Raw genomic sequence first — 57,091 nt, 5'->3', positions numbered from 1 at the left:
AGGCCTGCCGACAGCAAGGAACCCGCGCGCGCCAGCATCGTGCTCAGGCAACTCGGCCCGGACCAGTTTGAAGCCAGTGTCACCCCGCTGCCCGCACCGCAGGTGTCACCGTCCTGGTCAGCCTACTGGACCGTCACTGAGCATGGGCACAACTCCAAAGTGAAAGCCGGTGAAAACGCCGGAGAAGTTCTCAAACACGATTTCGTTGTGCGCCAGTACACCCAGGCTGGGGAATATAAAAGCAGTGAAACCGGGCCGCAAAAGCTGACCTTTCGCAGTATTGCTGCAACCCAGGGCCATGAGCGCCAGGTGAACCTGGTGGTGTTTGACCCTCAAACCGGCAAGACCTTGCAGGCCGTCAGCCTTCAATGCACCGCCTGACGCACCGCACAGGCGGGGGCAACGCGAGGCCTCGGGCTTGCCGCACAATGGCGCAATGGATTCCCCGCAATCACCGCCCTGCGCTCCTCCGCTGGCTTTGCGATCACCCGGGGCCGCCGACTATGCGGCGCTGGCCACATGGGTCCAGGACGCCGGCACCTGCCTGCGCTGGGCCGGCCCCAAGCTGAAGTTTCCGTTTGAGCCCGAGCGGCTCTCGGTACTGCTGGCTGAACCCGGTGCCTTCAGCTTTGTCATGAGCCGGGGCCCGGCAGAGGCGCTGGGCTTTGGGCAGTTCTGGGTGCGTGAGGCAGGTGCTGCCCATCTGGCCCGCATCATCCTGGCGCCCCACGCGCGCGGCCGGGGCCAGGGTTCAACACTGTGCAGGCTGCTAATGGCCCAGGCGGCCAGTGACACCGGTGCCACAGCTTTCACACTGCGCGTGTACCGGGACAACCATCCCGCGCTGACCACTTACGAAGGCCTGGGTTTTGCGGTGGTGCCTGAGCTTTCGAGCGACCGCATTTTTTCCATGCGCAGGGAAGTGCAGAACGGCACGCAGACGATACAGGACTGAGGGCGCCGATAGTGCCCTTCGATAAACTGTTGATCCGTGCGGCCGCATCCTTGCATTCCTTTTTCTTTTCCATCCATGCTTTCACTTTTTCTTAAATGCCTGCTGGGCGCGTTTGCCGTGCTGGTCATTGCCCTTCTTTCCCGGTCGCGCAGCTTTTTCATCGCCGGGCTGGTGCCGCTCTTTCCCACCTTTGCATTGATTGCGCACTACATCGTGGGTAGCGAGCGCTCCGCGGCAGACCTTCGCACCACAGCCCTGTTTGGCCTGTGGTCCCTCATACCCTACGCGGTTTACCTGCTGGTGGTGTATTGGCTCAGCGTGCGTGCGGCACTGACCGTGACACTCGCCTGCGCGACCCTGGCCTGGGTGGTGGCAGCGGGCGTGCTGCTGTTCGGCTGGGGCCGCGCCTACCCTTCGGCGCTTTGAGGAAAACGGCATGAACAGGCTCAAAAAAGTGCTCCGGGCAGTTCTTCTTGCCCCCGTCGCGCTGTTTTTGCTGTTTGAAGAATGGGGCTGGGAGCCGCTGGCCGCCGGCTTTGCAGCACTGGGGCGCCTGCCCTGGTGGGGGCGGCTGGAGCGCTGGATCACCCGCTTGCCGCCCTGGGCTGCGCTGCTCGCCTTCGGCGTGCCGGTGCTGGCGCTGATCCCGCTGAAGCTGCTGGCGCTTTACCTGTTTGGTCTCGGCCACGTCACTGTCGGCCTGGCGCTGATACTGGCGGCCAAACTCACCGGAACCGCGCTGGCCGCACGCCTCTTTCAGCTGACCCAGCCTGCACTCATGCAAATGCCGTGGTTCGCGCGGCTCTACACCCCCTGGAAAGCCTGGAAGGACAAAATCATGGCCCAGGCCAGGGCGTCGTTGCCATGGCGCATGGCCCGCCGTTTCAAGACGCGGGTCAAGCTGGCAGCTGCGCGGCTCCTGGCCGCACTGAAAGCCGTATTGTCATGAGCGCCAGGCTCACTGAATTCAACCGCAGCCCTTGACCATGTTCGACTTCATCACGCCACCTTTGTACATCCGCCTGTCGCCTTACCGGCTGACGGTGCGCAATGTAAAAACGGGTGCTTTCATTTCCGAAGTGCCCGAAATTGCGATTTCCCGCAGCCCCAAGCCCAAAGTGCTGGGTGCGGGCAATGACGCTGCCATGCATAGATCGAGCAAGTCGGCACAGGTCATCAATCCTTTCAGCCACCCGCGCTCCATGGTGTCCGACTTCGCACACGGTGAGCAGGTACTGAAGGCCTTCGTCCGGAAACTTCAGGCCAGCCACGTGCTGGCTCCCGCGCCCCGTATGGTGTTCCATCCTCTGGGCGAGCCCGCAGGTGGTTTCACCCAGGTGGAAATACGGGCCTTCCGTGAGATGGCCCTGGGGGCCGGCGCTTCAGAAGTCACCATGTGGCAGGGCCCGGAATTGACAGATGAGCAGGTGCTGTCGCGCAGCTACCCTTCCGCGGGACAGGTACTGGAATGACCGCAACCGCTGGCACGGGCATCAGTGACCTGCGCGCGCTCACGCGGCAATTCCCCCACCAGGGGCGGCTTGAGCAAATTTTGCTGAGGCCCGCCCGCCGAAACCCGGTGCTCGGCGTTGCAACCGTGACGGCGCTGGCCGGCCGTGGGCTGGAAGGCGACCGGAGCGCGGCGGCGCCCGCCATTCGCCCGGAAAGCAGCAAACGCCAGGTCACCCTGATCCAGGCCGAGCACCTTGCTGTACTGGCGGCGCTGATGCGGCTTGGCACGGTGGATGCCGCGAGCCTTAGGCGCAACCTGGTGGTCTCGGGCCTGAATCTGCTGGCGGCGAAATCCCTTTTCAGGGACCAGCCCATGGTGCTGCACATCGGCGACGTGGTGCTGGAAATCACCGGCCCGTGCGAACCCTGCTCGCGCATGGAGGAAGTGCTGGGCGCTGGCGGCTACAACGCCATGCGCGGCCATGGCGGGCTGACGGCGCGTGTGCTGCAGGGCGGTTTACTGCGCCTGGGGGATGCCGTTGTCTGTGAACCTGCCAAATCCGATCGGGAGTCTCTAATTCAACCGCTATTGATTTGATAGCTGCTTGCGCCCGGCCAGTAATGCCCGGGGCCATTTTTGGCATTATTCAAGGTCTCGAATCCCGCCGCCCAACCGCGTACCAGCACGGGTATTTCGCTTCCCTCATACTTGTTCCTCATCCACTTTTTGGCGCAGCGGCTTTTCATGAACAAAACTTCGGTCGACAAGCAAAAAATCAAATTCCTGTTGCTCGAGGGCATTCACCCCTCCGCGGTGGAAGTTCTCAAGGCGGCAGGTTACTCGCAGATCGAAAGCCTGGCCGGAGCGCTGCCCGATGACGAACTCAAGGCCAAAATCGCCGACGCGCATTTTGTCGGCATCCGCTCCCGCACCCAGCTCACTGCCGATGTGTTTGCCCAGGCCGGCAAGCTGGCGGCGGTCGGCTGCTTTTGCATCGGCACCAACCAGGTCGACCTGAACGCCGCCCGCGAACGCGGCATTGCGGTGTTCAACGCGCCTTTCTCCAACACCCGCTCCGTGGCTGAGCTGGTATTGGCCGAGGCCATTTTGCTGCTGCGCGGCGTGCCCGAGAAAAGTGCCGTGGCGCACCGCGGCGGCTGGCTCAAGTCGGCCGAAAACGCCTACGAAATCCGCGGCAAAACACTGGGCATCGTCGGCTACGGCTCCATCGGCACGCAGCTGTCGGTGCTGGCCGAAGCGCTGGGCATGCAGGTCGTGTTTTTTGACGTAGTGACCAAGCTGCCGCTGGGCAATGCCCGGCAGGTGGCTCAGCTCAAGGACCTGCTGGCCCAGTCCGACGTGGTGAGCCTGCACGTGCCCGAAACCCAGGCCACCCAATGGATGATGGGCGCGGCCGAGATCGCTGCGATGAAGCCCGGCAGCGTGCTGATCAACGCCTCACGCGGCACGGTGGTGGAAATTGAACCGCTGGCCGAGGCGCTGAAGCAAAAAAGGCTGCTGGGTGCCGCAATCGATGTGTTTCCAGTGGAGCCGCGCAGCAACAAGGACATGTTTGAATCACCCCTGCGCGGCCTCGACAACGTGATCCTGACGCCGCATGTGGGCGGCTCGACCATGGAAGCGCAGGAAAACATCGGCATCGAAGTGGCCGAAAAGCTGGTGAAGTACAGCGACAACGGCACCTCGACGTCTTCCGTCAACTTCCCCGAAGTGGCATTGCCGGCTCACCCTGGCAAGCACCGCCTGCTGCACATTCACCGCAATGTGCCAGGCGTGCTGTCGGAAATCAACAAGGTGTTTGCGGCCAACGGCATCAACATCGCGTCGCAGTACCTGCAGACCAACGAGGCTGTGGGCTACGTGGTAATCGACATTGACGCAGCGCATTCCGACATCGCACTGGCCAAGCTGGCCGAGGTGCCTGGCACGATTCGCAGCCGGGTTCTGTTTTGAACCGGGGCTGAACCCGGACTCAATTCGGACCCATCCAGGCTGTGCCGAACGCTATCAAATAAATAGCTGGCCGCGCCCGGTCTTATTGGGGTTTAGCCACTTTTTCCTCGAAAAAACAGGCACAAATCTACTGTGCCGGCCCGTCTGGCAGGCCTTACGGTGCCTGTAAGCCCAGCAAAGTGGCAAGCGCGGGAGTTGACAAGGAACCCTCCTGCGATACCGTGGCGCCGGTCTGGGCATGGGTTCCGACGATGGCCGGAACAGAGGCAAGCCCAAGCCGCTTCATCAGCTCGGTGTTTTTGTTGACGGCTTCCTTCTGCGCGTCGATGTTGCTCGCCGCGCTGATGCCGCCGCGCCGGGCCAGGAAGGACGCTTCATGCTCGTCCATTGCGGCCACTGGGTCGCCGGCCGCCAGCAGGGTAGCGCCCTGAGCGGTACTGGCGGCGTTGAGAAGGCTGACAGGAATCCAGACAAACTTGGCCTGCGACTTCAGCGGCTTTGCCGCTTCCCAGAGTGCGCCGCAGTGCGGACATTGCGCGTCAAAAAATACATACACCGTGCGCCTGCTCATCAATGCACCGGCCGCAAAACCTTTGGCGCCGGCCTCGATGGCCGCTGTGGATATCGGCTCGCTGGTCTTTGCTGATGAATTGCCAGGCGCATCATTGCAGCCGGCAGACAGCAAGCTGGCCGCCAGAACAGCAGCCAGGGAAAGTCGGGACAGGAGTTTGGGCATCATCGAAGGCCGTGAAAACGGCTGTGAATAAGAGATGGCCAAGGATAGCGCAGCGGCGCTATTTCGACAGCCTTCCGGCCAATTCCCCGGCCAGCATGAAGAACTCCGGCGCGCGCTGCACCGACACGTGGGTGGCGTTCATCGCATACGTGACCCGGGTTTTGACGCCGCGCGCCTGCAGCGCCCTGACATAGGCCTCGCTGAACTGGGGCAAGGTGTTTTCGTCCTTGTTGCCCACCACCACGCTGATCTGCGTATCCGGGCTGATTTTCTCCGCTTCAGCCAGGGGTGAAAGGCTGCGGCTCCAGGCGCCGGCCTTGCCCGCAGAGCTGCTCCGCCATTGCCGCCATGCCGGCACGTCGCAGGGGCAGGCGGCCAGCAAATAGGCGTCGGCACTGCCGGGAAAGCGGCTGGCGACCAGCGCCGCCATGGCTGCGCCACCCGAATGGCCGATCAGCAGGATTTTTTTGCCGGGGTTGAGGCTGCGCAGGCTGCCCAGCGCGGCAGCAATGATTCCGGCGTTGCGGGGTGTGTAGTCGTCGTCCCCGGGGCCGGACTCGCCGTCCGATACGCCCAGATCGCTGCGGTAGCCGGGCCGCTGCATCGCCACGGTGACGGCCTGGAGCTTTTCGGCAAGCAAGGCTGCTGTGCCGCTGTCCGCTTTCAACTCCGTGCGCCCGCCGTTGTCGCCGTGCAGAAAGACGACCAGTACCCTGGGTGTGATGCGGGACGTCTGGCCAGGCGCCAGCTTGCGGATGACAAGGCATTGCCGGGCGTCCCCTGCCCGTTCAATGCCGTCGGCAAGTTTTCCGTCGGGGCACTTCACCGGTTGTGCCAACGCGCCTGCCCCCGCCAGCCCAAGCAGCAGGCCGGCCCAAGCAAGGCAGCCGCGGCGCATCAGGCTCCGCGCAACGCGGCTTTCAGTTGCTGGCCAATTTCGGGCTTGTCGGCAAACGGATCCGTCGGGTTGCGTGCCTGCAGCACGTCTTCAAGCCGTGTCTGCACAGAGTTGATGGCTTTGGGGTGGCTATAGATGTAGAACTGGTTCTTTGCGATGGCGTCAAACACCAGTTTCGCCACATCGGCGGCGCTCACCTTGCCGGAGCCGACCGCCTTGCCTGTCATGGCCTGCTGGATCATCTGGCTCCTGGTGGGCTTTTCCGCGCCGAGTTCAGCCGGCCGGTTGCGGTGGCTCATGCCGATGCCTGTAGCCACAAAGAAGGGGCAGAGCACCGAAGCGCCAACCTGATCGGTCACAAGGCCCAGGTCCTGGTACAGGGTTTCGCTGAGCGCCACCACGGCATGTTTGCTCACGTTGTAGACGCCCATGTTCGGCGGGTTCAGCAGCCCGGCCATGCTGGCGGTGTTGACGATGTGGCCTTGCCAGGATGGGTCTTTGGCGGCTGCTTCCAGCATCATCGGCGTGAAGATGCGTACGCCGTGGACCACGCCCATGACGTTGACGCCCAGCACCCATTCCCAGTCCTTGACGCTGTTTTCCCAGATCAGGCCGCCGGATCCGACGCCGGCGTTGTTGAAGACGAAATGCGGCGCGCCGAAGCGCTCGAACACGGCCTTGCCCATGGCCTCCATCTGCGCGGCGCTGGAGACGTCAAGTTTGAAGGACAGCACCTGGGCGCCGGCGGCCTTCATCTCCTCGGTGGCCTTGTCCAACGCGTCCTGCTGCACGTCGACCAGCACCAGGTTCATGCCCAGTTTGGCGCCCAGGCGCGCGCATTCCAGGCCGAAGCCCGAGCCCGCGCCGGTCAGCACTGCGGTTTTACCTTTGAAGTCCGTGATCATTTTGGGGAGTCCTTGATGGCTGGAATGGGAAAATTGTCCGTGAGGCAAGGCGTCTCAGCTGTCACTCTGGGAACTTGAGGCAACTGTTCAGGCAATCCGCAACATCTCGATGTGCGGTATGCCGTCCTCGATGTAGGGCTGGCCGGTATTGGCAAAACCGTGCTGCAGGTAGAACTGCTCAAGCCGTGCCTGTGCGCCTATGCGGATGGGTTGAGGGCCCCAGTGTTGCTGCAAACGGCCAACGGCCTCTTTCATGAGCACATGGCCAATGCCACTGCCGCGCGCTGAAGCATGTGTGACCACGCGGCCTATGCTGGCCTCCGCAAACTTCACGCCCGCGGCGAAGCAGCGTGCATAGGCCATCAGCCGACCTTCCCTCGTGCCCAGCAGATGCATGGCCTGCATGTCGGCGCCGTCCATGTCCTGGAAGCTGCAGGCCTGCTCGACCACAAACACTTCGCTGCGAAGCTGCAACATCTCATAAAGCTCAAGGGTGGTTAGCGCACCAAAGGGAAGAAAACGCCAGGAAATAACGGAAGTGCCGGAGATGCTGCTCATGCCGGGGTTGCAGCCTTCAGGGTGTAACCGATGCGCGGGAAATGCACATGCACGGTGCCGGCACGCGCATCGGTTCGGCGCAGCGTGTAGTGCATGCGGGTGGCGGCGATCAGCTCGCCCTCGGTGGGTTCCGGGCCAAAACTCTCGCCGCTGACCAGCACCTGGCTGCCCAGCGCAATGCCGTGCTCGTCCTGGAACAGGTCGTCATGCAGCGGCGCCGGCGTGGATGCGGCGGCCAGCGCCACAGCTTCGGCCGAACTGAACTTTTCAATGCCGCCATGGCCGATGGCGGCCATGCGGTCCATCCATTCCAGCACGGCCGGCGTGAGGTTCAGGATGCCCGCGAGCACCGGTGTTTGCACCCGCGTGAACCACAGCGGGTGGTACATCGCGAAATCGGCGATGCAGGGCACGTCGCCCAGCAGAAAAGGCCGGTCGTCGAGCATGTCCGAAATCCGCCGCAGATAGGACTTGTAAGCCGCGGCGGCGTCGCTGGCGCGCAGGCGCGGCATGCCCGTGCTCATGGCCTTGCGGTCTTCGCCGAAGGCGCGGGCGGCTTCAGGTGGCGCTTTTTCAAAAATCTGGGCCACGCCCTTGGGCTGCGTGTTGTAGGCCATGGAGGTCCAGAACAGCGTGTTGTCGGCCCAGTGCGCGAGCGTGCGCGCCAGACCCTTGCTGGGCTCCGGGTACACCGAAGGCTCGGGCTGCAGGTGTTCCAGTACGTCGCTGATCAAGGCGGTGTCGCAATAAATGTCGGCGCCGATTTGCAGGATGGGTGTCTTGCGGTAGCCGCCGGTAAGCGCCACCACGTCGGGCTTGGGCATGATCATCGGGATGATGACGGACTTCCAGGGCAGGTTTTTGTAGCCCAGCATCAGGCGGGTTTTTTCGGCAAATGGCGATGTGGGGTAGTGGTGAAGAATCAGCTCGCTCATGGTGTCTCCGGGTGTTCTGGGTGTCTGGAAATTCAGCGGGGCATGGCCCGTGCGATGAGGGTGTCGAAATCGGTACTGGCGCCTAGCGTACCGAAAGCATGGCCCCAGTTGCCTGCAATGCGCGAGTCGCAAAAAGCGCTGAAGACGGCTGCGGGCGCGGTCTGGTACAGCAAGGCGGCCTGCACCGCCAGCGCCACGTCCTGCGCGAGCCGCCGTGCCTCCACTTCAGTCGCCATTTCTTCCACACGTGTTGGCAAGGCAGCGGCCAGCCGGTCCAGCGCCGGGTGCGCGCCTTTTGCGGCGGCAAGCTCCTGGTTCAGGGCCGCCACGGCGTCGGCTTTGCGCAGCGCGCGCAAAAGGTCCAGCGCCATGATGTTGCCCGCGCCTTCCCAAATCGAATTGAGCGGCATTTCGCGGTAAACGCGGGCCATGACGCCCTCGCCACCCTCCTCCACATAACCGTTGCCGCCCAGGCATTCCATCGCCTCCTGGGCGAAATGGCTGCCGCGCTTGCAGATCCAGAACTTGGCGACGGGTGTCAACAGGCGCGCCATGGCGGCCTCGTGGGCATCGCCCGGGCGATCAAAAGCCCGGGCCAGGCGCATTGCCAGTGCGGTCGCGGCTTCGGATTCAAGCGCGAGGTCGGCCAGCACGTTGCGCATCAGCGGCTGGTCGATGAGCAGCTTGCCAAAAGCTTTTCGCTGCGAGGTGTGGTTCAGCGCCAGGGCCAGCGCCTGCCGCATCAACCCGCTGGTGCCCAGCGCGCAGTCCAGCCGGGTCATGGTGCCCATTTCGAGTATCTGCGGAATGCCGCGGCCTTCGCCCCCGACCAGCCAGGCCTGGGCGTTTTCAAATTCCACTTCAGAGCTCGCGTTGGCCTTGTTGCCAAGCTTGTCTTTGAGGCGCTGGATGCGGATGGCGTTGAGGCCGCCGTCGGGCAGCACGCGCGGCAGGAAAAAGCAGGAAAGGCCACTTGGGGTTTGGGCCAGTACCAGGAAGGCGTCGCACATGGGTGCCGAGAAAAACCATTTATGGCCGGTGATGGCATAACGTTCACCCCAGCCGTCGCGGCCTGCGGGCTCAGCGCGCGTGGTGTTGGCCCGCACGTCGGAGCCGCCCTGTTTTTCCGTCATGCCCATGCCCATGGTGAGGCCGGCCTTGGCCTGCCATAGCTTGAGTTCGGGGTCATAGGCGCGGCTCGCCAGCTTGGGGCCCCAGTCGGCGTAGATGGCCGTGTTGCCACGCAGCGCGGGCGTGGCCGCGTAGCTCATGGAGATGGGGCACAGAATGGAGGGCTCGAGCTCGGTGAAAAGCATGAAGCCTGCTGCGCGCTGAACATGGGGAGATGGATTTTCTTCAGACCAGGGAGAGCCATGCAGGCCCGAGCCCGTCGCGAGCTTCATGAGCTCGTGATAGCCCGGATGAAACTCCACCTGGTCCACGCGACGGCCAAAACGATCATGGCTGTGCAACACAGGGCCATGAATGTTGGCCAGGCGCGCATGGGTCTGCATGGCGGTGCTGCCCAGCGTGTCGCCCAGCCGGCGTAGCTCGCCCGTATCCAGCGCTGGCGCATTGAATTTCAGCGCATCGCGCAGCGGGCGGTTGGTGTCAAACAGGTTGTAGTCCGACAGCGGTGCGGGCTGGTTGAAGACTTCATGCGTGGGGTTCATCGCAAACCTCCTGGTGTGCAAGGCTTAAATGAGCTTGACCAATTGCTTGCCGAAGTTCTTGCCTTTGAGCAGACCCAGAAATGCCTCGGGTGCCGCTTCAATGCCCTCTGCCACGCTTTCACGCGGGCGCAGCTTGCCGGTGCCCACCAGCGTGCCGAGTTCCTTGAGCGCTTCGGGCCAGACTTCCATGTGCTCAGCCACGATAAAGCCCTGCAGCTTGAGGCGGCTGGTCAAAATCAGCGCCGGGTAGGCCAACGGCATGGGCCGGCCGTCGTAGCCGGCGATCATGCCGCACAGCGCGATACGGCCGAAAGCGTTCATGCGCGGCAGCACGGCGTCCAGCACCATGCCGCCCACGTTTTCAAAGTAGCCATCAATGCCATCCGGGCAGGCGTCCTTGAGAGCCTTGGTCAGTGAAGCGGCATCGGCGTGCACTTTGTAGTCAATGCAGGCGTCGAAGCCGAGTTCATCGACGGCATATTTGCATTTGTCGGGGCCGCCTGCAATGCCGACGGCGCGGCAGCCGCGTGCCTTGGCGAGGGCGCCGAACGCGCTCCCCACGGCGCCGGTAGCGGCGCTGACCACCATGGTCTGCCCGGCTTGGGGTTCAATGATTTTCACCAGGCCGTACCAGGCGGTGACACCGGGCATACCGACCGCACCCAGGTAGTGCGACAGCGGTACGTGCGTGGTGTCCACCTTGCGCAGCGCGCCGGGCTGGTCGGCATTGACCACGCTGTATTCCTGCCAGCCGCCCATGCCGACCACCTTGTCGCCAGGCTGGAATTTGGGCGAGCGGCTTTCCACCACCTCGCCTGCCGTGCCGCCCAGCATGACCTGGCCGAGCGGATGCGGCGCGGCGTAGCTCTTGGCATCGCTCATGCGGCCACGCATGTAAGGGTCCAGGCTCAGGTAATGGTGGCGCACCAGCACCTGGCCATCTTGCAAAGGCGGCGTGTCGCTGGAGACCAGCATGAAGTTGCTGGCGACGGCCTCACCGGTGGGTCGGTTGTCGAGCAGGATTTGCTGGTTGATGGGCATGGAAGTCTCCTGTGTGTTGTCGGGAAAGGCAGGCGATTTGCTATTGATTTGATAGCTTCTTGCGCCCGTGCTTATTGGGATGGACTGTGATTTAACCAATACCTCGGTTCAATCGGTTGATATGCCGCCGCCGGGTAGATCCGGTGTGCCGGTGTTTTGGGCGGCGGTGGCAACCCGCCGCACGTACTTGAAGGTACCCGTGGAGTGCGCGCAGGCGCGGCCTTCGGCGTCATACAGCGTGGCTTCTGTAAACGCCATGGTGGTGCTGCGATGCATGAGCCGCCCCTTGGCTGTGAGCCGGCTGCCGTCACCGGGCGCCGGCCGCATGAAGCTGGTCTTCATCTCGATGGTGACCACGCCCATGTCTTTCTGTACGCTGCGCGCGGCCGTCGCCATGGTCACGTCCAGCAGCGTCATGATGGCGCCGCCGTGCGTCACGGCAAATGAGTTGAGGTGCTCGGGCCTGGGCGCATAACCAATGGCCGAGGCGCCGCCCTCAAACAGCTCGAGTTCAAAGCCGAGGTGGTTGACGAAAGGGATGTCGGCGCCGAAATTCATTAACTGTTCCCAGCCCATTTCTTGCTCACCCCCCGGTTACGACCGAAACGCCACCGTCCACCGCCAACCACTGGCCAGTGATGTGCTTGCCGGCGTCGGACGCATAGAGCACGCACAGGCCCTTCAGATCTTCGTCATCGCCCAGGCGGCCGAGCGGCGCATGCGAGGCGAGTTTTTCTTCGCCCAGCGCTTTCAGCGTGCCCACGGTCATCCGGCTCGGGAAAAAGCCCGGGCAAATTGCATTGACGGTGATGTTGTACTTGCCCCATTCGCAGCCCAGCGCGCGCGTGAAGTTGATGACGGCGCCCTTGGAGGTGTTGTAGGCCACGGTGGTCATCTCGCGCGGGTTGCCGCCCAGGCCGGCGATGGAGGCCACGTTGATAATGCGGCCGGACTTGCGGGCGATCATGCTGTGCTTGGCGATGTGCTGGCTCAGGATGAAATAGCCGCGGATGTTGAGGTTCATGACCTTGTCCCAGGCTTCGACCGGGTGGTCTTCCGCGGGTGCGCCCCAGGCGGCGCCGGCGTTGTTGACCAGGATGTCGACATGGCCCAGGCGTTTGATGGCTTCGTCGGCCAGCGCCCGGATGTCTTCTTCTTTGGAGCAGTCGGCGGCGATCCAGTCGACGTCGATGCCGGCAGCTTTCAACTCGGCAGCAGACTCGATCAGGTCTTCGGCCTTGCGCGAACTCAAAATGACTTTGGCGCCCGCCTCGCCCAGCGCCTGAGCCAGTTGCAGGCCCAGGCCGCGCGAGCCGCCGGTCACGAGTGCGGTTTTGCCTTTGAGGTCAAACAGTTGCTGGATGGTACGGGTCATGAAAGCGGTCTCCTGTTGGGTGTCATCGGGCTTGCCGGTCGCCGCATCGGGACTTCCGGCAAGGATGGGGTTGCGAATAATCTGTCAGTTTTGGCCGTGGGTTCAAAGCCGGGCGCGACGGTCTGCCATATTGGCACAACATCAGGGGCCTTGCAGGCTGCGCTGTCGTGGTGGCGACTTCCGGCCGCTACGAACTGACGTTGATGCGGGAGCGCACGTAAATGAGCACCGCGCCGGCCGCCGCCACAATGCCGCCCAGCACCACCATGGACCAGCCGATGGCATCGTCCAGGCGCTGAACCGACAAGCCCAGAACCAGCGTCAGCAGCCCGCCGTAGATCAGGACCCAGATCAGGGTCTGCAAGCGAGCCACGGCCTTGTTGGAAACAGGGTCAGCGGACGGTTTGAAAAAAGCCATTAAAACGCCTCCTCGGGTAAATCGGCACAGGTCAGGTCGCGGGTTTCAACGACCTTGAGCCATGCGCCGATTTTGGGTAATTCGTAATGATAAAAATAGCGTGTAGCGCCCATCCGTCCTGCGTGAGCCGCTATCGAATTAGTAGCAGGCTGCTGCAATGCCAGGCTGGCCAGCGCCACGTCCAGCCAGATCCACGCCAATACGGTGTGGCCGAAGGCCTGCATGTAGGGTACCGCATTGGCCAGCGCCTGGCCGGGTTCGCCCGTGGCCCAGGCCGCCTTGGTGGCGCTGCCCACATGCTGCAATGCCTTGGCCAGTGCGTTGGCATGGGCGGCGAGTTCAGGCACCTGAATCGCCTTTTCAACCGTGGCGTTGATACGCGCTGCCAGCAATTGCAATCCCCTGCCCCCTTCCATCAGCACTTTGCGGCCCAGCAAATCCATGGCCTGGATGCCGTGCGTGCCTTCATGGATCATGTTCAGGCGGTTGTCCCGCCAGTACTGCTCGACCGGAAAGTCGCGCGTGTAGCCGTAGCCGCCGTGTACCTGGATGGCCAGTGAATTGGCCTCCAGGCACCATTCGCTGGGCCAGCTTTTGGCGATGGGTGTCAGCACTTCGAGCAGCAGGCGTGCGTCGTCGGCGGCCTGCGCGTCGGCCGTGTGGTGTTCATCGACCAGGCGGGCGCAGTACAACTCCAGCGCCAGCGCGCCTTCGCAGTATGCTTTTTGCGCCAGCAGCATGCGCTTGACGTCGGCGTGCTCGATGATGCGGATCTGCGGCTGGGAGGCGTCTTTGCCCACGGCACCGGTGCCGTTTTTAGAACCTCCGCCGACGGGCCGGCCCTGCGGCCGGTTTTTGGCGTAATCGAGGCTGGCGTAATAACCCGCCATGCCCAGCATCGTGGCGGCAGTGCCCACGCCGATGCGCGCCTCGTTCATCATGTGGAACATGCAGCGCAGGCCTTCGTGTGGTTTGCCCACCAGGTAGCCGACCGCGCCGGCCTGGCCGTCCACCGGGTACTTGCCTTCGCCGAAGTTGAGCAGCGTGTTGGTGGTGCCGCGCCAGCCCAGCTTGTGGTTCAGGCCCGCCAGCGCCACGTCGTTGCGCACGCCGGTGAGTTCGCCTTGGGTATCGACCATCTTCTTGGGCACGATAAAAAGCGAAATGCCGCGCGTGCCGGCGATCAGCTTGCCGTCAGGCCCCGGTATCTTGGCCAGCACCAGGTGGATGATGTTGTCGGTCAGCTCGTGCTCGCCGGCCGAGATCCACATCTTGTTGCCCTTGAGGCGGTAGCGTGGCCCCAGCGGGTCGGCCTCAAAGCCGTCGCCATCCGGAACGGCGCGTGTTGTCACGTCGCTGAGCGAGGAACCGGCCTGCGGTTCGGACAAACACATGGTGCCGGAGAAGCGGCCGGAGAACTCGTTCCTGGCGAAGACTTCCTTCTGCATGTCGGTGCCGTGCACCATCAGCAAATTGGCATTGCCCGTGGTCAAAAGCCCCGAGCCAATGCTGACCGAGGCCATGGCGAAGAAGGCATTGGCTGCAGCCTCCACCGTGTAGGGCAACTGCATGCCGCCGACTTCATAGTCCTGCGCGGCGCTGAGCATGCCCGAGGCGGCATAGGCCTTTTGCGCGTCGTGCGTGGCTTGCGGCAGGATGACTTTTTCGCCGTCAAAGTGCGGCTCCTGCGTGTCCACTATGCGGTTGAAAGGCGCGTATTTCTCGCGCGCGATGCGCTCGCAGGTGTCGAACACCGCGTCGAAAGTCTCGCGCGAATGGTCGGCGAAACGCGCGCGCTGGTTCAGCGACTCGGCGCCCAGCCATTGGTAAAGCAGAAAGTCCAACGTGGGCCGAAGGCTCATGACGGGCTCCCCGTCACAAGAGACGAAGGCAAGGCAGGAAACGCCTGCCCTTTCTGAAGGAGCAGGGTTTCATTCATGGTGGCTGCCCGGTTTAGAGAACTTCGTAAATGCCGGCTGCGCCCATGCCGCCGCCAATGCACATGGTCACGCAGACGCGCTTGGCGCCGCGGCGTTTGCCTTCGATCAACGCATGGCCGGTCAGGCGCTGGCCGGTCACGCCGTAGGGGTGGCCGACGGCGATCGCACCGCCGTTGACGTTGAGCTTGTCCATCGGGATGCCCAGCTTGTCGGCGCAGTACAGCACCTGCACGGCAAAGGCTTCATTCAGCTCCCACAGATCGATGTCGCTGATCTTGAGGCCCAGCTTGGCCAGTACCTTGGGAATCGCGAAGACGGGGCCAATGCCCATCTCGTCAGGCTCGCAGCCGGCAACCGCGAAGCCAAGGAAGCGGCCCAGGGGCTTGAGGCCTTTCTTTTCGGCCAGGGTTTCGTTCATCACAACCACGGCGCCGCCGCCGTCGGAGAACTGGCTGGCATTGCCGGCGGCGATCACGCCGCCAGGAATGGCCGGCTTGATGCCGCTGATGCCTTCCTTGGTCGTGCCTTCGCGTATGCCCTCGTCCTTGCTGACGGTGACCTGCTTGGTGGAGAGGCCCATGACCTTGTCGGCCACGCCGGCCGTCACGGTGATCGGTGCGATCTCGGCTTCAAAGAGGCCCGCAGCCAGCGCGGCCGTAGCCTTTTGCTGGCTCAGCGCACCGTACTCGTCCATGCGGTCGCGCGAGATGTTGTAGCGCTTGGCGACCTGCTCGGCCGTCTGCAGCATGTTCCAGTAAATCTCGGGCTTGTTCTTGGCCAGCCAGCTTTCCTGCAACATGTGGGTGTTCATTTCCTGCTGCACGCAGGAGATGCTTTCGACACCGCCGGCCACGTAGATGTCGGCTTCGCCGGCGATCACGCGCTGGGCCGCCAGGGCGATGGTCTGCAGGCCGGATGAACAGAAACGGTTGACTGTCATTCCCGATACCGTCACCGGGCAGCCAGCGCGCAGGGCGATCTGGCGTGCGATGTTGGCGCCGGTGGCGCCTTCGGGCGTGGCGCAGCCGATGATCACGTCATCGACTTCGGCAGCCTCGATGCCGGCGCGCTTGAGCGCGTGCTCGACGGCATGGCCGCCCAGGGTGGCGCCGTGCGTCATGTTGAAGGAACCCTTCCAGCTTTTGGCCAGGGGTGTGCGTGCGGTGGAAACGATTACTGCTGAAGTCATGGAATTCTCCGGATTCTGGGGCGTTGATGTGTGCGGTCTGCTGGACTTAGGTAGACAGGTTGAAGGTCTTGCCTTCAGCCGCAAGCTTGGCCAGCAGGGGCGCGGGCTTCCAGAATTTGGCGTCGTCCAGCGGGTTCTGCGCGAAGCGGTTCATGCTTTGCACCACATTGAAGAGGCCGACCTGGTCGGCGTACAGCATGGGGCCGCCGCGGTAGACCGGGAAGCCGTAACCCATGATGTAGACCATGTCGATGTCGCTGGCCTTGGAGGCAATGCCCTCTTCCAGGATGTGCGCGGCTTCATTGACCAGCGAATACACCAGGCGCTGCACGATTTCCTCGTCGGAAATCTTGCGTGGCGTGATGCCCAAACTGGCGCGGTGGTCTTCAATCATCTTGACGACTTCGGCGTTTGGAATGGCGTCGCGCTTGCCGGGCACGTAGTCATACCAGCCGGCGCCGGTCTTCTGGCCAAAGCGGCCTTTCTCGCACAGCAGGTCGGCCGTTTTGCTGTACTTCATGTCCGGCTTTTCGGTGTAGCGGCGCTTGCGGATGGCCCAGCCGATGTCGTTGCCGGCCAGGTCGCCCATGCGGAAGGGGCCCATGGCAAAGCCGAATTTCTCGATCGCCTTGTCGACCTGTTCGGGCGTGCAGCCTTCGTCGAGCAGGAATCCGCCCTGGCGGCCGTACTGCTCGATCATGCGGTTGCCGATAAAGCCGTCGCACACGCCGGAAACGACCGCCGTTTTCTTGATCTTCTTGCCCACGGCCATCACGGTGGCCAGCACGTCCTTGCCGGTCTTGGCGCCGCGCACGACTTCCAGCAGCTTCATCACGTTGGCCGGGCTGAAGAAATGCAGACCAACCACGTCTTGCGGGCGCTTGGTGAAGTCGGCGATTTTGTTGACGTCCAGCGTCGAAGTGTTGGACGCCAGTATGGCGCCCGGCTTCATCACGCGGTCCAGTTCTTTAAAGACCTTTTCCTTGACGCCCATCTCCTCAAACACAGCCTCGATCACCAGGTCGGCATCTTTGAGGTCGTCGTAGCTCAACGTGGTGCTGAGCAAGCCCATGCGCTGGTCGTATTTGTCCTGCTTGAGCTTGCCCTTCTTGACCTGGGCCTCGTAGTTCTTGCTGATGATGCCGAGGCCTTTGTCCAGGGCCTCCTGCTTCATCTCGAGAATCTTGACCGGGATGCCGGCGTTGAGGAAATTCATCGCAATGCCGCCGCCCATGGTGCCGGCGCCGATCACGGCCACCGAATTGATCTCGCGCTTGGGCGTGTCTTCCGGCACGTCGGGTATCTTGGAGGCCGCACGTTCAGCCATGAAGATATGGCGCAGCGCGCGGCTTTCGGGTGTCCACATCAGGTTGATGAAGCACTCGCGCTCAAAAGTCATGCCGTCTTCGAATTTCTTCTTGGTTGCGGCTTCGACCGCATCCACGCACTTCAGCGGCGCGGGGAAATTCTTGGCCATGCCCTTCACCATGTTGCGGGCGAACTGGAAATAAGCGTCGCCATTGGGGTGCTTGGCTCGCAGGTCACGCACTAGCGGCAATGGCCGGGTGTCGGAAATCGATTGGGCAAAGGCCAGGGCTTCCTGGGCCAGCGATTCGGGCGAGGCAGCAAGCTTGTCGAACAGTGTCTGACCGGGGATTTGCGCGAGCAGTTCGCTCTTGACCGGTTCGCCGCTCACGATCATGTTCAGGGCCGGCTCCACGCCGAGCACGCGCGGCAGGCGCTGCGTGCCGCCGGCGCCGGGCAACAGGCCGAGCTTGACTTCAGGCAAGGCCACGTTGGTGCCGGGCGCGGCGATGCGGTAGTGGCAGCCCAAGGCCAGTTCCAGGCCACCGCCCATACAGACGGAGTGGATCGCGGCGACGATGGGCTTGCCGGAATTCTCGACCGCACGGATCACGCTCAGCAGATTGGGTTCGATCAGCGCCTTGGGCGTGCCGAACTCCTTGATGTCGGCGCCGCCCGAAAAGGCTTTGCCTGCGCCGGTGATCACGATGGACTTGATGGCAGCATCGGCATTGGCCTTCTGGATGTTGTCGGTCAGGCTCAGGCGCGTGGCGTGGCCCAGGCCGTTGACGGGTGGGTTGCTCAGCGTGATGAGCGCGACGGGGCCGTGAACTTCGTAAAGGGTGGTCATGCAGTGCTTCTTTCCTTGATGGGAGTTTCAGTTTTCAGTTGTCTCGGCTGGCGCTGCGGCCCGGCACGCGCTGGTCGGGCGTACAAAAAAGTACGACCGTTCTTTTTCCATTGTAGGGGCCGTTTGTGACGGCACAAGGCCCTGCGTGGGCTGTTCAGTCTATTTTTGTCCCGGCGGTGACATAACCGGGGCAATTAACACAGGGTTTTACACCTCGAGCCACTCTTTGCGGATGTACGCATCGGCCCGCAGGCTGTCGGGGGTGCCGTCAAACACGATGCTGCCGTGGCCCATGACCAGCGCGCGATCGGAAATCGCCATGGCAATCGTCAGCTTCTGCTCGATCAGCAGCACCGAGATGCCCTTGGCCTTGAGCGTTTGTAAATACTGTCCCACCAGTTCGACGATTTTGGGCGCCAGGCCTTCGGTGGGCTCGTCAATGATGATGAGATCCGGGTCGCCCATCAATGTGCGGCACAGCGTGAGCATCTGCTGCTCGCCGCCCGAGAGCACGCCAGCTTCGGTGTGCTGGCGTTCGCGCAGCCGGGGGAACATCTGGTACATGTCTTCAAACGACCAGCGCGAGCCCTTGCCAGAGCCCTTCTGGCCCAGCAGCAGGTTCTGGTGCACCGTGAGCTTGGGAAAGATGTCGCGGTTTTCCGGCACATAGCCTATGCCGAGGTGGGCGATCTGGTAGGCCTTCTTGCCGACGATCTCCTGCTTTTTCCAGAGGATGGAGCCCTGGCAGTCGACAAGGCCCATGATGGCCTTGGCCGTAGTGGAGCGCCCCGAGCCGTTGCGGCCCAGCAAGGCGACGATCTGGCCGGGCTGCACGTCGAAATGCACGCCATGCAGCACGTGGCTTTTGCCGTAGAAGGCGTGGAGGTTCTGGATATGGAGCATTAGTGGCCTCCTGCCTGCGCATCTGCGACCGGAGAGCCGAGGTAAGCCTCTTGCACCCGTTGGTCTGCGCGCACGGCTTCCGGCGTGTCATAGGCAATGATTTCGCCGTACACCACCACCGCAATCTTGTCGGCCAGGCCGAAGACCACGCCCATGTCGTGCTCCACCGTCAGCAGGGTCTTGCCCACAGTGACTTCCTTGATCAGGTTGATAAAGCGGCTGGTCTCTGACCGGCTCATGCCGGCCGTGGGTTCGTCGAGCAGGATGACATTGGCACCACCGGCGATCGTGATGCCGATTTCGAGCGCGCGCTGCTCGGCGTAGGTCAGGTTGGTGGCCAGCACGTCGCGCTTTTTGTCGAGCTTGATCATGGCCATCAACTCGTCGGCGCGCTGGTTGGCGTCGTCCAGGTCGGCCAGGAAGCGAAAGAAGGTGTACTTGTAGCCCAGGCTCCACAGCACACCGCAGCGCAGGTTTTCAAATACGCTGAGCTTGGGGAAGATATTGGTGATCTGGAAGCTGCGCGACAGACCCAGCCGGTTGATTTCAAACGGCTTTTTGCCGTCGATGCGCTGGCCGTTGAGCAACACTTCGCCGCTGGTGGGCTCAAAACGGCCGCTGATGAGATTGAACAGCGTGGACTTGCCCGCACCGTTGGGCCCGATGATGGCGACGCGCTCGCCGGCGTTCACCTGCAGGTTGGTGCCACGGATGATTTCGGTTTTGCCGAAGCTCTTGCGCAGGTCCTTGAGCTCAAGTGAGTAGGTCATATTAGCCTCCCCACCAGCCGGGGCCGCGGAACCGGCTTTGCCGGGCCGCAGGCGCAGCGCCCCCTCGGGGGGTAGCGTTTACACGAAGTGAATTAGCGTGGGGGCTCACAATAGTTCCCTCCGCTTGATTTCTTTTTCAATGTCATTCTGGATTTCGCCCCATTGGGCGAGGAATTGCCGACGTGTGAGCTCGAACAGACCTAGCCCGGTGGCCAGCACAAAACCCGCGCCCAGCCAGCTGTTGAGGTTGGTCGCATTGAGGCGCACGCCCATGAAGCCGAGTTCGGGACCCAGGGCCGCGTTGAGCTGCAGGTGGTAAATCATTTCCACCATGGCCGCCGCGCCGGCCAGTGCAGTGAGCGCTGTTATGGCCAGTCCCAGGTAGCCCACCCACAGCTCCCTGAGCTTGCCGAAGGACGCCACGCGCAGATTCATCATGATCAGGCTGGCGATGCCGCCGGGCGCATACATCACCATGAAGAGGAAGATCAGGCCTACGTAGAGCAGCCACGCCATGGACAGCTCGGACAACAGGATCAGCGCCAGCACCAATAGGCCGGCGCCGATTATGGGGCCGAAGAAGAAGGTCGCGCCGCCCAGAAAGGTGAACAGCAGCAGGCTGCCCGAACGCACACCACTCACGACTTCCGCGGTAACGATTTCAGAATTGATGGCAGCCAGCCCACCGCCTATACCGGCGAAGAAACCGGCAATGATGAAGGCGTAGTAGCGCACGCGCTGCGTGTTGTAGCCGATGAACTCCACGCGCTCGGGATTGTCACGCACCGCGTTCAGGATGCGGCCCAATGGCGTGCGGGTAAAGGCAAACATGGCCGCCGTGCAGATGAAGCAATAAAAGGCGATCAGGTAATAGACCTGGATCTGCGGGCCGAAGCTGATGCCGAAGACCGGCTTGCCGTAAGCCCGGTTGGTGGTGATGCCGCCCTCGCCGCCGAAGAACTCGGGGAACATCAACGACATGGCAAACACCAGCTCGCCCACGCCCAGGGTGATCATGGCAAAGGTGGTGCCGGCTTTCTTGGTGGTGACGTAGCCCAGCAGCGCAGCAAAGAACAGACCCGACAAGCCACCCACCAGCGGAATCAGCGTCAGCGGTATGTAGAAGCTGCCTTTGGTGGCCAGATTCATCGCGTGCACGGCCAGGAAAGAACCCAGCCCGGCATAGACCGCATGGCCGAAACTGAGCATGCCGCCCTGCCCCAACAGGATGTTGTAGCTCAGGCAGATGATGACCAGGTAACCGGCCTGCGACAGCATGGTGAGCGCCAGGCTGCTTTTGAACATCAGCGGCGCGACGATGAGCAGCAGCGCGTACAGCGACCACAGCAGCCAACGGCCGACGTTATAGGGTTTGAATTGGTGGTAAGCGGTGGACATGTGGCGACTCATCCTTCCCGTGTACCAAGCAAGCCCTTGGGCCTGAAGATAAGAATGAGCACCAGAAACAGGAACGGCAGGATGGGCGCCACCTGCGAAATGGTGAGCTTGAGCAAGGGGTAGCCGAAAGTTTCAGGCGTCACGGTGTAGCTGAATTTGGCGAGCAGGGTCATCAACGACTGGTCCATCGCGACCGCAAAAGTCTGAATCAGGCCGATGAGCAGCGACGCCAGGAATGCACCGCTGAGCGAACCCATGCCGCCCACCACCACGACCACAAAGATGATGGCGCCGACCGAGCCGGCCATGGCGGGCTCCGTCACAAAGGTGTTGCCGCCTATGACGCCGGCCAGGCCCGCCAGCGCCGCACCGCCGCCAAAGACCAGCATGAAGACGCGCGGCACGTTGTGGCCCAGCGCTTCCACCGTTTCCGGATGGGTGAGCGCGGCCTGTATGACCAGGCCGATGCGTGTGCGCGTGAGCAGCAGCCAGATGCCAGCCAGCATGGCCAGCGAAATAAACATGATGAAGGCGCGCGACTTGGGAAAGTTGGTGCCGAACACCGTGAACAGCGGGCCCTGCAAACCCTCAGGCAACACATAGTTGACGGCCGAGCGGCCCCACACCAGTTGCACCAGTTCCAGCAACAGGTAGGACAGCCCGAAGGTGACCAGCAGCTCGGGGACATGGCCGAACTTGTGCACCTTGCGCAGGCAAAAGCGCTCAAAGGCCGCGCCCATCACAAACACCAAAAGCGGTGCCACCAGCAGCGACCACCAGAACCCGATGACCTGCGAGGTGCTGTAGGCAATGTAGGCGCCGACCATGTAGAAGGAGGCGTGCGCAAAATTGAGCACGCCCATCATGCTGAAGATCAGCGTCAGGCCGGAGCTCAGCATGAACAGCAGCAGCCCGTAGCTGAGGCCGTTAAGCAGGGAGATGGTGAAAAATTCCAAATTCATCAATGACCGCCTGAAGCTGGAAGGTAAAACAGATACGGGCAGAAAACCTGCCGGGATAAAGAAAAAGGCCCGAGTGGGTCGGGCCTTCGCCGGTCAAGCGGCCGCCAGGGCCTTAGCCCGGACGCTTCATCTGGCAAGAGGTAGGCGTGCTGGCCACATAGGGCTCATAGTATTTGACCGGCACAAAGGTGTAGCCGGTGTTCTCGGCATCGTAAGGGTATTTGCCGCCGGCTTTTTCCCACTTGTCGATGTAAAGGCCCTGCTGCAGCTGGTGGTCGGTCTTTCGCATCTCGACATCACCGTTGAAGCTCTTGAAGCGCAGGCCTTCCATGGCCTTGGCCACGACGGCCGGCTCGGTCGATTTTGTCTGCGCCATGGCTTCGGTCAGGATGGTGAAGGCATGGAAGATCGCGCCGGTGTAGAAGTCGTCGTTGAACTTCTTCTTGTAGTCTGCCTGGACCTGCTGGATCTCGCCGCCCATGTTGAGGTGGTTGTAGGACACCATATAGACCCGCCCGGCCGAGGCCGCGCCCAGGGCGGTCGGCGTGCCGGTGACGCCGGCGTAATAGGTGTAGAACTTGACGTTGTTCAGGCCCGCCTCGTTGGCGGCTTTCACCAGCAGCGAGAGGTCGGAGCCCCAGTTGCCGGTGATCACGGTGTCGGCACCCGACTGTTTGATCTTGGCGATGTAGGGCGCGAAGTCGCGCACCTGCGCCAGCGGATGAAGATCCTCGCCGACGATCTGGACGTCGGGGCGCTTGGAAGCCAGGTTGGCCTTGGCGAACTTGGCGACCTGCTGACCGTGCGAGTAGTTCTGGTTGATCAGGTAGACCTTCTTGATGTCCGGCTGGTCCTTCATGAAGGCCGTCAGGGCTTCCATCTTCATGGAGGTGTCGGCATCGAGCCGGAAGTGCCAGTAGTCGCACTTGCTGTTGGTCAGGTCCGGGTCCACCGCGGCGTAGTTGAGGTAGACAACTTCCTTGCCGGGATTGCGTTCGTTGTATTTGGACAGCGCATCCATGATGGCGAGCGCCGGGCCGGAGCCGTTGCCCTGCACCACGTAGCGCGCGCCCTGATCGATGGCCGACTTCAGCGCGTTGGTGGTTTCCTGCGGGCTGAGCTTGTTGTCGATGCCGATGATCTCGAACTTCACGCCGGCCTTGTTCTTCTTGCTGAACTGCTCGGCCAGGAACTGGAAGCCCTTGAGCTGGTTGGTGCCCACGGCCGCCATCAGGCCGGACAGTGGATCAAGCCAGGCGATCTTGACAGTCTGGTTCAGGTTGACGGCACCGGTGGCCGGTGCTGCAACTGCGGCTTTGGCCGGCGCTGCGGCCTTGGCGGGCGCCTGGGCCAGCGCCATGCCGCTGTAAAGCATGGAAGACACCGCCAGGGCGATGCCTGCATGCCGTGCGAAAAATCGGTTCTGGGTTGTCATCCCTTGTCTCCTGGAAATTGTATGAATGCGCGGTGAATCCGCAGAGGGAACCGGCAAAGGTTAGGTCAAATGATGTTGCACTGCGTCAGGGAATGCCCTAGCGCCATGTCACGGATGTGACCCCCACGCTTCTCGCTTCGCGTAGTGCGCTGCCCCCCCGAGGGGGCCGCTGCGCCTGCGGTCTGGCAAAGCCAGTCCCGCGGCCCCTGCTGATAAAGAGAAAGAGGAGCGTGCGCACTTTTATTTACGGTTATGGGAGTTTGTAATCCTTGAGCAGTTCGCGCAGCTTGGTCTTGAGCATCTTGCCGGTGGCGCCCAGGGGGATGGCGTCGACGAAGACGACGTCGTCGGGGATTTGCCATTTGGCGGTCTTGCCGTCGTAGAAGCGCAGCAGCTCGTCGCGCGTGACGTCCATGCCGGGCTTTTTCACGACCGCGATGATGGGGCGTTCATCCCACTTGGGATGGGCCACGCCTATGCAGGCAGCCATGGCGACGGCCGGGTGCGCCACGGCGATGTTCTCGATCTCGATGGAGCTGATCCATTCGCCGCCGGACTTGATCACGTCCTTGCTGCGGTCTGTAATTTGCAGATAACCATCGGCGTCTATGGTGCCGACGTCGCCCGTCGGGAACCAGCCGTCCACCAGCGGGTCACCGCCCTCACCCTTGAAGTATTCGCGCACAATCCACGGCCCCTTGACGTAAAGGTCGCCAAAGACCTTGCCGTCCCAGGGCAGTTCCTTGCCGTCGGCATCGACGATCTTCATGTCGACGCCATAGATGGCGCGCCCCTGCTTGAGGCGTATCTTCATTCTTTCTGCTTCCGGCAGTGCGTCGTGCTTGTTCTTGAGCGCGCACAGCGTACCCAGCGGGCTCATCTCGGTCATTCCCCAGGCATGCAGCACTTCCACACCGTAGTCTTCGCGGAAGGCATTGATCATGGCGGGGGGACAAGCAGAGCCGCCAATGACGGTGCGACGCAGGCTTGAGAACTTCAGCCCGGCAGGCTTCATGTGGGTCAGCAGCATCTGCCAAACGGTGGGTACGCCGGCGGCGTAAGTGACTTTCTCGGCCTCGATCAGCTCATAAATCGACTTGCCATCCAGTGCGGGCCCCGGAAATACCAGCTTCGCCCCAGTAAGCGCGGCCGAGTACGGAATGCCCCATGCATTGACGTGGAACATGGGCACAACCGGCAGGATGGCGTCGCGTGCGGAGATGCTCATGACGTCGGGCAGCGCAGCCGCATAGGCATGCAACGTGCTGGAGCGGTGGCTGTAGAGCGCGGCTTTGGGATTGCCCGTGGTGCCGCTGGTGTAGCACATGCTGGAGGCGGTGTTTTCGTCAAAACTGGGCCAGGCGTAGTCGGCGGTCTGGGCATCTATCCAGCTTTCGTAGCTTTGCAGGTTGGGCACGCCGGAATCCGCCGGCAACTGGTCGGCGTCGCACAGCGCGATGTAGTGCTTGATGGTCGGGCACCTGGCATGCACGGCTTGCACCAGTGGCAGAAAACTCAGGTCAAAGCACAGCACCTGGTCTTCGGCGTGGTTGGCGATCCAGGCGATCTGGTCCGGATGCAGGCGCGGGTTGATGGTATGCAGCACCCGGCCGGATCCGCTCACGCCGTAATAAAGCTCCAGGTGCCGGTAGCCGTTCCAGGCCAGCGTGGCAACGCGGTCGCTGAATGCGAGCTTCAGGCCGTCCAGTGCATTGGCAACCCGGCGTGCCCGATGGGCGACATCCTTGTAGGTGTAGCGATGCAGGTCGCCCTCCACGCGGCGCGACACGATTTCGGCGTCGCCATGGTGGCGCTCCGCAAATTCGATCAGGCCGGAAATCAGCAGCGGCTGGCTTTGCATTAACCCAAGCATCGGGAAGTCTCCATTGGTTAAATAGTGTGGTCGGCAAGCGGTCATCATGCCGCAGCGCACCATGACGGTCATGCGGGATTGCCCGTGAAATCACGGGTTCATGTCAGGTAGGGGACAATTTGCCGATGACCTCTGCAAACCTTCCGGCGCCCGACGATGCGGGCTCCTCTGCCGGTACCTCGCTGACCTGGAGCAACAGCTTCGCTCAACTGGGTGGCGACTTCTACACCCGCTTGCGGCCGCAGCCCCTGCCAGATCCTTATTGGGTTGGCCGCAGCCGCAGCATGGCGCACGAACTGGGGCTGGGCACAGAATGGCTTGAATCACAGGCAGCCCTGGAAGCCTTGACCGGCAATAGCGTCCTGCCCGGCTCCGAGCCGTTGGCCAGCGTCTACAGCGGTCACCAGTTTGGCGTCTGGGCCGGGCAGCTCGGTGACGGCCGTGCATTGTTGCTGGGCGAATTCAGTACTCCGCGCGGGCCGCAGGAAATCCAGCTCAAGGGTGCCGGCAAGACACCCTACTCCCGCATGGGCGATGGCCGGGCTGTACTGCGCAGCTCGATTCGCGAATTTTTGTGCTCGGAAGCGATGCATGGCCTGGGCATTCCGACCACGCGGGCGCTGTGCGTTACCGGTTCCGATGCGGCCGTGCGGCGCGAGGAGATCGAGACCGCCGCCGTGGTGACCCGCACCGCGCCAAGCTTCATCCGCTTCGGCCACTTCGAGCATTTCAGTTACAACGACCAGCATGCGCAGCTGAAGGTGCTGGCCGACTATGTCATCGACCGGTTTTACCCCGCCTGCCGCGAGGCAAAGCAACCTTATGCGGCGCTGCTGGAGGCCGTCAGCGAAAAGACCGCGCACCTTATGGCTGCGTGGCAGGCTGCAGGCTTTTGCCATGGCGTCATGAACACCGACAACATGAGCATCCTGGGGCTGACCATTGACTATGGCCCGTTCCAGTTTCTCGATGCGTTTGATCCTGGCCACATCTGCAACCATTCGGACACCCAGGGCCGCTACGCCTACAACAAGCAGCCGAACATGGCCTACTGGAACCTGTTTTGCCTGGGGCAGGCATTGCTGCCGCTGATTGAAGACCAGGAGCAGGCGCTTGCAGCCCTGGAACCCTACAAAACCGTGTTCCCTGAGGCATTGCAGGCCCGAATGCGCAGCAAACTTGGCCTGGCGGACGAGCAGCCCGAGGACAAGACTCTGGTGGACAACACCTTCAAACTGTTGGCCGCCAACAAGGTGGACTACACCATCTTTTGGCGGCGCCTGAATGATTTCACGGCACAAAGCGGCCATGAGCCCCTGCGTGACCTGTTCTTTGACCGGGAATCCTTCAATGCCTGGGCGCTACAGTATTCAGAGCGACTCGCGCAGGTGGATCAAGGGCTGCGGGCCGATTTGATGCTCAAGAACAACCCGAAATTCGTTCTGCGCAACCATTTGGGCGAAGAAGTCATACGCGCCGCGAAACTAAAAGACTTTTCCGGGGTCGACACCTTGCTTGCCTTGCTGCAGGCCCCATTTGATGAGCACCCGGGGCACGAGAGCTTTGCGGATTTCCCCCCAGACTGGGCCTCGTCCATTGAAATCAGTTGCAGTTCGTAACACCTCCGCCAACTCACGCCAGGAACAGACATGAGCACGAAGATCCAGAAAACCGACGCCGAGTGGAAGGCCCTGCTGGCCGAAAAAGGCGCTGAGCCTGCGGCCTTTGAAGTCACGCGCCACGCCGCCACCGAGCGCCCCTACACCGGCAAATACGAAGCCGTCTGGGCCGACGGCAGCTACCACTGCATCTGCTGCGGTGCCAAACTGTTTGAGTCGGAAACCAAGTTTGATGCGGGTTGCGGCTGGCCCAGCTTTTCAGAAGAAGCCGTGCCGGGCGCGATCGAGGAAATTGTGGACCGCAAGCACGGCATGGTGCGCACCGAAACCGTGTGCGCCAGCTGCGGCGCGCATCTGGGCCATGTGTTTCCCGATGGGCCGTCCCCCACAGGCCTGCGCTACTGCATGAACTCGGCAGCGCTTGATTTCAAGAAGAAGTGAAGCCCCCACGGTCGCTCGCTGCGCGTAGCTTCCTGCCCCCCGAGGGGGCCGCCCGCCTGCGGCCCGGCAAAGCCGGTTCCGCGGCTCATGCTTGCTAATTCGGGACCCAACGCCAGTGAGCTCTTTCGCTTCTTTTACCCCGCGATAATCTGTTTATGAAAATTCTTTTCGACTTTTTGCCGATCGCCCTTTTCTTCGGCATGTTCAAGTACGCCGAAGGCAACAAGGACTGGGCTGCCGCTACAGCCACAGAGTGGCTGGGTTTTATGGTTTCCGGGGGGGTGGTGGGTGCGGCAGAAGCGCCAGTGCTGCTGGCCACCGTGGTTGTGATCGTTGCCACGCTGGCCCAGATCCTCTGGCTCAAGGTAAGCGGCAAGAAAGTCGACACCATGCTGTGGATCAGCCTGGGGCTGGTGACGGTGCTCGGCGGCGCCACCATCTATTTCCATAGCGAGAGCTTCATCAAATGGAAGCCCACGGTCTTGTACTGGGTGATGGGCGGTGCACTGCTGCTGGGTCAGCTGGTGTGGAAGAAAAATGGCATCAAATCGCTGATGGGCGCGCAAATGAACTTGCCTGATCACATCTGGCGCGTGGTCAATTTCAGCTGGGTTGGTTTTTTCGCCGTGATGGGCCTGCTCAATCTTTGGGTGGCCTTCACGTTTTCCACCAGCACCTGGGTCAACTTCAAACTGTTTGGCGGCCTGGGTCTGATGGTGGTGTTTGTGCTGGCGCAGGCGGTGTACCTGAACAAGCACATCAAACCAGGCACCACACCATGAACGCCGGCGTTTCCAGCGCCCTGCCCGTGCGCATCCATGAGATCGAGGAGCAGCTCAAGGCGCGGCTTCAGCCCACCCGGCTGGAGGTGCTGGACGAGAGCGCTGCGCATGCCGGTCATTCGGGCGCCAACGCCGAAGGTTTTGGCACCCACTTTCGCATCCGCATTGCCAGCCCGCTCTTTACCGGCAAGAGCCGGGTGGCGCGCCACCGGCTTGTGTATGATGCAATGCAAAATTTCATTGATCAGGGCCTCCATGCCCTGGCGATTGAAGTCATCGAGTCACCCTGAATCTGCACTGATTTTCCCAGGGCTCGGCACAGAGCCATGGCAACGCCAGCATGTCTTGCCAAACGTTTTCAAGCATTACCAAAAGGACTACAAAAACATCATGAAGAAACATCTGTTACTCGGCGCCGCCGTGGCGGCACTGCTCGCACTGGGCGCACAAGGCGCCATGGCGCAGAACGTGGCCATCGTCAATGGCAAGGCCGTTCCCAAATCGCGCCTGGACTCGCTTGCGCAGCAGGTCGCCAAGTCTGGCCGGCCAGTGACGCCTGAGATGGAAGGCCAGCTTCGCGAGGAAGTGATTGCGCGCGAAGTGTTCATGCAGGAAGCGGAAAAGCGGGGCCTGTCTTCCAGCGACGACGTCAAGGTGCAAATGGAACTGGCGCGCCAGACCATCCTGATCCGCGAGCTGTTTTCTGACTTCCAGAAGAAGAATCCGGTGACCGATGTCGAGCTGAAAGCCGAATACGACAAATTTGCCGAAGCCAATGGCGGCAAGGAGTACAAGGCCCGCCACATCCTGGTCGAAAAGGAAGTCGAGGCCAAAGAGATCATTGCCAGCCTGAAAAAAGGCGGCAAATTTGATGACATCGCCAAGAAGAAGTCCAAGGATCCCGGATCCGGTGCCAAGGGCGGCGACCTGGACTGGGCCAACCCTTCCAGCTACGTGCCTGAATTCACCGAGGCACTGGTCAAGCTCAACAAGGGCCAGACCACCGATACCCCGGTGAAAACCCAGTTCGGTTATCACGTCATTCGTGTGGACGACATCCGTACGGCCCAGCTCCCCTCCTTCGAGGAAGTGAAGCCGCAGATCGCCCAGCAAATGCAGCAGCAAAAGCTGGCGGCGTTCCAGGAAGATTTGCGCAAAAAAGCCAAGGTCGAGTAAGCGGCACAGCGTTGCGAGCGCCCTGCCCGCCTTGCCTTCCTGAAAAAGCAGCCTTTTGGCTGCTTTTTTCTTGAGGCTCACCGATCAGGACGGATTACGTGAATTGCCGGTTGACGAGGGTGCCGGCGGCCGTTCCAATGGCTCACATTCTTCCAGAGGCTCGATGCGCAAGCGCCTTGCTTTTCCTCATCTCTTTCCCCACAGTCGAGGCGCACATGACCGAGCCCAATCCTCTTTCCGGCCCCAGTCTTCCCCAACCTGTGCAGGATGCCTTGCAACGCGGCAACCTGGTCGACGCCATCCAGTTGATGCGCGCCGGCACCGGCCTGGGCCTGAAGGAAACCAAGGACGCGCTGGAAGCCTATATGTGCGGCGAGCCGCCGGTCACCGGCTTCGCGCCCAAGGCCTTGCCCGCCGGCGCGCCCCTGCCCGCGCAGGTGCGAGAGGCGCTGGACCAGGGCAACAAGATAGAGGCGGTACGGCGCTTGCGAGGCCTGACGGGCATGGGGCTCAAGGAAGCCAAGGATGCGGTGGAAGCCGGGGGCATTGGAGCGGGCGCTGGCGAGGGATCTGGCGCGAGCGAAGGACTGTCCCCGGGCCAGGTGAGCAGCTCGAACGGCTTGTGGTGGTGGCTTGCCGCGCTGGCCGTGCTGGCGCTGGCTGCTTTCGCGCTGCTGGGCTGCGCCACCAAGCCGCTGACGCCCGTCGCCGAACTGGCGCCTTCCGGCAAGCTCAGGGCCGCCATCAATTTCGGCAACCCCATACTGGCGGTCCGCATGCCGGACGGTTCACCGCGCGGCGTCTCGGTGGATCTGTCCAACGAACTCGGCAAGCGCCTGGGCGTGCCGGTGGAGCTGGTGACCTTCACATCGGCCGGCAAGGTGGTCGAAGCGGTCAGGGATGCGCAGGTTGACATCGCCTTTGTCGCGATAGACCCGGTGCGCGGCGCAGACATGTTGCAGACGCCGCCCTACGTGATCATCGAGGGCGCGTACCTGGTGCGCAAGGATTCGCCGATACAACGCAATGAAGAGGTGGACCAGGTGGCCAACCGCGTCGTGGTCGGCAACGGCAGTGCCTACGATCTCTATCTGACCCGTGAACTGAAAGCGGCCAGGCTGGTGAAGGCCCCCACCTCACCGGCGGTGACCGATGTGATGGTCGCGCAGAACATCGAGGTGGCGGCCGGCGTCAAGCAGCAGTTGGAGGCTGACGCTAAACGCATAACGGGCGTGCGTTTGCTACCGGGGCGCTTCATGGTGATCAACCAGGCCATGGGCCTGCCCAAGGGGCGCGAGGCCGGTGCGCGCTACCTGGCGGCATTTGTCGAAGAGATGAAGGCTTCGGGATTTGTGGCCACAGCGTTGGCGCGCCATGGCATTGAGGGCGCGGCCGTCGCCCCGCCCTCTACCCGCTAACGCCAAAGACTCACCCCACCCACTTGCGCGCGTTGTGCCAGAGGCTCATCCACGGACTGTGCTCGCTGCTATTGCCTGAAGTCCAGCTCTTCTGGATGTTGCGGAACACGCGCTCGGGGTGCGGCATCATGGCCGTGAAGCGGCCGTCAGCCGTGGTCACGGCGGTGAGGCCGCCGGCGCTGCCATTGGGGTTGGCCGGATAGGCTTCCGTCGGCTTGCCGTCGTTGTCGGTGAAACGCATTGCCGCAATCGCCTTGGACGCATCGCCCCGGAAGGCGAAATTGGCATAGCCCTCGCCATGCGCGACGGCGATTGGCAGGCGGCTGCCGGCCATGCCCTGCAGGAAGATGCTGGGGGACTCCAGCACCTCGACCATGCTCAGGCGTGCTTCAAAGCGCTCGCTGCGGTTGGTGGTAAAGCGCGGCCAGGCCTCGGCGCCCGGGATGATGTCGGCCAGCTCGGCAAACATCTGGCAGCCGTTGCACACACCCAAACCAAAGGTGTCCTGGCGCGCAAAGAACGCCTTGAACTCGTCGGATAGCACCGGGTTGAAGGTCACGGAACGCGCCCAGCCGATGCCGGCGCCCAGGGTGTCGCCGTAGCTGAAACCGCCACAAGCCACGATGCCCTTGAAGTCGGCCAGCCTGGCGCGGCCGGTTTGAAGGTCGGTCATGTGCACGTCGCAGGCTTCAAAGCCGGCTTCGGTGAAGACGTAAGCCATTTCCACATGCGAATTGACGCCCTGCTCGCGCAGCACCGCCACGCGTGGCCGCGCCGACAGGTTGAGCGCGGGCGCCGACAGCACTTTGACTGGATCAAACGTCAGTTGCACATGCAGGCCTGGGTCGGCGGGGTTGCCGGTAGCCGCATGTTCGGTATTGGCGCAATCAGGGTTGTCGCGCTGCTGGCAGATCTTCCAGCTGACGGCATCCCAGACCTGATGCAGGTCTTGCAGTTTGGCCGAGAACACGGCCTTGGTGTCGCGCCAGACCTGGATCTCACCTTTGCCGACTTCGAGCGAGGCATGCTGTGGGCGGGTCTTGCCGATGAAATGGCTGAATTTGGAAAGGCCATGTTCGCGCAGGGTCTGCATGACCTCGTTGCGCGCGGACGTCGCCACCTGGATGACAGTGCCCAGCTCTTCGTTGAACAAAGCCTTGAGCGTGAGCTCTTCGCGGCGCGCACCGACCTGGCTTGCCCAGTTCTTGCTGTCGCCGGTGTCCATGCGGCTGTCGGAAATGCCGTCGCCTTCGACCAGCAGCATGTCGATGTTGAGCGACACGCCGACGTTGCCGGCAAAACCCATCTCGCAGACCGCGGCGAACAGGCCGCCGTCGCTGCGGTCGTGGTAGGCCATGAGCCGGCCTTCCCTGCGCAGCGCATTGATCGCATTGACGAGGTTGACCAGGTCTTTCGGATCGTCCAGGTCGGGCACGTCGCCCTCTTCCTTGTCCAGCGTTTGCGCGAGGATGGAGCCGCCCATGCGGTTCTGGCCCTTGCCCAGGTCGATCAGGATCAGTGTGCTGTCGGCTTCATCGCGATTCAATTGCGGCGTCAGCGTGCCGCGGACGTCGGGCAGCGTGGCGAACGCGCTCACGATCAGCGACACAGGCGAGGTCACCTTCTTGCTGTCAGCGCCGTCGCTCCACACGGTGCGCATGGACAAGGAATCCTTGCCAACGGGAATCGACACGCCCAGCGCCGGGCAAAGCTCCATGCCCACGGCTTTGACGGTTTCGTACAGCGCTGCGTCCTGGCCGGGTTCGCCGCATGCGGCCATCCAGTTGGCCGAGAGCTTGACGCGCGGCAGCTCAATCGGTGCCGCCAGCAGGTTGGTGATGGCCTCGGCGACCGCCATGCGGCCGGAGGCGGCGGCGTTGACGGTGGCCAGCGGCGTGCGTTCGCCCATGCTCATGGCCTCGCCGGCAAAACCGCTGTAGTCGGCCAGCGTGACGGCGCAATCAGCCACCGGCACCTGCCAGGGGCCGACCATCTGGTCACGGTGCGTGAGGCCGCTCACGGTGCGGTCGCCAATGGTGATCAGGAAGCGCTTGGAGGCGACCGTCGGGTGGCTGAGAACGGCAATAGCGCTCTTCTGCAGGTCCACACCGGTCAGGTTGATAGGTTTGATTGTGTGTTTGACGGATTTGACGTCACGGTGCATTTTGGGCGGCTTGCCGAGCAACACATTCATCGGCATATCCACCGGCGGGGCCGCGTCTTTGTCGGACAGCACCAGTTGCTTTTCTTCCGTCGCAACGCCAATCACCGCAAACGGGCAACGCTCACGCTCGCAGAAGGACTGGAACTGCGGCAGTGACTCAGGCGCAACCGCCATCACATAACGCTCCTGGCTTTCATTGCTCCAGATTTCCTTGGGCGAAAGGCCGCTTTCTTCCAGTGGCACGGCACGCAAATCAAACTTCGCACCTCGCCCGGCGTCATTCACCAACTCAGGAAAGGCATTGGACAAGCCGCCGGCGCCCACGTCGTGGATGGCCAGGATCGGATTGGCCGCACCCAGCTGGGCGCACTGGTTGATGACTTCCTGGGCCCGGCGCTCAATCTCAGGGTTGCCGCGCTGCACCGAATCAAAGTCGAGCTGCGCCGCATTGGCGCCCGAAGCCATGGAACTTGCCGCGCTGCCGCCCATGCCGATGCGCATGCCGGGGCCGCCCAGCTGGATCAGCAGCGTGCCGGCCGGGAACAGAATCTTCCTGGTCAGCGCCGCGTCAATCGTGCCGACGCCGCCCGCGATCATGATGGGCTTGTGATAACCCCAGCGCTGGCCGCCCACGGTTTGCTCATATTCGCGGAAATAGCCGTTGAGGTTGGGCCGCCCGAACTCATTGTTAAACGCCGCGCCGCCCAACGGGCCTTCGGTCATGATCTGCAGCGGGCTGGCGATGTGTTCTGGCTTGCCATAGGACGTGGCGGCGTCGTCAAACAGCCTGGACACAGTGAAGCCTGTCAGACCCGCCTTGGGCTTGGAGCCACGGCCGGTCGCGCCCTCGTCGCGGATCTCTCCGCCCGCACCGGTCGAGGCGCCCGGGAAAGGGGAAATAGCCGTGGGATGGTTGTGCGTCTCGACTTTCATCAGCACATGCATCAACACGTCATCCGTGGCGCTATAAGTTTGATAGCTGCTTGCGCCCGTCTCTGCTGGGCTGGAGGTCGATACGGCACTGTTTTTGGCATAAAACCGCTGTGTTTTATAGCCTTCCATGACCGAAGCGTTGTCCGAATAAGCCACCACCGTGTGTTGGGGATGCAGCTTTTCGGTGTTGCGGATCATGCCGAACAGGCTTTTCTCCTGCGCAACGCCGTCAATCGTGAAGTCGGCGTTGAATATCTTGTGGCGGCAATGTTCGCTGTTGGCCTGGGCGAACATCATCAGCTCGACATCGGTCGGGTTGCGTTTGAGCTGAGAGAAGGCATTGACCAGGTAGTCGATTTCATCGGCCGCCAGTGCCAGGCCGAACTCGGCATTGGCCTTTTCCAGCGCGGCCTTGCCGCCTGCCAGCACGTCAATGGTCTGCAGGGGCGCGCCTTGCAATTCGGTGAAGAGGCCGGCGGCCTGCGCGCGGTCGAACATCACGCTTTCCGTCATGCGGTCATGCAGCAGGCCCGCTACCTGCTCGCGCTGGGTGTCGGTCAGGGCAGTTTTGCTGAAAAAGCCCGATTTCAGCGTAACGCGGTACTCGGTGATGCGCTCAACGCGCTTGACGGCCAGGCCGCAGTTGTGGGCGATGTCGGTGGCTTTTGAAGCCCAGGGCGAAACCGTGCCGAAGCGCGGAGAAACGATGAAAACCAGGGCGTCGTCGGCCTTGCCGGCAATCACCGCACAAGGCTCACCGTAGGTCAGCAACGCTGCGAGCTGGGTCCGGGCGGCATCTGAGGGGGGTGATTCAGTCGCCACCAGGTGCACAAACCGGGCGCTGATGCCCACGATCTTGTCGTGGATGGCTTGCAGGCGGGGAAGGAGTTGCTGGACGCGGAAGTCGCTGAGGGCGCTGATCCCGTGGGGTTCGCCCTCAAAAGTCGTCAGGTGCAGGGTCACGGTAGCGGTGGCCTTGTAATGGGAGGTGGGCAGCGCATGGCTGTTGGGTTTAACGGGCTAGCGTTAACCCGTAATTTTATCAGCGACTGAAGGCCTTCCCCGGTTTGCTGCCGGTGCGCCCGGGCACTTTTGCGATCCTTTCGGGCCACATTCGGTTCAGAACCAAAGCCCCTTGGTCCCATGCTGAAAATGCATGTGCCCGGGAGCGGTGGGATAATCAGGGCCATGAGTATTACTTACAAAGATGCCGCAGGAATTGAAGGCATGCGCCTGGCGGGAAGGCTTGCTTCCGAGGTGCTGGATTACCTCACCCCTTTCGTCAAACCGGGTGTCACCACCAATGAAATAGACCGGCTGGCCCATGACTACATGACCCAGGTCCAGGGCACCATTCCGGCCACCCTGGGCTACGGCCCTCCCGGTTATGTGCCTTATCCCAAGTCGCTTTGCACCTCCATCAACCACCAGGTCTGCCATGGCATTCCTAACGACAAACCGTTGAAAAAAGGCGACATTGTCAATATTGACGTGACCGTCATCACCAAGGACGGCTGGCACGGCGACAACAGCCGCATGTACCTGGTTGGCGAAGCTTCCATTGCAGCCAAGCGGCTGTGCCATGTGACCTATGAAGCCATGTGGCAAGGCATCATGCGCGTCAAGCCTGGGGTCAGGCTGGGCGATATCGGCTTTGCGATCCAGACTTTTGCCGAAAAACAGGGGTTTTCCGTGGTTCGCGAGTTTTGCGGCCATGGAATTGGCCAGAAATTCCACGAAGAACCGCAAGTACTGCACTACGGCCGTCCCGGTACGCTCGAAGAGCTCACACCGGGCATGACCTTCACCATCGAACCCATGATCAATGCCGGCAAGCGTGACATCAAGGACGGCCCCGAGAAAGACGGCTGGAGCATCGTGACGCGCGACCATTCCTTGTCCGCCCAGTGGGAACACACCATTTTGGTCACTGAAACCGGCTATGAGGTACTGACCCTGTCCGCCGGCAGCCCGCCCATCCCGGCATTTGTCCCGCAAAGCAGCCCTGCCCAAGCCGCTGTCAGTGCCTGAGCCAGGCGCACAGTGGCGCCCCGCGCACTTTCTGACCCTGCGAGCGCCGTGATGATCGAGCTGGCCCCGGTCCGCGAGCAATACAAAGCGGGCAAAGCCGCCCTTCTCGCCACGCTGGCCGCCAGCGGCGCCTCGTCCCGCGGCATTCACAGCCTGCTGCAAAAATTCGCCCGCCATGCCGACGCGACCCTGCAGCTGCTCTGGCAGCGCGCTGGCTTCCCGACTTCAGCCTGCCTGGTCGCGGCAGGAGGGTTCGGCCGCGGCGAGCTGTTTCCCCATTCGGATGTAGACGTGCTGCTGCTGTTGCCGGACAGCGCCAACATCGATGGCGACCCGGCCCTCAAGGCCAAGGTGGAGAGCTTCATCGGCGCCTGCTGGGACGTAGGCCTGGAAATTGGCTCCAGCGTACGGACGATTTCCGGCTGTGTCGAAGAAGCGGCCAAGGACGTCACGGTGCAGACCTCGCTGCTTGAAGCCCGCCTGGTCGCCGGGTCCAAAAAGAACTTCCTGCAGCTGCAAAACCGGCTGGCCGTCGTGCTGGACCCGCAGGCCTTTTACGTGGCCAAGACGCTGGAGCTGCGGCAGCGCCACAACAAATTCGAAAATACGCCCTACTCGCTCGAGCCCAACTGCAAGGAATCCCCGGGTGGACTGCGCGACCTGCAGGTGATTTTGTGGGTGGCGCGCGCCGCCGGCCTGGGCAAGTCCTGGGACGACCTGGCCCGCAACGGCCTGGCTACGGCCTTTGAAGTGCGGCAGATCAAGGCCAATGAAGCCTTGCTGAGCTTGATACGCGCGCGCCTGCACCTGATTGCCGGCCGGCGTGAAGACCGCCTGGTGTTTGACCTGCAGACCGCCGTGGCCGAGTCCTTCGGCTATTCGGCCGAGGCCGACGATGGCAGCAAGGTGCCACGCCGCGCCAGCGAGGCGGTAATGAAGCGCTACTACTGGGCTGCCAAGGCCGTGACCCAGCTCAACCAGATCCTGCTGCTCAATATCGAAGAACGGCTCAATCCCAACACCTACCCGCTACGGCCCATCAACGAACGATTTTTTGACAAGGCCGGCATGCTGGAAGTGGCCAGCGATGACTTGTACGCACGCGAGCCGCATGCCATCCTCGAAACATTTTTGGTGTTCGAGACTACCGTGGGCATCAAGGGCCTGTCTGCGCGTACCCTACGCGCGCTGTACAACGCCCGCGGACTGATGAACAGCAAGTTTCGCAGCGACCCGGTCAACCGCGACACCTTCCGGCGCATCCTGCAGCAGCCCGAGGGCATCACCCATGCCATGCGGCTGATGAACCAGACTTCGGTGCTGGGCCGTTACCTCTGGATCTTCCGCAAGATCGTCGGGCAGATGCAGCACGACCTGTTCCACGTCTACACGGTGGACCAGCACATCCTGATGGTGCTGCGCAACGTGCGGCGTTTTTTCATGGCCGAGCACTCGCACGAATACCCGATGTGCTCGCAGCTCGCGGCTGGCTGGGACAAGCCCTGGATTCTTTACATCGCCGCGCTGTTCCACGACATTGCCAAGGGCCGCGGCGGCGACCACTCCGAGCTGGGCTGCAAGGACGTGCGCGTTTTTTGCCGCCAGCATGGTATTGGCGCCGAAGACTCCAAACTCATCGAATTCCTGGTGGGCGAACATCTGAGCATGAGCCGCATCGCCCAGAAGGAAGATCTGAGCAACCCCGAAGTGATTGCAGCATTCGCCAAACGCGTGGGCAACGAGCGCTACCTTACAGCGCTCTACCTGCTGACGGTGGCCGACATCCGCGGCACCAGCCCCAAGGTCTGGAACGCCTGGAAAGGCAAGCTGCTGGAAGACCTGTACCGCTACACGCTGCGCGTGCTGGGTGGCCGCGCGCCCGATGCGGATGCGGAAGTGGAGGCCCGCAAGCGCGAAGCCCTGACCACGCTGGCCCTGCACGCCGAACCTTTCGAGGCACACAAGGCACTGTGGGATACGCTGGATGTCAGCTATTTCATGCGCCATGAGGCCTCCGACATCGCCTGGCATGCACGCCAGCTCTCGCGACACGTGGGCAAGGCCAAGGCGATCGTCCGCGCGCGTCGTTCGTCGGCGGGTGAAGGCATGCAGGTGCTGGTTTACACGCCCGACGCGCCCGACCTGTTTGCGCGCATCTGCGGCTACTTTGACGAAGCCGGCTTCAGCATCCTGGACGCCAAGATCCACACGGCGAAAAATGGTTATGCGCTGGACACCTTCCAGGTGGTCAGCCCCACACTGGCCGACCACTACCGCGAACTGGCGGCCATGGTGGAGGCCGAACTGGATCGCACCATCGAGAACCCCGGACCTCTGCCGCCTCCGAGTAAAGGCCGTGTGTCGCGCCGGGTCAAGAGTTTCCCGATCGCACCGCGTGTGGATCTGCGGCCCGATGAAAAAGCCCAGCGCTGGCTGCTCAGCGTATCGGCCAGCGACCGGGTCGGGCTGCTCTACCGTATCGCACGGGTGCTGGCCCGCCACCGCATCAACCTGCAGCTCGCCAAGGTCAGCACCCTGGGCGAGCGCGTGGAAGATACATTTTTGATCGATGGACCGGAGCTGCAGCACAACAAGGCACAGATCGCGATCGAGACGGAGCTCCTGGAAGCGCTCAATACCTGAAGCTTCAGGCGACTGGTTTCCGCAGGTATTGCAACAGACGCCCCTTGTAGCTGCCGCCGGCAGGCAATTCGGTCACGCGCGTCTCGGTACGCGAATAACCCAGTGCATCCATTTTGCGATTGAAGCTGGCCCGGTTACCGCGATCCGGATCGACAATCAGCACCTCGGTGTGCGGCAGCGCATGCAGCTCGATGAACTGCGACAACACCTCCGGCTGGCCACGGTCGTACAGCACGTCGCTGCCGATGATCAGGTCAAAGCGTTCCAGCAGCGGGTTCGCGCGCGACCAGTTGCCCGTCTGGTATTTCATCGCGGGTAAATGGTTGAGCTTGAGGTTTTCCAGCAGAAATTGCGCCGCCAGCGGATGACAGTCGCTCGCCGTGATGTCGCCACCACGGCGATGCACAACAAGGCTGGCTAGCGCCAGGCCGCAACCGAGCTCCAGAATGCGCTTGCCTTCCAGCTCAAAGGTCAGCATGGCATGGGCCAGCACACGGCCCGAGGGCCAGAGCAAACCGAATATCGGCCAAGCCGACGAGGAAATGCCTTCGCGTTCAGCCTCGCCGAGGGGATCATGGAATTGCTGGCGGTCCAGCAAGGAGCGCAGTTGCAGGTCGTCGCCGCTGCCGCTCACGGTTTCAAATTTCAGCTGGTAGGGAGGTGGCGAAGCAGCTCCGATGATGGAAACTGCTCCCGAGACGGGAGCGTGCGACATCCGGAAGCTTTCCTTGCGTACAACACGCTCTGGCGGGGCGAAATAGCCCTCGATCAGCTTCAGTGTACCCTTCGAGGTTCCCTCGGTCAGTCGTCGTCCGACGCGTCCAGTCCGGGGAAAAGCACCTCGGTAAAGCCAAACTGGCTGAAGTCGCGGATGCGCATGGGATAAAGCTTGCCAATCAGGTGATCGCACTCATGCTGCACCACTCGCGCGTGAAAACCGTCCACCGAACGCTCAATCGCATCACCGTACTGGTCAAAGCCGCTGTAACGAATTCGTGAAAGGCGCGGCACAAGGCCGCGCAGACCAGGTACGGAAAGGCAGCCTTCCCAGCCGCCCTCTTCTTCAGGCCCCAGGGGCGTGATCAAGGGATTCAGCAAGACGGTGCGGGGCACTACCGGTGCATCGGGATAGCGTGGGTTGACCGTGTCAGTCCCAAAAATGACCAACTGCAGGTCGACCCCAATCTGGGGGGCTGCCAGGCCGGCACCGTTGACAGCGCGCATGGTATCGAACATGTCAGCAATGAGCAGGTGCAGCTCGTCGGTGTCGAAGGCGGTCACGGGCTGAGCCACGCGCAGCAGCCGCGGGTCGCCCATTTTGAGGATTTCGCGAATGGTCATGCGCCAATTATCGTGGCGCAGGGCCTTATCGGGGAAGTTTTAGCGCCAATGCCGATAGCCCCAACCCCGGTAATAGCCGGGCGCGGGAACCACCACCACGGGGGCTGGCTCCACGTAGACAGGGCGGGCCGGGTAAACAGCCACCGGACGCGGGGCAATCGGTGCCACCACGCAGCCAGACAGCAAAACAGCCAGGCCGGCGGCCCCTGCCAGGGCAGAGAAACGTTTGTAATCCATGAAAAACTCCTGTGTGTACAGGTCTTTTCAACGTCTGGCGTAGCCGCCTGGCGTGACGTCCGGCGTGCAAACCCCGGTAACGCCATGTAAGGCGCTTCCTTGACGCACTATTCCGTGGTGCTGGCGCTCCAGTAAGCCTGGCTGACCGCAGGCAACTCACCGAGCTGCCTGACAAGGCGGTCCATCGCGGGGCCGTCCACCGCAATGGCGACCAGCGTCGCCTGGATCTTCACGCTTTCCTCGCCAAAGACGGACACTTTGAGATCGTTGGTCGGATAGTGCAGCTCCTCCAGCGATTTCTCCAGGGCACCCAGCACCTCTTTCTGATGCTCCCCGCTCGTGACCACATAGACCGAGTTGGTTACCTCGGCCGACTGCACGTCCAGTGGCAAGCGGTTGATCTGGTTGACGATGGGCCTCAGCAAGGTATTGGCCGCCAGCACGAACAGCGTGGCAATGCCTGCCTGCACCACCAGGTCGGCGCCCGCGCAGGCGCCCACAGCGCCCGAGCACCACAAGGTGGCGGCCGTGTTGAGCCCGCGCACATTGCCTTCCTCTCGCATGATCACGCCGGCACCCAGAAAGCCTATGCCGGACACCACATAGGCCACGACGTGCACGGCGCCCGACGAGCCGGTCAGCCGGTTCGCCATGTCGACAAAAATCGCGGAGCCCACGGCCACCAATACGTTGGTGCGAAGTCCTGCGGTGCGCTGCCGGTACTGGCGCTCGAAACCGATCAAGGCGCCAAAGACGAACGCCGAAGACAGGCTCAGGAGCGAGTCCAGAAGATCCGCAGAGTTGAGGTTTTCGAATGCCTGCATGGGTGTGTTGCCTCCCGTGAGCCTGAAACTATCCGGGTGGGCCAGCCAGCAAGGCCAGCAAGGCCGCTTCGTCGATGACCGGAACACCCAGTGTTTGGGCTTTGACCAGCTTGCTGCCGGCCTCCTCGCCCGCCACTACGTAGTCGGTCTTCTTGCTGACCGAACCAGCCACCTTGCCGCCCGCAGCCTCCACCCTGTCTTTGGCCTCGTCGCGGCTCAAAGTGGGCAATGTGCCGGTGATGACAAAAGTCTTGCCCGACAACGGCTGCGGCGCCCTGGCAGCTGGTTCACCCTCCTCCCAGGTCACGCCACAGGCGCGCAGTTGCTCGACCACTTCGCGGTTGTGCGCCTGCTCAAAGAAGGTGCGAATGCTCTGCGCGACGATGGGGCCCACATCGCTGACTTCCAGCAGTTGCTCTTCAGTGGCGTCCATGATGGCGTCCAGCTTGCCGAAGTGGCGAGCCAGTTCCTTGGCCGTCGCCTCGCCGACGTGGCGTATGCCAAGGCCGAACAAAAAGCGTGGCAAAGTTGTCTTCTTGGACTTTTCAAGAGCCTCCAGCAGATTGTTGGCAGACTTCTCCGCCATGCGGTCCAGGCTGGCGAGCGCCGTCAGGCCCAGCTTGTAGAGATCGGGCAAGGTACGGATCACGTTGGCATCCACCAGCTGCTCGACCAACTTGTCACCCAGGCCTTCGACTTCGACGGCGCGCCGGTGTGCGTAATGCAGGATGGCTTCCTTGCGCTGGGCACCGCAGAAAAGTCCGCCGGTGCACCGGTAATCGGCCTCATCTTCTTCTCGCACGGCGTCGGAGCCGCAGACGGGGCATTTGCGCGGCATCGTGAATTGCGGCGCATCCTGCACCCGTTTGTCGAGCAGCACGCTGACGACTTCGGGTATCACGTCACCCGCGCGGCGCACGATCACGGTGTCTCCCACCCGCACGTCCTTGCGGCGTGCTTCGTCTTCGTTATGCAGCGTGGCGTTGGTCACGGTGACACCGCCCACAAATACCGGTGCCAGCTTGGCAACCGGCGTCAGCTTGCCGGTGCGGCCCACCTGCACCTCAATGGCCAGCACGGTGGTGAGCTGCTCCTGCGCCGGGTATTTGTGCGCCACGGCCCAGCGCGGCTCGCGCGTGACAAAGCCCATTTTTTTCTGCAGCGCCAGGCTGTTGACCTTGTAGACCACGCCGTCGATGTCATAAGGCAGGCTGTCGCGCTGCTTGCCCATGGCCTGGTGGAATGCTATTAATTCAGGAGCGCCTTGCGCGAGTTGCGTCTGGGCTGCGACCGGAAAACCCCATGATTTGAGTGTTAGCAGGAGCTGAAAATGGGTTTCGAACGCCGGACCGCCCTCTTCCGGCGGAGAGATATCCCCCAAACCGTAAGCAAAAAAACTCAAGCGCCGCCGCGCGGCCAACGCTGGATCCAGCTGGCGCACGCCGCCAGCCGCGGCGTTGCGCGGATTGACGAAGGTTTTTTCGCCCTTGGCGCCTTGCGCGATCTTCTCGCGCTGCTTCTCGTTGAGCGCTTCGAAGTCAGCGCGGCGCATATAAACCTCGCCACGCACTTCCATGACCGGCGGAGCGTCGGCAGGCAATCGAAGCGGAATCTGGTTGATGGTCCGGATGTTCTGCGTTACGTCCTCGCCGACTTCACCGTCACCGCGCGTGGCGGCCTGCACCAGGATACCGTTTTCATAACGCAGGCTCATCGCCAGGCCATCGAACTTGAGTTCCGCGACATATTCGACAGGCGGATCGGATTCCGCCAGACCCAACTCCTTGCGCACGCGGGTATCGAAATTCTGGGCGCCTGTAGCTTCGGTGTCGGTTTCAGTGCGAATGCTGAGCATGGGCACCTTGTGGCGCACACTGGCGAATTGGTCTAGCGGCTTGCCGCCCACGCGCTGGGTCGGTGAATCGGGTGTCAGCAGTTCCGGATGAGCCGCCTCAAGCGCCTGCAACTCTTTGAACAGCTTGTCGTACTCGGCATCGGGAATCGTGGGCTCATCGAGCACGTAGTAGCGGTGCGCGTGCAGATGCAGCTCTGCGCGCAACGCAGCGACGCGCTCCGCGGCGGAGGCCGACTGCGGCGAGGGTTCGGGCTGCGCAAACAGGTCTTTGGTGGCCATGAAAAAGATCGGAAACGGGCGAAAAGCCCGGGGAAATCAAGAGAAAAGCCGGCGCCCCAGCACCGAGCCCGCCGACAAATCGCGGCTGTCCAGCGTGTCGTAAAGCTGTTCCAGGTCTGCATGGATGACTTCCATTGCTTCGGGCCGGATCAGGTTGCCGTTGTCGTCGATGATCACGCCGTCCATGTTGGCAGCCAGGGACAGTGCGGCTTCGCACATGCGTGCAAAGGGCTGCTCGGACCGGGAAACCTGTGGAACGTCGAGCGACAGCGTCAGTTCACGCAACGCCGTCTGCTCCGGGTCCTCTGCCATGGCAGCCTGTGTGTCGAAAGCCAGCCCCAGGATGGGGGCTTGCCCCTGCTGGCTCGCCGGCAACACCATGCGTCCGGGAATGGAACCTGGAACGAAACCCAGCCGCGCCGCACTTTGGTGGACATAACCCGGACTCCAGGCCGTGTTGACGGCGCGCAGGGTAAAGCTCAATTGTGCGTCATGGCCGCTGGCAAACTGGTCGAGTTCGCGGGCTCGCGCCACCTCGTCCAGCATTTCCGGAAACTCCGGCTCGCCGCCCACCGCATCGGCAAACGCCTGCGCCTTCATCACGAATTCAGAGTATTCAATCTGGTTGAGCGCACCGGTGCGGTTGGCCAGCTGCACGCCGCACTGAAAGGCGCTGTAACGATGCCCTGCTGTGGGAAATTCCCATTCGCCGGTAATGATGCTCAGGCCTTCCACGCCGAAAGGCTTGCTGCCGGCCCGGCGCGTGCTGGGCATGGCGGCAAGCGCGGCTTCGCCCGACACCATGCCCTCGATCACCACGGGCGCAACGGCATCAATCAGCACGTCAAGACCCGGTTTTCTGTCGGATGCATTCATCGTGGCGAGCGATGCCAGCGATGCCAGGCCAGAATCCACGTCAAAGCTGGGTTCCAGCCGTTCAGCCGCGGCATCTTCGCCATTTTGTGCGGGTGCAAGCTCTTGCTCGGGAGCGGGGGCTTCCGGGGTTGCCTGCTTGGGCAGGTTCCTGCGCGACGACCAGGCGCTGTGTGCCACCACACCGGCCAGCACCAGCCCGCCCACCACCGCCAGACTGATCTGCAAAGTGCTCATTTTGGGGTCAGGCTGCTTCTGCGAAACCGATGGCAGCTTCCATGTCCACCGCCACGATGCGTGAAACGCCCTGCTCCTGCATGGTCACGCCGATCAACTGCTCGGCCATTTCCATGGCGATCTTGTTGTGGCTGATGAAGAGGAACTGCGTTTCCTTGCTCATGGATCGCACCAGCTTGGCGTAGCGCTCGGTGTTGGCGTCGTCCAGCGGCGCGTCGACCTCATCGAGCAAACAGAAAGGTGCGGGGTTGAGCTGGAAGATCGCAAACACCAGCGCGATGGCCGTGAGCGCTTTTTCACCGCCTGAGAGCAGGTGAATGGTCTGGTTTTTCTTGCCGGGCGGCTGGGCGATCACCTGCACGCCGGCGTCGAGGATTTCCTCGCCCGTCATCATGAGCTTGGCATTGCCGCCGCCGAAGAGTTCGGGGAACATGCGGCCAAAATGGCCGTTCACCGTCTCGAAGGTGCTTGAGAGCAGGTCGCGCGTTTCGATGTCGATCTTCTTGATCGCGTCTTCCAGCGTGGTCATGGCCTCGTTCAAGTCGGCAGACTGCGCATCCAGGAATTGCTTGCGTTCGCGCGCGGTGCTCAGCTCGTCCAGCGCAGCCAGATTGACGGCGCCCAGCGACTGGATTTCGCGGTTGATGCGGTCAATTTCGCCTTGCAGGCCGGTCAGGCGCACATTGCCGGACTGGATGGATTGCTCCACCGCAGCCAGGTCGGCCTGCGCGTCGGCCAGCAACTGCGCGTATTGCTCAAAGCCCAGGCGGGCGGCCTGCTCTTTCAGCTGGAACTCGGTGATGCGCTGACGCAGCGGGTCCAGCTCGCGCTCGAGCTGCAGGCGCCGCTCATCGCTGGCGCGCAGCTTGCTGGTCAGGTCGTCGTACTGGCTGCGCTTGGCGCCCAGGTCGGCTTCACGCTCAAGCTTCACGCTCAGTGCGCTTTGCAGGCCGGCCTGCGCGGCGGCGTCTGTCAGGCGCGTGAGCTCTTCGCGGGCTTGCGCTTCCTCGCTCGCGATGGAGCTGGCCTGCTGGGCGGCAATGTCAATGGAGCGGGTTAGCTCTTCGCGGCGGGAGGCCAGGCTGCGCAGCGCAAATGCGGCTTCCTGCGCCTGGCGTTCCAGCGTGCGCTGCTGCTCACGTGATTCGCCCAGCTTGCGCTCGGTTTCGATCACTCGGTCATCCAGCTGCGCATGGCGTTCCTGGCTGTCGGCCAATTGCATATCGAGTTCTTCAAAGCGGCCCTCTGCAGTGACCTTGCGCTCCTGCAACTCGCCAAGCTGCGCTTCGATTTCGGCCATGTCAGCCTGAATCTGCTCGCTGCGTGCGCGGGTCTGCTCGGCCAGTTGCGTCAGGCGCAGCACTTCGACCTGCAGCTCATGGGTGCGGCTCTGGCCTTCGGCGGTTTCGCGGCGTGCCGTGGCCAGGCGCTGGGCGGCGTCGGCATAGGCGGCTTCGGCGCGGATCAGCGCGGAGCGGGCCTCTTCGCTGATCAGCGCCTGGGCCTTGAGCTGCTTGTCGAGGTTTTCGATCTCCTGGGCGCGGGCCAGCAAGCCGGCCTGTTCGGAATCCTGGGCGTAAAAGCTCACGCTGTGGTGCGTGACGGCATGGCCGCTCTGCACATAAATCACTTCGCCGGCCTGCAGCTTGTCGCGTGCGGCCAGGGCGTCGTCCAGGCTTTGCGCCGTGTAGCAACCCTGCAACCAGTCACCCAGTAACGCAGACTGGCCAGCGTCGTTCAGGCGTAGCAGTTCCGTCAGCGGCTTGAGGCTGATCGCCGCATTGACACGCGCAGGCGCAGCAGCACTGGGCGGTGAGTAAAACGAGAGCTTGGCGGGCGGTGTATCGCGCCCGTCGGTACCGGCAAAGCCGCGCACCATGTCGAGCCGGCTGACTTCGAGTGCGCCCAGGCGCTCGCGCAGCGCGGCTTCAAGCGCGTTTTCCCAACCCTGTTCGATGTGGATGCGGCTCCAGAGGCCTTGCAGGCCATCGAGGCCGTGCTTGGCCAGCCAGGGCTTGAGCTTGCCGTCGGTTTTGACCTTTTCCTGCAGGGCCTTGAGCGCTTCCATGCGCGCCGACAGGTCGGCCCGTTTGGCGGATTCGGTGTTGACGGTCTGCTGCAGCGTGCGGCGTTCTTCGTCGAGCTGCGGCACGCTATCGGTCAGCTCGTGCAGGCGGGCCTCGGCTTCAGCCTGAGCTTCCTGTGCGGCGCTGAACTGCGTGTTCAGGTTGGCCAGACGGGCTTCGTCGGGCGCGTTGAGTGCGTTGCGGTCGGCGGTGAGCTTTTCCAGGCGCAGGTTCAGCGTGCGCGACTGCTCTTCAATGTTGCGTTGGTCGGCAGCCAGCACCTGGATTTGCTGTTGCACCTGGCCGACGCTTGCGCGCTGCTCGTTGGCTTTGGCCTGGGCCTGGCGCAAGGCGTCTTCCAGGGCGGGCAACTGCGTCTGGTGCTCCTCGGTCTGCGCGGCCAGCAGCTCGGCTTTTTCTTCGGCCTCAATGGCTTGCGCGGCGAGGTTTTCCGTCTCGACGGCGGCGTCTTCCTTGCGCGTGGCCCACTGGGCAGTTTGTTCTTTCAACTGGGCCAGGCGTTGCTCAACGCGCTGGCGGCCGTCGACCACAAAGCGGATCTCGGCTTCCAGGCGGCCGACTTCGGCGCTGGCCTCGTACAGCTTGCCCTGGGCCTGGTTGACCTGGTCGCCGGCCGAATAGTGAGCCTGGCGAATGGTTTCGAGGTCGGCCTCGATGTGGCGCAGGTCGGCCACGCGGCTTTCCAGGTCATTCACGGCCTTTTCGGCGTCGGCCTTGACCTTGGACTGGTCGGCTTCGCTTTCGGCGCGTTTGAGGAACCACAGCTGGTGCTGCTTCAGGCTGGCGTCGGCATTCAGCGCGTTGTAGCGCATCGCGACCTCGGCCTGCTTTTCGAGCCGGTCCAGATTGGCGTTCAGCTCGCGCAGAATGTCTTCGACGCGGGTCAGGTTTTCGCGGGTGTCCGAGAGCCGGTTGGCGGTCTCGCGGCGGCGCTCTTTGTACTTGGAAACACCGGCGGCTTCTTCGAGGAAAAGGCGCAGCTCTTCGGGCTTGGATTCGATGATGCGGCTGATGGTGCCCTGGCCGATGATGGCGTAGGCACGCGGGCCCAGGCCGGTGCCAAGGAACACGTCCTGCACGTCGCGGCGGCGCACCGGCTGGTTGTTGATGTAGTAGCTGGAGGTGCCGTCTCGCGTCAGCACGCGCTTGACGGCGATTTCGACAAACTGGCCCCACTGGCCGCCGGCACGGTGGTCTGCGTTGTCAAAGACCAGTTCCACGCTGGAGCGGCTGGCGGGCTTGCGTGTGGTGGTGCCGTTGAAGATGACGTCCTGCATGGACTCACCGCGCAGCTCGGAGGCCTTGCTCTCGCCCAGCACCCAGCGCACCGCGTCCATGATGTTGGACTTGCCGCAACCGTTGGGGCCCACCACACCGACCAGTTGGCCCGGCAGTACGAAATTGGTGGGCTCTGCGAATGATTTGAAACCAGATAGCTTGATCGAATTGAGACGCACGGCTGTCCCTGTTTTTTTGAGCCAGAGGTAGGGAATTACAACCCTAACTCGTTGATTTTTATGGCATTTTATGGAAAAACGCTGACACACATCGTGTACCACTTTCAGTAGCACACGGTCCGCCATGTTACCCGAGCGGGAGTGGGATTTTGCCGGGAAAAAGGCCCTTGACGGGCCCGGCGTGAAACACTTTGCTTCGCGCGGCGGCGGTCTGTCAGGGTGACGCCCGGCCCTGCGCGGCCTGAAAATGGCTGGGTACCTGGGAAATTTAGATTGAATTGGCCCGGAGCCCAATAAGAACGGGCGCGAGCAGCTATTAATTTGATAGCGATCAGACCAGGGCGTGACATGCCGCAACCCAGACCAGCAGCGGGTCAGCAAGGCGAGGCTGGATAATCAGGGCATGAATCCCCTGCTTTCACGCCTCCAGCCCTACCCGTTTGAACGGCTGCGCCAGTTGCACGCCGATGTCACCCCCAACCCGGCCTATAAACCCATCAGCCTTGGCATAGGCGAGCCCCGCCATGCCACGCCCCAACTCATCAAGGATGCGCTGACAGCCAGCCTGGGCGGCCTGGCCAGTTACCCCGGCACGCTGGGGGAGCCAAAGCTGCGCCAGGCCATGACCGACTGGCTGGCCCGCCGCTACAACCTGAAACTGGACCCGGCCACGCAAATCCTGCCGGTCAACGGCTCGCGCGAGGCGCTGTTTTCGCTGGCGCAAACCGTGCTGGACGCCAGCAAACCGGGCGCAACCGTGGTCTGCCCGAATCCGTTCTATCAAATTTATGAAGGCGCAGCCCTGCTGGCGGGCGCCCAGACCTGGTTTGCGCCCAGCGACCCGGCGCGCAACTTTGGTATCGACTGGGCGGCCGTGCCGGCCGACGTGTGGGCCAAGACCCAGCTGGTGTTTGTCTGCTCCCCCGGCAACCCTACCGGCTCGGTGATGTCGCTGGCCGAATGGAAGCTGCTGTTTGAGCTCAGCGACCGCTACGGCTTTGTGGTTGCCTCCGACGAGTGCTACAGCGAGATTTACTTCCGTGATGAGGCGCCTCTGGGCGGGCTGCAAGCAGCCGCAGAGCTGGGCCGCCATGACTTCAAAAACCTGATTTCGCTCACCAGCCTGTCCAAGCGCAGCAATGTGCCCGGCCTGCGCAGCGGCTTTGTGGCGGGCGATGCTGCACTGATCAAGCCCTTTTTGCTCTACCGCACCTACCACGGCAGTGCGATGAGCCCCATCGTGCAAGCGGCCAGCATCGCTGCCTGGAACGACGAGCAGCATGTGGTGGACAACCGCGCCATGTACCGCGAAAAATTTTCCAAAGTCACGCCCATGCTGTCGGCGGTGATGGACGTCGCCCTGCCCGATGCAGGCTTTTACCTGTGGGCCGGAATCCCCGAGGCATTCAGGGGCTCGGACACCGCGTTTTCGCGCGAGCTGCTCGCTCTTTACAATGTCGTGGTGTTGCCGGGCAGTTACCTGGCACGCGATGCGCAGGGGCACAACCCCGGCGCCGGCAGAATTCGCATGGCGCTGGTGGCAGAAACCGCCGAATGCGTGGAGGCCGCAGAGCGCATCGTCCAGTTCATCCAATCCAAAGTTCACTGAAAAACCATTCTCATGACTCAAGCCAACCTGCAAGCGCTCCAGCAAACCATTGACGCCGCCTGGGAAGACCGCGCCAACCTGTCGCCCAAGTCGGCGCCCAAGGACATCCTGGAGGCAGTGGAGCAAACGATTTCCCAGCTGAACAATGGCTCGCTGCGCGTGGCCACCCGCGAAAGCGTGGGTGTGTGGACGACGCACCAGTGGATCAAGAAAGCCGTGCTACTGAGCTTTCGCCTGAAAGACAACGAACTCATGCGCGCCGGCGACCTCGGCTTTTTCGACAAGGTCAAAACCAAATTTGCACACCTGAGCGAAGCCGAAATGCGCGAAACCGGTGTGCGCGTGGTGCCCCCCGCCGTGGCCCGCCGCGGCAGCTTCATCGCCAAGGGCGCGATCCTGATGCCCAGCTACGTCAACATCGGCGCCTGGGTAGGCGAAGGCACCATGGTGGACACCTGGGCCACCGTGGGCAGCTGCGCGCAGGTCGGCAACAATGTGCACCTCTCCGGCGGCGTCGGTCTGGGCGGCGTGCTGGAGCCTTTGCAGGCCAACCCCACCATCATTGAAGACAACTGCTTTATCGGCGCACGCTCTGAAGTGGTCGAAGGCGTGATCGTCGAAGAAAATTCGGTGATCTCTATGGGTGTCTACATCGGCCAGAGCACGCCGATTTACGACCGCGAAGCCGACACCGTCACCTACGGCCGTATTCCTGCAGGCTCCGTCGTGGTGTCGGGTAACCTGCCAAAGGCCGGCGGCAAGTACAGCATGTACTGCGCGGTGATCGTCAAGCGCGTGGACGCAAAAACCCGTTCCACCACCAGCCTGAACGATTTACTCCGCGACTAGACATGGCCCCCACGCTTCTCGCTTCGCGTAGTGCGCTGCCCCCCGAGGGGGCCGCTGCGCCTGCGGCCCGGCAAAGCCGGTTCCGCGGCCCCTGCTGGCGAGGAACCGTAAGCCGGGTGGCCAACGTTGTATTTCATTTCAATCAAGAGGGTGGACTATGAGCACGATGGAAAGAATCCTGCGTTTGATGGTGGACAAGAAGGCGTCTGACGTCTACCTGTCGGCCCATTCGCCCGCCCTGATCAAGATCAATGGCCAGGCTATCCCGATCAACGCCCAAATCCTGCCGCCGGAGGCGCCGCGCAACCTGCTGGCTGAAGTGCTGCCGCCCGAGCGCATCGAAGAGATGGAGGAAATGGGTGAGCTCAACATGGCGCTGCCAATTGCCGGTCTGGGCAATTTCCGTATCAGCGGATTCAAGCAGCGCAGCACCTACGCAGCCGTGATCCGCTATATCCCCAGCGATATCCCGCCACTGGAAAGCCTGAACGTGCCGCCGATCCTGGCTGACCTGATCATGGAAAAGCGCGGCCTGCTGCTGATGGTGGGCTCCACCGGCGCCGGCAAGAGCACCACACTGGCCTCCATGATCGATTTGCGCAACGAGACAACGCTGGGCCACATCCTCACAATCGAGGACCCGGTCGAGTTTTTGTTCACCAACAAGAAGTCTGTTGTGAACCAGCGGGAGGTCGGCAGCGATACACAATCGCTGCAAGTGGCGCTGAAAAATGCGTTGCGACAGGCGCCTGACGTCATCCTGATCGGCGAAATCCGCGACCGCGAAACCATGTCGGCGGCCATTGCCTATGCGCAGTCGGGCCATTTGTGCCTGGCGACCATGCACGCCAACAACAGCTACCAGGCGCTGAACCGGATCCTGAGCTTTTACCCGGTGGAAGTGCGCAGCACCATGCTGGGCGACCTGGGTGCCGCGCTCAAGGCCATCGTGTCGCAGCGCCTGCTGCGCACCCAGGACGGCGGACGCACGCCGGCGGTGGAGGTCATGCTCAACACCAAGCTGATCTCCGAGCTGATCGAAAAAGGCGATTTTTCAGGCGTCAAGGAAGCGATGGAAAAATCCATGGCCGAAGGCTCGCAGACGTTCGAGCAGGACATCGCCAAGCTGATCGTGGCCGGCACCGTGACACGCAAGGAAGGCGTTCTCTACGCCGACTCGCCAACCAACCTGATGTGGCGGCTGGAAAATGACTTCGCCATCAAGGCCAAGACGCTGGAGCCCGAAGAGGATCCGGATGACGAACCGTCCTTTACGGAAATCACGCTGGACGTGAAACACTAAAAACACGGCCGTGCTCGTTTTCGGGCCGGTGTTAACAGGCCCTAAACGACATGTCCCGAACCCTGCATCTGGCCGAACAGCTCATTTCCCGCCCCTCCGTCACGCCTGACGACGCCGACTGCCAGGCCATGCTGATCGCGCGGCTGGCGCCGCTGGGTTTTCAATGTGAAACCATCGTCAGCGGCCCCGCCGACTTCCGCGTGACCAACCTGTGGGCCAAACGCGAGGGGAAATTTAAGAATTTTAGGCCTGCAGGCCAATCAGCACGGGCGCAAGCAGCTCCTGAATTAATAGCAAATCGCGCTGACGCCACGCCTGCCAAAACACTGGTCAAAACCTTGGTATTTGCCGGCCACACCGACGTGGTGCCCACCGGCCCGCTTGACCAGTGGCACAGCCACCCGTTCACCCCCAGCCATCGTGACGGAAAAATGTATGGCCGTGGCGCCGCCGACATGAAGACGTCAATTGCGGCCATGGTGGTCGCCGTCGAGGAATTCCTGGCCGCCCACCCGGATCCAGCCTTGTCAATCGCATTCCTGATCACCAGCGACGAGGAAGGCCCGGCCGTGGACGGCACGGTCATGGTCTGCGAGCAGCTGAAAGCGCGCGGCGAAACGCTGGACTATTGCATCGTGGGCGAACCCACCTCGGTCGAGCGCCTGGGCGACATGATCAAGAACGGCCGCCGCGGCACCATGAGCGGCAAGCTCACCGTCAAGGGCGTGCAGGGCCATATTGCCTACCCGCACCTGGCCAAAAACCCGATCCACCTGTTTGCCCCCGCGCTGGCCGAGCTGGTGTCTACCGAATGGGACAAAGGCAATGCCTTTTTCCCGGCCACGAGCTGGCAGGTCTCCAACATCCACGGTGGCACCGGCGCGTCCAACGTCATTCCGGGCGAACTGGTGGTGGACTTCAATTTCCGCTTCTGCACCGAATCCACGCCGGAGAGCCTGCAGCAGCGCCTGCAGGCCGTGCTCAGCCGGCACCAGCTGGAGTACGACCTGAAATGGACCTTGGGCGGTCTCCCCTTCCTGACCACTCCGGGCACGCTGGTGGATGCGGTGCGTGGCGCGATCCAGGCTGAAACCGGTCTGAAAACCGAACTTTCGACCACAGGCGGCACGAGTGACGGCCGCTTTATCGCCAAAATCTGCCCGCAAGTCATTGAATTCGGTCCCCTCAACGCTTCGATCCACAAGATCAACGAGCATGTCCTGGTGAGCTCGCTCGATCCGCTCAAAAACATCTACAAGGGTGTTCTGGAACGGCTGGCGGCAGCATGACGAACCGGGAATCTCCTGCTGCACCACAGACGGTGCTGGCGCTGGTCGAGCAAATGGCCGCCAGGCTGGAAGCCGCCGGCCTGCACTTTTCGGACGGATTCGGGCAAGGCACCATCAACGCGTTCGACGAGGCCGCCTGGCTGGTGCTGTGGAAGCTGGGCTTGCCGGTGGACGACCTGGATTCTGTAGAGAATCGGCCTGTAACCCAAGAGGAACGGGCGCAAGCAGCTATGCTTTTGGAAGCACGCATCAGCACCCGCAAGCCGGCGGCTTACCTGACGAACGAAGCCTGGCTGATGGGCGTGCCCTTTTATGTCGATGAGCGTGTGATCATTCCACGCTCTCTCATTGCTGAGCTGCTGGCCGACGCCAGCATAGACCCCTGGCTGGGCGAACACACCCACCGCGTGCTTGACCTCTGCACCGGCAACGGCAGCCTCGCGGTGCTGGCGGCCATGACCTACCCTGATGTGGTGGTGGACGCCGCCGACATCAGCCTGGGCGCTCTGGAGGTGGCCCGTATCAATGTGGACCGTCATCATCTGGACGGCCGCATCACGCTGATCGAATCTGACGGCATGGCTGCCTGCGCGGGCCTGTATGACCTGGTTTTGTGCAACCCGCCCTATGTGAACGCTGCCAGCATGGCAGCCCTTCCCGCGGAATTCCGGGCTGAACCGGCGATGGCGCTGGACGGAAACACGCTGGGCGGCACGGACGGTATGGACTTCATTCGCGGCCTTCTGCAGGACGCGGCCCGCCATATGAGCGAAAATGCTGTGTTGGTGCTGGAAATCGGCAATGAGCGCGAGAATTTCGAGCGTGCTTTCCCGACGCTTGAACCGCTGTGGTTCGAAACCAGCTCGGGCGCCGACCAGGTCTTGCTGCTGACGCGCGAACAACTGGCCTGAAGGCCAGGCTGACGCTCAGCCCCGGCCTGGATGACTGGCGCAGCGCTTGCTTGGCAAGCGTGTGCGACGCCCCGCCACCCCGAATACTTTTCCTGAAGCTTTTTATTAAATGATTACCCTTAAAAACGTCGTGCTGCGCCGCGGCGCCAAAGTGATTCTGGATGGCGCGTCCGTCACCCTCAACCCTGGCGAAAACGTTGGCCTGGTGGGGCGCAACGGGGCGGGCAAATCCTCTTTGTTCGCGATGCTCAACGGAACGCTGCATGAAGACGGCGGCGAGTTTTCGATTCCGACGCAGTGGCGCATGGCGCAGGTTGCGCAGGACATGCCCGAAACCGAGCAAAGCGCCACCGACTACGTGATCGAAGGCGACGTGGTGCTGATGGCCGCACAAGCCGAGGTGGCGGCCGCCGAAGAAAGCGGTGACGGCGACCGCATGGCGCACGCCTACATGGAGCTGTACGACTCCGGCGCGCACGACTCGCAGGCGCGCGCCCAAGCGCTGATCCTGGGCCTGGGCTTCAAGGTCAGCGAACTGGACAACCCGGTCAACAGCTTTTCCGGCGGCTGGCGCATGCGACTGCAGCTGGCGCGCGCGCTGATGTGCCCGTCTGACCTGTTGCTGCTGGACGAGCCCACCAACCATTTGGACCTGGACGCGCTGGTCTGGCTGGAAGCCTGGCTCAAGCGCTACCAGGGCACCATGCTGGTCATCAGCCATGACCGCGAATTTCTCGACGCCGTGACCGACGTGACGGTGCATATCGAAAGCGCAAAACTCACTCGCTACGGCGGCAATTACAGCAAGTTCGAAGATTTGCGTTCCGAGCAGATGGCGCTGCAACAGACTGCGTTTTCCAAACAGCAGGACAAGATTGCCCACCTGCAGAAGTTCATCGCCCGCTTCAAGGCCAAAGCCAGCAAGGCCAAACAGGCGCAAAGCCGCGTCAAGGCACTGGACCGGATGGAGAAGATCGCGCCGCTGCTGGCTGAAGCCGACTTCACTTTCGAGTTCAAGGAGCCGGCCAACCTGCCCAATCCCATGCTGTCGATGCAGAACGCCTATTTCGGCTACCCACCGCTTGAAGACGCCCCGGAAGGTACGCCGCCCACGGTCATCGTGCAAAACGTCAGCAAGTCGGTGCTGGCCGGACAGCGCATCGGCATCCTGGGTGCCAACGGCCAGGGCAAGTCCACGTTGGTAAAAACTGTGGCCCGGGCACTCGCGCCCATCAGCGGCGAGATGATTGAGGGCAAGGGCCTGAACATCGGCTACTTTGCGCAACAGGAACTGGACGTGCTGCGCCCGGCCGACAACCCGCTTGAGCACATGATCCGCCTGGTCAAGGAAGTTACCGCTGCTGGCAAGATGGGTAACCAGCCGACGCGTGAACAGGATTTGCGCAGCTTCCTGGGCAATTTCAATTTCGGCGGCGACATGGTCAAACAGGCCGTGGGCAGTATGAGCGGCGGTGAAAAAGCACGCCTGGTGTTGTGCATGATCGTCTGGCAGCGCCCCAACCTGCTGCTGCTTGATGAGCCGACCAACCACCTGGATCTGGCAACGCGTGAAGCATTGTCGATGGCGCTCAATGAGTTTGAAGGCACCGTCATGCTGGTGAGCCACGACCGCGCACTGCTGCGCGCCGTCTGCGATGAATTCTGGATGGTGTCCCAAGGCGGTGTTGCCCCTTTTGACGGCGACCTGGACGACTACCAGAAGTACCTGCTGGACCACGCCAAACGCCAGCGAGAGGAAGCCAAAAAAGCCGGCAATACGGCCACCCCTGCGGTGGCATCACCTGCGACTACAGCCGCAATGGCGGTTCAGACCGACAGCAAAAAACCGATCCCGAAAGACACGCCCGAACAGCGCAAGCTTGATGCACAGCGCCGCCAGCAACAGGCCGAAGCCACCAAACCGCTGCGCAAGGAAATCGAGAAAATCGACCTTCGCATGAAAGCGCTGGCCGCGGAACGCGACAGCCTGCAGGGCTTGCTGACCACCACCACTGCGCCCGCAGAGATCGCCCAGACCGGCAAGCGCCTCAAGGCCATCGAGGGCGAAATAGACATGCTGGAAGAACGGTGGCTTGAGCTGACCGAACAGATCGAGACGGCAGCGGTGTAAAGTGGCGAAAGGCCTTGGCGGCACCGCGCCACCAGCGTCACCCATTGAAAGGGCCCGATTAAATGCCTTCAGCCTTGCACATGGCCGCGGACGACGCGGCACTTGAAGCCGCCGTCAAACGCAGCCGCAAGCTGCTGAACAAGCGTGCCATGGTGGCGGCCGCAGCCAGCGCCGTGCCGGTGCCCGGGCTGGACTGGGCGGTGGATGCGGCGATGCTGTCCCGGCTCATCCCGGAAATCAACAGGGAGTTCGGTCTCACGCCGCAGCAACTTGACAAGCTGGAGCCCAGAAAGCGCGACCAGGTGCAAAAAGCCGTCACGCTGGTCGGTTCGGTGCTCATCGGCAAATTCATCAGCCGTGACCTCGTCATCAAGGCTGCGACCAAGATCGGCGTCAGGCTGACCACCAAACAGCTTGCCAAGTATGTGCCACTGGCCGGCCAGATCGTATCGGCTGCAGTCGGCTATGCGGCGATACGCTACCTGGGCGAGGAACACATGAAAGACTGTATCCGGGTGGCGAAGCAGGCGGAGATGGAGTTGCCCTTGCTGGGCTACTCGGCTTGAGCCCGCAAAGCCCGCGTTCGGGAGTTTGTCAGCAGAACAACAAAAAAGGACCTGGCCTTGCGGCCAGGTCCTTGATGTACTTGGTGGGTTCTGACAGATTCGAACTGTCGACCTACGGATTAAGAGTGAGAGAAATCGTTATTTATCAATGACTTATGCTCGCCTTCGCTCGTCACGTTCCGCCAACGGTTGGCAATATTGACACGTTTTTTACCGCGGCCTGAGAGCTAGCTGTTGAATTCCGTCGAAATCTGATCCACTTAGCGCAGTAATTTCCATCCAAAACTGACCCACGTAGGCACTACTCTGCTTGTTTTAAAAGCAGGGGGAAATTAGGAGTGATAGACGTGGCGACATTGAATGTCATCAGACGTTGGGCATTGCGGGATCAGATGTCCATCCGCGAGATCTCAAGGCGTACAGGCCTGGCTCGCAACACCGTGAAGAAGCACCTGCGATCAGAGGAGAGCGAGCCTAAGGCGAGCCTAAG

At 62.2% G+C, this 57,091-nt stretch carries 51 protein-coding genes and 1 pseudogene (1 of these 52 cut by a window edge); 25 read left to right on the top strand and 27 right to left on the bottom strand.

The window, feature by feature from the left end:
* From AC1DYQ_RS07825 to serA, 7 genes are all read left to right on the top strand, one after another.
* Window positions 1–381 carry the final stretch of a DUF1223 domain-containing protein gene (locus tag AC1DYQ_RS07825; protein ID WP_477686320.1) on the top strand. It extends 393 nt beyond the left edge of the window, so 381 of the gene's 774 nt are visible here — the last part of the coding sequence; the start codon falls outside the window, past its left edge; its stop codon occupies window positions 379–381.
* A gap of 55 nt (window positions 382–436) precedes the next feature.
* Window positions 437–955 (top strand): GNAT family N-acetyltransferase, encoded by a 519-nt coding sequence (locus AC1DYQ_RS07820; protein ID WP_477686319.1) that lies wholly within the window; start codon window positions 437–439, stop codon window positions 953–955.
* A gap of 75 nt (window positions 956–1,030) precedes the next feature.
* Window positions 1,031–1,381 (top strand): GlpM family protein, encoded by a 351-nt coding sequence (locus AC1DYQ_RS07815; protein WP_477686318.1) that lies wholly within the window; start codon window positions 1,031–1,033, stop codon window positions 1,379–1,381.
* Between the two features lie 10 nt (window positions 1,382–1,391).
* Complete coding sequence (locus AC1DYQ_RS07810) at window positions 1,392–1,904, top strand: hypothetical protein (protein ID WP_477686317.1); 513 nt, start codon at window positions 1,392–1,394, stop codon at window positions 1,902–1,904.
* 37 nt (window positions 1,905–1,941) lie between these two features.
* Window positions 1,942–2,427 carry a rod shape-determining protein gene (locus AC1DYQ_RS07805; protein WP_477686316.1) on the top strand — a complete coding sequence of 162 codons (486 nt, stop codon included), beginning with the start codon at window positions 1,942–1,944 and terminating at the stop codon, window positions 2,425–2,427.
* The gene (locus AC1DYQ_RS07800) at window positions 2,424–3,005 is read left to right on the top strand and encodes an MOSC domain-containing protein (RefSeq protein WP_477686315.1); all 582 of its coding nucleotides are present in this window, start codon (window positions 2,424–2,426) and stop codon (window positions 3,003–3,005) included. The genes AC1DYQ_RS07805 and AC1DYQ_RS07800 overlap by 4 nt, the downstream gene beginning before the upstream one ends.
* Window positions 3,006–3,152: 147 nt before the next feature.
* Entirely contained in the window at window positions 3,153–4,382 is a 1,230-nt protein-coding gene (gene serA, locus AC1DYQ_RS07795) for a phosphoglycerate dehydrogenase (protein WP_477686314.1), read from the top strand.
* Window positions 4,383–4,536: 154 nt separating this feature from the next.
* On the opposite strand, the gene AC1DYQ_RS07790 is transcribed toward serA, so the two are convergent.
* On the bottom strand, window positions 4,537–4,953 hold the full coding sequence (locus tag AC1DYQ_RS07790; protein WP_477686313.1) for a thioredoxin fold domain-containing protein: 417 nt from the start codon (window positions 4,951–4,953) through the stop codon (window positions 4,537–4,539).
* Here AC1DYQ_RS07790 and AC1DYQ_RS07785 point away from each other — a divergent pair.
* On the top strand, window positions 4,940–5,149 hold the full coding sequence (locus AC1DYQ_RS07785) for a hypothetical protein (RefSeq protein ID WP_477686312.1): 210 nt from the start codon (window positions 4,940–4,942) through the stop codon (window positions 5,147–5,149). The genes AC1DYQ_RS07790 and AC1DYQ_RS07785 overlap by 14 nt on opposite strands.
* 27 nt (window positions 5,150–5,176) lie before the next feature.
* Here AC1DYQ_RS07785 and AC1DYQ_RS07780 read toward each other — a convergent pair whose 3' ends face one another.
* The 18 genes from AC1DYQ_RS07780 to AC1DYQ_RS07695 form a co-directional block, all read right to left on the bottom strand.
* A complete protein-coding gene (locus AC1DYQ_RS07780) occupies window positions 5,177–6,016 on the bottom strand; it encodes an alpha/beta hydrolase family protein (protein ID WP_477686311.1) in 840 nt (279 codons plus the stop codon).
* Window positions 6,016–6,921: an SDR family oxidoreductase gene (locus AC1DYQ_RS07775; protein ID WP_457280867.1), complete on the bottom strand. Its 906-nt coding sequence runs from the start codon at window positions 6,919–6,921 to the stop codon at window positions 6,016–6,018. Before AC1DYQ_RS07775 ends, AC1DYQ_RS07780 begins: the two co-directional genes overlap by 1 nt.
* Window positions 6,922–7,008: 87 nt before the next feature.
* Entirely contained in the window at window positions 7,009–7,479 is a 471-nt protein-coding gene (locus AC1DYQ_RS07770; protein WP_477686310.1) for a GNAT family N-acetyltransferase, read from the bottom strand.
* Window positions 7,476–8,414 carry a glutathione S-transferase family protein gene (locus AC1DYQ_RS07765; RefSeq protein ID WP_477686309.1) on the bottom strand — a complete coding sequence of 313 codons (939 nt, stop codon included), beginning with the start codon at window positions 8,412–8,414 and terminating at the stop codon, window positions 7,476–7,478. The genes AC1DYQ_RS07770 and AC1DYQ_RS07765 overlap by 4 nt, the downstream gene beginning before the upstream one ends.
* 32 nt (window positions 8,415–8,446) lie before the next feature.
* Complete coding sequence (locus tag AC1DYQ_RS07760; RefSeq protein WP_477686308.1) at window positions 8,447–10,087, bottom strand: isovaleryl-CoA dehydrogenase; 1,641 nt, start codon at window positions 10,085–10,087, stop codon at window positions 8,447–8,449.
* Between the two features lie 24 nt (window positions 10,088–10,111).
* On the bottom strand, window positions 10,112–11,128 hold the full coding sequence (locus AC1DYQ_RS07755) for an NADP-dependent oxidoreductase (protein ID WP_477648417.1): 1,017 nt from the start codon (window positions 11,126–11,128) through the stop codon (window positions 10,112–10,114).
* Window positions 11,129–11,236: 108 nt separating this feature from the next.
* Window positions 11,237–11,686, bottom strand: coding sequence for a PaaI family thioesterase (locus tag AC1DYQ_RS07750; RefSeq protein ID WP_477686307.1), 450 nt, complete (start codon window positions 11,684–11,686; stop codon window positions 11,237–11,239).
* Between the two features lie 25 nt (window positions 11,687–11,711).
* Window positions 11,712–12,503, bottom strand: a complete 792-nt coding sequence (locus AC1DYQ_RS07745; RefSeq protein WP_477648415.1) for an SDR family oxidoreductase — start codon at window positions 12,501–12,503, stop codon at window positions 11,712–11,714.
* A gap of 187 nt (window positions 12,504–12,690) precedes the next feature.
* Window positions 12,691–12,921, bottom strand: coding sequence for a hypothetical protein (locus tag AC1DYQ_RS07740; RefSeq protein ID WP_477686306.1), 231 nt, complete (start codon window positions 12,919–12,921; stop codon window positions 12,691–12,693).
* Complete coding sequence (locus AC1DYQ_RS07735; RefSeq protein WP_477686305.1) at window positions 12,921–14,783, bottom strand: acyl-CoA dehydrogenase; 1,863 nt, start codon at window positions 14,781–14,783, stop codon at window positions 12,921–12,923. The genes AC1DYQ_RS07740 and AC1DYQ_RS07735 overlap by 1 nt, the downstream gene beginning before the upstream one ends.
* A gap of 91 nt (window positions 14,784–14,874) precedes the next feature.
* Window positions 14,875–16,050: an acetyl-CoA C-acyltransferase gene (locus AC1DYQ_RS07730; RefSeq protein WP_477686304.1), complete on the bottom strand. Its 1,176-nt coding sequence runs from the start codon at window positions 16,048–16,050 to the stop codon at window positions 14,875–14,877.
* Between the two features lie 46 nt (window positions 16,051–16,096).
* Window positions 16,097–18,205 carry a 3-hydroxyacyl-CoA dehydrogenase NAD-binding domain-containing protein gene (locus tag AC1DYQ_RS07725; protein ID WP_477686303.1) on the bottom strand — a complete coding sequence of 703 codons (2,109 nt, stop codon included), beginning with the start codon at window positions 18,203–18,205 and terminating at the stop codon, window positions 16,097–16,099.
* Window positions 18,206–18,412: 207 nt separating this feature from the next.
* Window positions 18,413–19,108 (bottom strand): ABC transporter ATP-binding protein, encoded by a 696-nt coding sequence (locus AC1DYQ_RS07720; protein WP_074574254.1) that lies wholly within the window; start codon window positions 19,106–19,108, stop codon window positions 18,413–18,415.
* Entirely contained in the window at window positions 19,108–19,878 is a 771-nt protein-coding gene (locus tag AC1DYQ_RS07715; protein WP_477686302.1) for an ABC transporter ATP-binding protein, read from the bottom strand. Before AC1DYQ_RS07715 ends, AC1DYQ_RS07720 begins: the two co-directional genes overlap by 1 nt.
* 105 nt (window positions 19,879–19,983) lie before the next feature.
* A complete protein-coding gene (locus tag AC1DYQ_RS07710; protein WP_477686301.1) occupies window positions 19,984–21,276 on the bottom strand; it encodes a branched-chain amino acid ABC transporter permease in 1,293 nt (430 codons plus the stop codon).
* Window positions 21,277–21,284: 8 nt separating this feature from the next.
* Window positions 21,285–22,238, bottom strand: coding sequence for a branched-chain amino acid ABC transporter permease (locus AC1DYQ_RS07705; protein ID WP_477648409.1), 954 nt, complete (start codon window positions 22,236–22,238; stop codon window positions 21,285–21,287).
* A 112-nt stretch (window positions 22,239–22,350) separates the two neighbouring features.
* On the bottom strand, window positions 22,351–23,598 hold the full coding sequence (locus AC1DYQ_RS07700; RefSeq protein ID WP_477666042.1) for a branched-chain amino acid ABC transporter substrate-binding protein: 1,248 nt from the start codon (window positions 23,596–23,598) through the stop codon (window positions 22,351–22,353).
* Window positions 23,599–23,923: 325 nt separating this feature from the next.
* Window positions 23,924–25,546, bottom strand: a complete 1,623-nt coding sequence (locus tag AC1DYQ_RS07695) for a 3-(methylthio)propionyl-CoA ligase (RefSeq protein ID WP_477686300.1) — start codon at window positions 25,544–25,546, stop codon at window positions 23,924–23,926.
* Between the two features lie 125 nt (window positions 25,547–25,671).
* Between AC1DYQ_RS07695 and AC1DYQ_RS07690 the strand changes: the two genes are divergently transcribed.
* The 7 genes and pseudogenes from AC1DYQ_RS07690 (at window position 25,672) to AC1DYQ_RS07660 (ending at window position 30,982) form a co-directional block, all read left to right on the top strand.
* A complete protein-coding gene (locus AC1DYQ_RS07690; protein ID WP_477686299.1) occupies window positions 25,672–27,165 on the top strand; it encodes a protein adenylyltransferase SelO in 1,494 nt (497 codons plus the stop codon).
* 30 nt (window positions 27,166–27,195) lie between these two features.
* Window positions 27,196–27,606, top strand: a complete 411-nt coding sequence (gene msrB, locus AC1DYQ_RS07685) for a peptide-methionine (R)-S-oxide reductase MsrB (RefSeq protein ID WP_477648405.1) — start codon at window positions 27,196–27,198, stop codon at window positions 27,604–27,606.
* 155 nt (window positions 27,607–27,761) lie between these two features.
* Entirely contained in the window at window positions 27,762–28,388 is a 627-nt protein-coding gene (locus AC1DYQ_RS07680; protein ID WP_477686298.1) for a septation protein A, read from the top strand.
* Window positions 28,385–28,678, top strand: coding sequence for a BolA family protein (locus AC1DYQ_RS07675; RefSeq protein WP_477686297.1), 294 nt, complete (start codon window positions 28,385–28,387; stop codon window positions 28,676–28,678). Before AC1DYQ_RS07680 ends, AC1DYQ_RS07675 begins: the two co-directional genes overlap by 4 nt.
* A 100-nt stretch (window positions 28,679–28,778) precedes the next feature.
* Entirely contained in the window at window positions 28,779–29,564 is a 786-nt protein-coding gene (locus AC1DYQ_RS07670; protein WP_477686296.1) for a peptidylprolyl isomerase, read from the top strand.
* Between the two features lie 137 nt (window positions 29,565–29,701).
* Window positions 29,702–30,091 (top strand): annotated as a pseudogene (locus tag AC1DYQ_RS07665) (hypothetical protein); the annotation flags it as partial.
* A 147-nt stretch (window positions 30,092–30,238) separates the two neighbouring features.
* Window positions 30,239–30,982, top strand: a complete 744-nt coding sequence (locus AC1DYQ_RS07660) for an ABC transporter substrate-binding protein (RefSeq protein WP_477686615.1) — start codon at window positions 30,239–30,241, stop codon at window positions 30,980–30,982.
* Window positions 30,983–30,992: 10 nt separating this feature from the next.
* Here AC1DYQ_RS07660 and purL read toward each other — a convergent pair whose 3' ends face one another.
* A complete protein-coding gene (purL, locus tag AC1DYQ_RS07655) occupies window positions 30,993–35,042 on the bottom strand; it encodes a phosphoribosylformylglycinamidine synthase (RefSeq protein WP_477686295.1) in 4,050 nt (1,349 codons plus the stop codon).
* Window positions 35,043–35,267: 225 nt separating this feature from the next.
* Here purL and map point away from each other — a divergent pair, with 225 nt between their 5' ends.
* Together map and AC1DYQ_RS07645 are read left to right on the top strand one after the other, a co-directional pair.
* Window positions 35,268–36,110: a type I methionyl aminopeptidase gene (gene map / locus AC1DYQ_RS07650; protein ID WP_457280845.1), complete on the top strand. Its 843-nt coding sequence runs from the start codon at window positions 35,268–35,270 to the stop codon at window positions 36,108–36,110.
* A gap of 51 nt (window positions 36,111–36,161) precedes the next feature.
* Window positions 36,162–38,753 (top strand): [protein-PII] uridylyltransferase, encoded by a 2,592-nt coding sequence (locus tag AC1DYQ_RS07645; protein ID WP_477686294.1) that lies wholly within the window; start codon window positions 36,162–36,164, stop codon window positions 38,751–38,753.
* 4 nt (window positions 38,754–38,757) lie between these two features.
* Here AC1DYQ_RS07645 and AC1DYQ_RS07640 read toward each other — a convergent pair whose 3' ends face one another.
* The 7 genes from AC1DYQ_RS07640 to smc form a co-directional block, all read right to left on the bottom strand.
* Window positions 38,758–39,468 (bottom strand): class I SAM-dependent methyltransferase, encoded by a 711-nt coding sequence (locus AC1DYQ_RS07640; protein ID WP_477686293.1) that lies wholly within the window; start codon window positions 39,466–39,468, stop codon window positions 38,758–38,760.
* A gap of 86 nt (window positions 39,469–39,554) precedes the next feature.
* Window positions 39,555–40,094, bottom strand: a complete 540-nt coding sequence (def, locus tag AC1DYQ_RS07635) for a peptide deformylase (protein WP_457280842.1) — start codon at window positions 40,092–40,094, stop codon at window positions 39,555–39,557.
* Between the two features lie 39 nt (window positions 40,095–40,133).
* On the bottom strand, window positions 40,134–40,331 hold the full coding sequence (locus tag AC1DYQ_RS07630; RefSeq protein ID WP_477686292.1) for a hypothetical protein: 198 nt from the start codon (window positions 40,329–40,331) through the stop codon (window positions 40,134–40,136).
* 107 nt (window positions 40,332–40,438) lie between these two features.
* Window positions 40,439–41,155 carry an MgtC/SapB family protein gene (locus AC1DYQ_RS07625; protein WP_477686291.1) on the bottom strand — a complete coding sequence of 239 codons (717 nt, stop codon included), beginning with the start codon at window positions 41,153–41,155 and terminating at the stop codon, window positions 40,439–40,441.
* A gap of 28 nt (window positions 41,156–41,183) precedes the next feature.
* The gene (gene ligA, locus AC1DYQ_RS07620) at window positions 41,184–43,289 is read right to left on the bottom strand and encodes an NAD-dependent DNA ligase LigA (protein ID WP_477686290.1); all 2,106 of its coding nucleotides are present in this window, start codon (window positions 43,287–43,289) and stop codon (window positions 41,184–41,186) included.
* Between the two features lie 36 nt (window positions 43,290–43,325).
* Window positions 43,326–44,399 carry a cell division protein ZipA C-terminal FtsZ-binding domain-containing protein gene (locus AC1DYQ_RS07615; protein ID WP_477686289.1) on the bottom strand — a complete coding sequence of 358 codons (1,074 nt, stop codon included), beginning with the start codon at window positions 44,397–44,399 and terminating at the stop codon, window positions 43,326–43,328.
* Between the two features lie 7 nt (window positions 44,400–44,406).
* Window positions 44,407–47,943: a chromosome segregation protein SMC gene (gene smc, locus AC1DYQ_RS07610; RefSeq protein WP_477686288.1), complete on the bottom strand. Its 3,537-nt coding sequence runs from the start codon at window positions 47,941–47,943 to the stop codon at window positions 44,407–44,409.
* A 403-nt stretch (window positions 47,944–48,346) separates the two neighbouring features.
* On the opposite strand from smc, the gene dapC reads away from it, so the two are divergent.
* The 8 genes from dapC to AC1DYQ_RS07570 form a co-directional block, all read left to right on the top strand.
* Window positions 48,347–49,552 (top strand): succinyldiaminopimelate transaminase, encoded by a 1,206-nt coding sequence (gene dapC, locus AC1DYQ_RS07605; RefSeq protein ID WP_477686287.1) that lies wholly within the window; start codon window positions 48,347–48,349, stop codon window positions 49,550–49,552.
* A gap of 12 nt (window positions 49,553–49,564) precedes the next feature.
* Window positions 49,565–50,401: a 2,3,4,5-tetrahydropyridine-2,6-dicarboxylate N-succinyltransferase gene (dapD, locus tag AC1DYQ_RS07600; protein WP_457280835.1), complete on the top strand. Its 837-nt coding sequence runs from the start codon at window positions 49,565–49,567 to the stop codon at window positions 50,399–50,401.
* 157 nt (window positions 50,402–50,558) lie between these two features.
* Window positions 50,559–51,704, top strand: coding sequence for a PilT/PilU family type 4a pilus ATPase (locus tag AC1DYQ_RS07595; protein WP_477648390.1), 1,146 nt, complete (start codon window positions 50,559–50,561; stop codon window positions 51,702–51,704).
* 50 nt (window positions 51,705–51,754) lie between these two features.
* The gene (gene dapE, locus AC1DYQ_RS07590) at window positions 51,755–52,993 is read left to right on the top strand and encodes a succinyl-diaminopimelate desuccinylase (protein ID WP_477686286.1); all 1,239 of its coding nucleotides are present in this window, start codon (window positions 51,755–51,757) and stop codon (window positions 52,991–52,993) included.
* Complete coding sequence (gene prmB, locus AC1DYQ_RS07585; RefSeq protein WP_477686285.1) at window positions 52,990–53,904, top strand: 50S ribosomal protein L3 N(5)-glutamine methyltransferase; 915 nt, start codon at window positions 52,990–52,992, stop codon at window positions 53,902–53,904. The genes dapE and prmB overlap by 4 nt, the downstream gene beginning before the upstream one ends.
* Before the next feature lie 109 nt (window positions 53,905–54,013).
* Window positions 54,014–56,035 (top strand): ATP-binding cassette domain-containing protein, encoded by a 2,022-nt coding sequence (locus AC1DYQ_RS07580; protein WP_477686284.1) that lies wholly within the window; start codon window positions 54,014–54,016, stop codon window positions 56,033–56,035.
* A 62-nt stretch (window positions 56,036–56,097) separates the two neighbouring features.
* Complete coding sequence (locus AC1DYQ_RS07575; RefSeq protein ID WP_477686283.1) at window positions 56,098–56,601, top strand: hypothetical protein; 504 nt, start codon at window positions 56,098–56,100, stop codon at window positions 56,599–56,601.
* A gap of 338 nt (window positions 56,602–56,939) precedes the next feature.
* Window positions 56,940–57,091, top strand: a 152-nt coding sequence (locus AC1DYQ_RS07570; protein WP_477686614.1) for a winged helix-turn-helix transcriptional regulator, incomplete at its 3' end; no start/stop codon positions are given.

Source organism: Polaromonas sp. P1_F4 (genome assembly GCF_056405675.1).
The sequence above is the reverse complement of the archived record's forward strand: the minus strand, read 5'-3'. Positions and strand labels throughout refer to the sequence as shown.

Bases quoted from the DNA above. Each gene is read 5' to 3' on its own strand.
- AC1DYQ_RS07820 (WP_477686319.1), top strand. From the start codon at position 437: ATGGATTCCCCGCAATCACCGCCCTGCGCTCCTCCGCTGGCTTTGCGA.
- AC1DYQ_RS07815 (WP_477686318.1), top strand. From the start codon at position 1,031: ATGCTTTCACTTTTTCTTAAATGCCTGCTGGGCGCGTTTGCCGTGCTG.
- AC1DYQ_RS07810 (WP_477686317.1), top strand. From the start codon at position 1,392: ATGAACAGGCTCAAAAAAGTGCTCCGGGCAGTTCTTCTTGCCCCCGTC.
- AC1DYQ_RS07805 (WP_477686316.1), top strand. From the start codon at position 1,942: ATGTTCGACTTCATCACGCCACCTTTGTACATCCGCCTGTCGCCTTAC.
- AC1DYQ_RS07800 (WP_477686315.1), top strand. From the start codon at position 2,424: ATGACCGCAACCGCTGGCACGGGCATCAGTGACCTGCGCGCGCTCACG.
- serA (WP_477686314.1), top strand. From the start codon at position 3,153: ATGAACAAAACTTCGGTCGACAAGCAAAAAATCAAATTCCTGTTGCTC.
- AC1DYQ_RS07790 (WP_477686313.1), bottom strand. From the start codon at position 4,953: ATGAGCAGGCGCACGGTGTATGTATTTTTTGACGCGCAATGTCCGCAC.
- AC1DYQ_RS07780 (WP_477686311.1), bottom strand. From the start codon at position 6,016: ATGCGCCGCGGCTGCCTTGCTTGGGCCGGCCTGCTGCTTGGGCTGGCG.
- AC1DYQ_RS07775 (WP_457280867.1), bottom strand. From the start codon at position 6,921: ATGATCACGGACTTCAAAGGTAAAACCGCAGTGCTGACCGGCGCGGGC.
- AC1DYQ_RS07770 (WP_477686310.1), bottom strand. From the start codon at position 7,479: ATGAGCAGCATCTCCGGCACTTCCGTTATTTCCTGGCGTTTTCTTCCC.
- AC1DYQ_RS07765 (WP_477686309.1), bottom strand. From the start codon at position 8,414: ATGAGCGAGCTGATTCTTCACCACTACCCCACATCGCCATTTGCCGAA.
- AC1DYQ_RS07760 (WP_477686308.1), bottom strand. From the start codon at position 10,087: ATGAACCCCACGCATGAAGTCTTCAACCAGCCCGCACCGCTGTCGGAC.
- AC1DYQ_RS07755 (WP_477648417.1), bottom strand. From the start codon at position 11,128: ATGCCCATCAACCAGCAAATCCTGCTCGACAACCGACCCACCGGTGAG.
- AC1DYQ_RS07750 (WP_477686307.1), bottom strand. From the start codon at position 11,686: ATGAATTTCGGCGCCGACATCCCTTTCGTCAACCACCTCGGCTTTGAA.
- AC1DYQ_RS07745 (WP_477648415.1), bottom strand. From the start codon at position 12,503: ATGACCCGTACCATCCAGCAACTGTTTGACCTCAAAGGCAAAACCGCA.
- AC1DYQ_RS07740 (WP_477686306.1), bottom strand. From the start codon at position 12,921: ATGGCTTTTTTCAAACCGTCCGCTGACCCTGTTTCCAACAAGGCCGTG.
- AC1DYQ_RS07735 (WP_477686305.1), bottom strand. From the start codon at position 14,783: ATGAGCCTTCGGCCCACGTTGGACTTTCTGCTTTACCAATGGCTGGGC.
- AC1DYQ_RS07730 (WP_477686304.1), bottom strand. From the start codon at position 16,050: ATGACTTCAGCAGTAATCGTTTCCACCGCACGCACACCCCTGGCCAAA.
- AC1DYQ_RS07725 (WP_477686303.1), bottom strand. From the start codon at position 18,205: ATGACCACCCTTTACGAAGTTCACGGCCCCGTCGCGCTCATCACGCTG.
- AC1DYQ_RS07720 (WP_074574254.1), bottom strand. From the start codon at position 19,108: ATGCTCCATATCCAGAACCTCCACGCCTTCTACGGCAAAAGCCACGTG.
- AC1DYQ_RS07715 (WP_477686302.1), bottom strand. From the start codon at position 19,878: ATGACCTACTCACTTGAGCTCAAGGACCTGCGCAAGAGCTTCGGCAAA.
- AC1DYQ_RS07710 (WP_477686301.1), bottom strand. From the start codon at position 21,276: ATGTCCACCGCTTACCACCAATTCAAACCCTATAACGTCGGCCGTTGG.
- AC1DYQ_RS07705 (WP_477648409.1), bottom strand. From the start codon at position 22,238: ATGAATTTGGAATTTTTCACCATCTCCCTGCTTAACGGCCTCAGCTAC.
- AC1DYQ_RS07700 (WP_477666042.1), bottom strand. From the start codon at position 23,598: ATGGCGCTGGCCCAGGCGCCCGCCAAGGCCGCAGCGCCGGCCAAAGCC.
- AC1DYQ_RS07695 (WP_477686300.1), bottom strand. From the start codon at position 25,546: ATGCTTGGGTTAATGCAAAGCCAGCCGCTGCTGATTTCCGGCCTGATC.
- AC1DYQ_RS07690 (WP_477686299.1), top strand. From the start codon at position 25,672: ATGACCTCTGCAAACCTTCCGGCGCCCGACGATGCGGGCTCCTCTGCC.
- msrB (WP_477648405.1), top strand. From the start codon at position 27,196: ATGAGCACGAAGATCCAGAAAACCGACGCCGAGTGGAAGGCCCTGCTG.
- AC1DYQ_RS07680 (WP_477686298.1), top strand. From the start codon at position 27,762: ATGAAAATTCTTTTCGACTTTTTGCCGATCGCCCTTTTCTTCGGCATG.
- AC1DYQ_RS07675 (WP_477686297.1), top strand. From the start codon at position 28,385: ATGAACGCCGGCGTTTCCAGCGCCCTGCCCGTGCGCATCCATGAGATC.
- AC1DYQ_RS07670 (WP_477686296.1), top strand. From the start codon at position 28,779: ATGAAGAAACATCTGTTACTCGGCGCCGCCGTGGCGGCACTGCTCGCA.
- map (WP_457280845.1), top strand. From the start codon at position 35,268: ATGAGTATTACTTACAAAGATGCCGCAGGAATTGAAGGCATGCGCCTG.
- AC1DYQ_RS07645 (WP_477686294.1), top strand. From the start codon at position 36,162: ATGATCGAGCTGGCCCCGGTCCGCGAGCAATACAAAGCGGGCAAAGCC.
- AC1DYQ_RS07640 (WP_477686293.1), bottom strand. From the start codon at position 39,468: ATGTCGCACGCTCCCGTCTCGGGAGCAGTTTCCATCATCGGAGCTGCT.
- def (WP_457280842.1), bottom strand. From the start codon at position 40,094: ATGACCATTCGCGAAATCCTCAAAATGGGCGACCCGCGGCTGCTGCGC.
- AC1DYQ_RS07630 (WP_477686292.1), bottom strand. From the start codon at position 40,331: ATGGATTACAAACGTTTCTCTGCCCTGGCAGGGGCCGCCGGCCTGGCT.
- AC1DYQ_RS07625 (WP_477686291.1), bottom strand. From the start codon at position 41,155: ATGCAGGCATTCGAAAACCTCAACTCTGCGGATCTTCTGGACTCGCTC.
- ligA (WP_477686290.1), bottom strand. From the start codon at position 43,289: ATGGCCACCAAAGACCTGTTTGCGCAGCCCGAACCCTCGCCGCAGTCG.
- AC1DYQ_RS07615 (WP_477686289.1), bottom strand. From the start codon at position 44,399: ATGAGCACTTTGCAGATCAGTCTGGCGGTGGTGGGCGGGCTGGTGCTG.
- dapC (WP_477686287.1), top strand. From the start codon at position 48,347: ATGAATCCCCTGCTTTCACGCCTCCAGCCCTACCCGTTTGAACGGCTG.
- dapD (WP_457280835.1), top strand. From the start codon at position 49,565: ATGACTCAAGCCAACCTGCAAGCGCTCCAGCAAACCATTGACGCCGCC.
- AC1DYQ_RS07595 (WP_477648390.1), top strand. From the start codon at position 50,559: ATGAGCACGATGGAAAGAATCCTGCGTTTGATGGTGGACAAGAAGGCG.
- dapE (WP_477686286.1), top strand. From the start codon at position 51,755: ATGTCCCGAACCCTGCATCTGGCCGAACAGCTCATTTCCCGCCCCTCC.
- prmB (WP_477686285.1), top strand. From the start codon at position 52,990: ATGACGAACCGGGAATCTCCTGCTGCACCACAGACGGTGCTGGCGCTG.
- AC1DYQ_RS07580 (WP_477686284.1), top strand. From the start codon at position 54,014: ATGATTACCCTTAAAAACGTCGTGCTGCGCCGCGGCGCCAAAGTGATT.
- AC1DYQ_RS07575 (WP_477686283.1), top strand. From the start codon at position 56,098: ATGCCTTCAGCCTTGCACATGGCCGCGGACGACGCGGCACTTGAAGCC.